Consider the following 56,956-nt stretch of genomic DNA (forward strand, 5'->3'; position numbering starts at 1 on the left):
CGAACTGCGCGGCCGCCCGGCGTCAACGCCCGGACGCCGCATCGAAATGCACTACATAGGTGGATGATGGAACCCAACCCTACCCTGCTCTCGCACCTGGACGCCGATGCACGGCCGCGCATGGTCGATGTGGGCGGCAAGACCGCCACCGACCGCGTGGCACACGCCCAGGCCCGGGTGCGCTTCCCGCCCGAGGTCGCCACCCAGCTGCGCGAGGCCGGCTTCGTGCTGCCCAAGGGCGCGGTGCTGACCGTGGCCCACATTGCCGGGGTGATGGGCGCCAAGGTCACCTCGCAGTTGATTCCGCTGTGCCACCCGCTTGCCCTGCAGCACTGCGATATCACCATCGACATGGAGGGCGACAGCGCGGTGATCGACTGCACGGTGGCCTGCCACGGCACCACCGGTGTCGAGATGGAGGCCCTGACCGGGGCCAGCATTGCCGCGCTCACGCTGTATGACATGTGCAAGGCACTGTCGCATGCCATCGTGATCGAGCAGGTGCGGCTGGTGGCCAAACGCGGCGGCAAGTCCGACCTGGCGTACCCGTCATGAACGCACCGCTGTCTGCCCTGCTGCTGACCGGCGGTGCCAGCCGCCGCATGCAGGCCGACAAGGCACTGCTCGACTATGCCGGACAGCCACAGCTGCTGCGTGCCTGGGCCCTGCTCAGGCATGTCGAGGTGGTGCAGGCCTTCGTCTCGCTTCGCCCGGACCAGCGTGGCGAAACGCTGCGCGGCAGCCTGCCCACCCTGCTGGACAGCGTCGACAGCGTGGGTCCCGTCGCTGGCATCCTCTCGGCGCAGCAGGCGTTCCCCGGTCATGCATGGCTGGTGATCGCCTGCGACCTGCCCCTGCTGGATGCGCGCACGCTGCGCGCGCTGGTGGCGGCACGGCAGCCCGCGAAGGACGCCACGGCGTTCGTCAGCCGCCACGACGACCTGCCCGAGCCGCTCTGTGCGATCTGGGAACCGTCCTCCGCGCCGCTGCTGCGCGAGCGCTTCGACGCGGGGAACTACTGCCCGCGCAAAGCGCTGCTGCAGTTGCAGATCCACGCGCTGCCCTCGCCTGGCAGTGCCCTGGACAACGTCAACACCCCCGGCGAGCTGCTGCAGGCACGCCAACAACTGGAAACCAGCTGATGCCCCAGGTCGAACTCAATTACTTCGCGCAACTGCGCGAACAGGCCAACAGGGGCGCCGAACGCGTGGAGACCGACGCCGATTCGCTGGGCACGCTCTACGCGCAGCTGCAGGCCAGGCACGGCTTCACCCTGCCGGCGTCCACGCTCAGGGTGGCCGTGAACGAGCGCTTCTGTGGCTGGGACCACCCGCTGCAGGACGGCGACACCGTGGTGTTCATCCCTCCGGTCAACGGCGGATGAGCGGGTTCTCGGTAAGCGCGGTGGGGCTGGACGTGCCGGCGCTGCGTTCGGCCCTGCAGAATCCCGCGCACGGCGCGTTCTGTGCGTTCGAAGGCTGGGTGCGCAACCGCAACGACGGCCGCGATGTGGAAGGCCTGGAATACGAGGTGTACACCGCCCTGGCGCAGAGCGAGGGCGAGACCATCCTGGCCGAAGCCCGCGAGCGCTTCGGCGATATCGATGCGATCGGGGTCCACCGCAGCGGACGCCTGGCGGTAGGCGAGCTGGCCGTGTGGGTCGGCGTTTCCTCGCCCCACCGCGACGCCGCCTTCGGTGCATGCCGCTACATCATCGATGCGATCAAGCACCGGCTGCCGGTCTGGAAGAAAGAGCTGTACGTGGAAGGCGACAGCGAGTGGGTGGTCTGCTCGCACGGCGGCAACCCCCATTCACATGGCGCTTCACCGCATGCCGACCACCCCTGAACCATCATCATCGTACCGATCCCGTGAGCCAGGCTGCAGCAGCCAACGAGGAGCCACCCCATGAGCACGCCCCCCCAGCTTTCCCTTTCCCGCCGCGACGTGCTGAAACTCGGCGCCGGCTCGGCCACCAGCATGGTCATCCCCACCGTGGTCGCAGAAGCCCAGGGAAAAACCGCCGGCGCACGCGCACCGGTGACCGCAGAGGTGGCCTTCGAGGTCAACGGCAAGCTGCGCACGCTGCAGCTGGACACCCGCGTTACCCTGCTCGATGCACTGCGCGAGCACCTCCACCTGACCGGTACCAAGAAAGGCTGCGACCACGGCCAGTGCGGTGCCTGCACCGTGCTGGTGGACGGCCGCCGCATCAATGCCTGCCTGACCCTGGCGGTGATGCATCCGGGCGCGAAGATCACCACCATCGAAGGGCTGGGCGCCCCGGACAAACTGCACCCGATGCAGGCTGCGTTCGTCAAACACGATGGCTACCAGTGCGGCTACTGCACCCCCGGGCAGATCTGCTCGGCGGTGGCGGTGCTGCAGGAAGTGCGCGACAACATTCCCAGCCACGTCACCGATGACCTCGGCGCCCGCGCCACGCTCAGCGCCGATGAGATACGCGAACGCATGAGCGGCAACATCTGCCGCTGCGGCGCCTATTCCAACATCGTCGAAGCGATCGAAGACGTCGGAGGAACGCGCGCATGAGGGCCTTCACTTACGAACGTGCCACTACGCCGGCCGAAGCGGCCGCTGCGGCGGCCCGCACGCAGGGCGCGCGCTTCATTGCCGGCGGCACCAACCTGCTGGACCTGATGAAGCTGGAGATCGAAACGCCCGCGCACCTGATCGACGTCAACGGGTTGTCGCTGGATACCATCGAAGCCACCGCCGAAGGCGGCCTGCGCGTCGGTGCATTGGTACGCAACACCGACCTGGCGGCCGACCCGCGCATCCGTCGCGACTACGCCCTGCTCACCCGCGCGCTGGTCGCCGGGGCCTCCGGCCAGCTGCGCAACAAGGCCACCACCGCCGGCAACCTGCTGCAGCGTACCCGCTGCCCGTATTTCTACGACACCGCGCAGCCGTGCAACAAGCGCCTGCCGGGCAGTGGCTGCGGCGCCATCGGCGGGATCAGCCGGCAGCTGGCGGTGGTTGGCGCCAGCCCGGCCTGCATCGCCACCCATCCCAGCGACATGGCGGTGGCGATGATGGCGCTGGACGCGGTGGTGGAAACCATCCGCCCGGACGGCTCCAGCCGGCGCATCCCGCTCAATGACCTGTACCGCGCGCCCGGCACCACGCCGCAGGTGGAAACCGTGCTCGACAAGGGCGAATTGATCGCCGCTGCGGTGCTGCCTGCTCCGCTTGGCGGGACCCACATCTACCGCAAGGTGCGCGACCGCGCCTCGTACGCGTTTGCGCTGGTGTCGGTCGCCGCGGTGGTCCAGCGCGACGGCAGTGGTCGGGTCGCCCTGGGCGGGGTGGCTTACAAGCCCTGGCGCACGCCGGAAGCCGACGCGCTGCTGCCGCAGGGTGCGGCTGCCGTCATGGCCTCGCTGCTGAAAGGCGCGACGCCCTCGTCACAGAACGCCTTCAAGGTGCAGCTGGCCGAACGCACGCTCGCCGCCGTGCTGCTGGAGGCGAAGGGATAAGCCATGAAATTCGACACGCCTGCAGGAAAGAATCCGATCGACCAGCTCAAGGTGGTCGGCCAGCCGTTGAACCGCATCGACGGTCCGCTCAAGACCACCGGCCATGCCCCGTATGCCTACGAACGCCACGACGCGGTGGCCGCGCCGGCATACGGCTACGTGGTCACCGCCGGCATCGCCAAGGGCCGGGTCAGCAGCATGGAACTGGATGCCGCACGCCGCTCCCCGGGGGTGCTGGCCATCGTCACCGCCGACAACGCCGGGCCATTGCAGAAGTCGCAACGCAATACCGCCGCGCTGCTGGGCGGTCCGGAGATCTCGCATTACCACCAGGCGCTGGCGCTGGTGGTGGCCGAGACCTTTGAACAGGCGCGTGCCGCGGCCGGCCTGGTCAAGGTCCGCTACACCACGCAGAAGGGCGCTTACGACCTGGCCGCGGCGAAGAAGGCCGGCACCAACTTCCAGAAGACCGACCCGGACGCGCGCGTGGGCGATTTCGAGAAGGCCTTCGGCGAGGCACCGGTCACCTTGGACGCGCTCTACCACACCCCCGACCAGTCGCACGCGATGATGGAGCCGCACGCCACCCTTGCCGCGTGGGAAGGCGACAAGCTCACGGTGTGGACCTCCAACCAGATGATCGACTGGGGCAAGACCGACCTGGCCAAGACCCTGGGACTGCCGAAGGAGAACGTGCGCCTGGTTTCGCCGTACATCGGCGGCGGCTTTGGCGGCAAACTGTTCGTCCGTTCGGACGTGCTGCTGGCGGCATTGGGTGCGCGCGCAGCGAAGCGCCCGGTCAAGGTCGCGCTGTCGCGCCCACAGATCGCCAACAACACCACCCATCGTCCCGCCACGCTGCAGCGCATCCGGCTGGGCGCCACCGCGCAGGGGACGCTTACCGCGATCGGTCACGAATCGTGGTCGGGCAACCTGCCCGGCGGCTCCCCCGAAGAAGCGATCCAGCAGACCAAGCTGATGTATGCAGGCGCAAACCGGCTGGCCGGGTTGCGCCTGGCGCACCTGGACCTCCCCGAAGGCAACGCCATGCGCGCGCCGGGCGAAACCCCGGGGCTGATGGCGCTGGAGATCGCGATGGATGAAATGGCCGAGAAGCTGGGCCTTGATCCCGTGGAGTTCCGCATCCGCAATGACACCCAGGTGGACCCGGCCAATCCGGAACGACCCTTCTCCAAGCGCCAGTTGGTGCAGTGCCTGCGCGACGGTGCGCAGCGCTTTGGATGGGACAAGCGCAATGCGCGCCCCGGCCAGCAGCGCGATGGCCGCTGGCTGGTGGGCATGGGCGTGGCCGCCGGCTTCCGCAACAACCTGGTGATGAAGTCGGGTGCGCGCGTGCGCCTGGATGCCACTGGCCAGGTCACGGTGGAAACCGACATGACCGACATCGGCACCGGCAGCTACACCATCCTGGGCCAGACCGCCGCAGAGATGCTGGGCGTGCCCATCGAGAGGGTGACGGTGAAGCTGGGCGATTCCAGCTTCCCGGCCTCGGCGGGTTCCGGCGGCCAATGGGGCGCCAACAGTTCCACTGCCGGCGTGTTCGCGGCGTGCACCAAGCTGCGCGAGGCGGTAGCGACGAAACTGGGATTGGACCCGGCCACCGCGACCTTTGCCGACGGCCAGGTCAGCGCCGGCGGCAAGCGCTTCGCGCTGGGCAAGGCCGCAGCCGACGGCGAGCTGGTGGTGGAAGACACCATCGAGTTCGCCGAGCTGGAGGAGAAATTCCAGCAGTCCACCTTCGCCGCGCATTTCGTCGAAGTGGGCGTGGATGTCGCCACCGGCGAAAGCCGGATCCGCCGCATGCTGGCGGTGTGCGCCGCCGGGCGCATCCTCAACCCCAAAACCGCGCGCAGCCAGGTGATCGGCGCGATGACCATGGGCGTGGGCGCGGCCTTGTCGGAAGAGCTGGCGGTGGACACGCGGCTGGGCTTCTTCGTCAACCACGACCTGGCCGGCTACGAAGTGCCCGTGCATGCCGACATTCCCCACCAGGAGGTGGTGTTCCTGGACGAGACCGACCCGGTGTCGTCGCCGATGAAGGCCAAGGGCGTGGGCGAGCTCGGCCTGTGCGGTGTCAGTGCGGCGGTAGCCAATGCGATCTACAACGCCACCGGCACCCGCGTGCGCGAATATCCGATCACGCTGGACAAACTGCTGGCCGGGCTGCCCGCGCTGGGATGAGTGCCGGCCTGGCCAGTACGCCGCTGGATGCCGAGGACGGTAACCCCGGCCTCGTGTTCGAGGCGACCCTCGATGCGCTGCGCGAGGGTCGCCGCGCGGCGCTGGCGGTGGTGCTGGAAACCGAAGGGTCCACCTATACGCGCGCCGGCACGGTGGTGCTGTTTTCCGATCACGGCCACGTCGGCTGGCTCAGCGGTGGCTGCCTGGAGCCGGAGATTGAACGCCGCGCCATGCAGGCCGTGGACGAGAACAGCTTGGCATGGATGGAGATCGATACCCGCGACGATGACGCGTTGTTTGCCGGCAACGCGGTGGGCTGCCGCGGGCGGCAACGGGTGGTGTTGATTCCGCTGGCGTCGCTTGCCGGCATCCACAGCGTGCTTGATCCGTGGCTGCGGGGAGAGGGGACGCTGGAGCTCAGGCTGCACGGTGACGGAACGCTGCAATGGCGTTGTGGCGACATGGGCCTTTCCCATGACCTCGCCAGTCCGCCGGTCGACTGGGAAGCGCCTCGCCGGGAGTGGCGGCTGCAATGGCGGCGTGCGCCGAGCGTGGTCGTGTTGGGCGCGGGCCCCGAGGCCGCGCCGTTGCTGCCCCTGCTGGTGGGCCTGGGATGGCGGGTTGAGGTGCGTGAGCCGCGCCCGCGGTGGCAGGGGCGGCTTGCTGCTGTCGTGCCACCCGACCAACGGTCGGGTGCTACCGCGGGTTCGTACACCGATTGCAGCACGCGGTGGACCAACGGGCCGTTTCCGGATGCGGTGCTGGTGATGCACCACAATTTCGAGCTGGACCGGGAAGCGTTGGACGCGCTGGCGGCTACCTCGATTCCCTTCATCGGATTGCTGGGGCCGGGGCGAAGGCGTGACGACCTGTTCAAACTGCTGCCCCCGGAAGCTCGGGCAGCGCTGTCCCCTCGCCTGCGTTCGCCGATCGGGCTGGGGCTGGGTGGCCGGGGACCGGAGGCCATTGCACTGAGCATTGCCGCCCAGCTGCAGGCATGGCGGCACGGCGTGCCGGAAGTGCCGTGATGAACGCCCATGCCGCCGTGGTGCTCGCCGCCGGCGCAAGCACGCGGCTGGGCCGCCCTAAACAGCTCCTGCGCCGCGAGGGCGAGACCCTGCTGCACCGCATGGTCCGGTTGGCAGCCGGCACCGTACCTTCGGTGCTGGTGGTGGTGCTAGCCGAGGCGTCTGGGCCGCTCACCGATGCGCTGGCCGACCTCGAATGCGTGCAGGCGCTCAATCCCGACGCGCAGCGCGGCATGGGCAGCAGCCTGGTGGTCGCTGCGCCGATGGTCCAGGCCTCCGCACGGGTGCTTGTGGTCGCCTGCGACCAGCCCGCGCTGGAGGCTGCGCATCTGCAGGCGTTGCTGGACAGTGCCAGCCAGTCAACCTCAGGCTGCGCGGCCACCCTGCTGCTGGGCACGCTCGGCGTGCCGGCGGTGGTGCCCGGCGCATGGTTCGCCGATCTCGCCGACGGCCAGGGTGACAGCGGCTTCCGCGCACGGCTGCGCGCGCTCGAACCCGGAACGATCGGCGTGCTGCACGCCCCTGCCCTCGCGCTGGATATCGATACCCCGGACGATCTGCGCGCCGCGCACGAACTCGGCCTGATCGACGACTGACGCCGTGGCTTCAGGGTTGCCAGTCGAGCCCGCGTGGCGCGCTGGAGAAACCCGCCGCACGCAGTGCCTCGGTCACCGCATCGCGCTGGATGGGCGCATCGTCGATCAATTCCAGGGTGAACGTCATGCGCCGCCCGCGTCGCAGTGCGATGACCAGCGCCTGGGCGGCCGCGGTCAGCGCCTCGTCTTCACCAGGCGCGCCCGGCTCGAACCACGTCAGCAGTTGCCGCCCGCCCTGGGCCAGGTACATGCGCAGGCGCCCGCCGCCGATCACCACCAGTGCACCGGGCCGTCGTACCGGCCGCTGTGACACGCGGTGCGCCGGCCATGGCAGCACCGGACCGAACGGATTGGCAGGGTCCGCCGCGGACAGTCCCACGCTGAACCCGACCCGCCCGGGCTGCTGCGCCTCGGCTACCTCACGCAGGGCATCGACCATGCCACGTTCGGCGAACTGTGCGCCGCCCATCCCGTCCACGAACCGCCCGCGCAGCACCCGGCCGGCATCCTCCATGCCGCGATAGACCTGCACCAGCGCTGGGAAACCCCCGGCGATGCCTTCGGCAATGGCCGCGCCGCGCGTCACGATACCGTGGCGCTCCAGCAGCCCGTTCGCCAGCGCGACCGCACGCACCGTATCGCTGACCAACGGCCGCTGCAGCAGCGACCATCGACCCGCGAGGGTAGGCGTGGCCAACGTGGTCGCCATCGGCTGCAGGCCGCCCGCAGCGCCGAGCGGATCCATCATCGCCCTGCCCCGGGCGTAGCGGTTCTGTCGCGCAGAGGTCGTCGCCCGCGGGCGCGCGGGTCGCGTGGCCGACAGGTGCCGCAGCGGCGTCCACAGATCGGTGGTCACCCGACCGGCCCATGCCAGTTCCCACAGCGCGGTGTGCAGCGTCTCGGCATCGACTACGACGTCGTCCACGCCGGCAGCAGCCAGGCGCGCCTGCACCGCAGTGGCGAGCTGTCGTGCAAAGAACGCACCGCCATCCGCCATTACCGTCAACAGCGCCGCCTGCAGGGGCGAAGGTTCGATCGCCTGCACGACAGGCAGCGTTTCGCCCATGCCCTCCTGCACATGAAGCGACACCAGGCCGTCATCCTCGCCCAGGCGGCCATGACCCACCCACGCCACCGTGCCGGTCGCCAGCAGCTCGTCCAGCATCGTCGGGATGTAGTCGGCTACCCGTGCCGACAGGATCTGGTGCTCCCACGCCGACACCGGCATCGGAACGCCGGCCAGCAGCTCGATCACACGCAGGACGCCATCGCCACCTTCCAGTGCGCCGTGCGCGGGTACAGTGCTGGAGCGCGATGCCACCGTCGCGTCGGCCACCAGCCCGTGCCGCTCCAGCAGCAGCGCCGCATACGCCTCACGGCTGGCCGGGCGGGTCGCTTCACGCGCGGCCTGCAGGGAGCGCAGGCGCAGGCGCTGGAACACCGCTTCGCCCACCCATTCGCGGCGCGCCAACGGAACCGTTGCAGCATCGGCGCCGTCGTCGCGCGCGTTCCCCGCGCCGAAATGACCACTGAGCACCTTGCCCTGTCCGGCCAGATGCTCCAGCGCCGCATCCACCACGGCCACGCCCAGCCCCCAGTGGCGGGCTGCATCGCCCGTGGTGAATGCCGCATGGGTGCGCGCGTAGCGTCCAAGCAGCTCGCCCAACGGGTCGCTGGAAGGCTGCAGGAACACGACGGGTATGCCGCCTGGCAGTTCAACGGCGAGCGCATCCCGCAAGCGGGCGGCGTCCTCCACGGCGGCCCAGACCGGCCGCCCGGCCACCTGGACGGAAACGATGCGCTGCTCGCCCTGGAGCGAACGCAGATGCGTGCCGACGCTGTCTGCATCGATGAGGCGCGCTGCGATGTCCGTCGCGCTCAGCGGGCCCATCTCGCGCAGCAGGTCGGCAAGCCCTTCCCTGCCGTTCGCCTGCCGCCCCGGTGCCAACCGCTGCAACTCCAGCGTCACCTGTTCCACAACGGCGGGATCAAGCAGTTCACCCAGATCCACCTGGCCGAGCAGGTCACCCAGCAGCCCGGCATCCAGCGACAGCACCGACGCGCGGCGCTCGGCCAGCGGCACATCGGTGCCATACATGAACTCGGCCACGTAGCCGAACAGCAGGTTGGCGGCAAACGGAGACGGCACCTCGGTGGTGACCTCGGCGATCTCGATGCGCCCATCGGCCAGACGCTGCATCAGCGTGTCCAGCGCATCCAGGTCGTAGACATCCTGCAGGCACTCGCGCGCCGCCTCGATCAGGATCGGGAATTCCGGATAGCGCTGCGCGATGGCGAGCAGCTCGGCGGCACGCAGGCGCTGTTGCCACAGCGGTGAGCGCTTTCCCGGCTTGCTTCGCGGCAGCAACAGGGCCCGCGCCGCGCACTCGCGGAACCGTGCGGCAAACAGCGCTGAACCGCCCACGGCCAGCGTCACCTCACGGCGCAGCCGTTCGGGCTCGAACAGGAACAGCTCGGCGCCGGGCAGCCGCCCAGACGAATCGGGAATCCGCACGATGATGCCGTCATCGCTGGCCACCACCGCCGGGTCCACGCCCCAGCGCTCCTGGATGCGCCCTGCCAGTGCCAGCGCCCAGGGATCGTGGATGCGCCGTCCATAGGGCGAATGCAGCATCACCCGCCAATCGCCGGATTCGTCACGGCAGCGTTCCACCACCAGCCGGCGGTCGGTCGGCAGCACGCCGGTTGCCGCGCGCTGCTCATCCAGCAGGCCAATGATGTTCGCGATCGCATTGGGCTGCAGACCCGCACCCTGCAACCGCGTGAGCAACGCCGGCGCAAGCGTGTCGTTGCCCGCGTCGGCATCCAGCGCGGCCAGGAACGCGCCCACCGCCTCACCCAGTTCCGCCGGGCGGCCCACGCCTTCGCCCCGCCAGAACGGCAGCCGTGCCGAGCGCCCGGGCGCGGGCGTGACCACGACCTGGTCATGGGTGATCCGCTCGATCCGCCAGGAAGTGGCGCCCAGCGTGATCACGTCATTGACCCGTGATTCGTGGACCATTTCCTCGTCCAGCTCGCCGACCCGGCGCGAGCCGGCACGTTCTTCGCCTTCGGGCAGCATCACGTTGTACATGCCACGGTCGGGAATGGTCCCGGCGCTGGTCACCGCCAGCTGCTTGGCCCCCGGCCGTGCGCTCAGTTCACCGCTCTGCCGGTTCCACACCAGGCGCGGGCGGAAGCCGGCGAAGTCGTCGGACGGGTAGCGCCCGGCCAGCATGTCCAGGGTGGCATCGAACGCACTGCGCGGCAGGCTGCGGTACGGCGCCGCGCGACGCACGCGCGCATACCAGGCGTCGACATCCAGCGGCTCCATCGAGGCCGCCGCCACGGTCTGCTGGGCCAGCACGTCCAGCGGGTTGCGCGGCGGATCCACCGCTTCGATGCGCCCTTCCAGCATCCGCTCGATCGCCACGGTGGCGTCGATCAGGTCACGTCGCGTGCGCGGGTAGACCAGCCCGGTGGAGGTGCCGCCGACCTGGTGGCTGGCCCGGCCGATCCGCTGCAGCGCACTGGCCACCGACGGCGGTGCCGCGACCTGGATGACCAGGTCCACCAGCCCCATGTCGATGCCCAGCTCCAGACTGGAGGTCGCCACCACGCAGCGCAGCGAACCGTCCTTGAGCGACTGCTCGATGTCGCGCCGCTGTTCCTTGGAGACCGAGCCGTGGTGGGAGCGCGCGATCAGCTCGGGGCTGGCCACCACCCGCGACACCGTGCTGCCGGTGAACGAGCCGTACTGCTCGGGTACGGGCGCGACAGGCGGCTGGCCGGCCGCGCGTGCGGTGCGTTCGGCATGCAGTTCGTTGAGCCGCGCGGTCAGCTTCTCGGCCACCCCGCGTGAGTTGGCGAACACGATGGTGGAGCGCCGCGCCAGCACCTGGTCGAGGATGCTTGCTTCCACGTGCGGCCAGATCGAGCCCACCCGTCCGCTCGGCTCCCTTTCCGCGCCCGGCCCTGCGTGGGGTGGCAGGTCCGCCATGTCCTCCACCGGCACCACGATGCTGACGTCCAGCTTGCGCGGGCTGGCCGGGTCGACCACGGTGACCGGCCGGTCGCCGCCCAGGAACCCCGCCACCTGCTCCACCGGGCGCACCGTGGCCGACAGGCCGATGCGCTGCGCGGGCACCTGCAGCAATGCGTCCAGCCGCTCCAGGCTGAGCGCCAGATGGGTGCCGCGTTTGCTGCCGGCCACCGCATGGATCTCATCCACGATCACGGTATCGACTTCGCGCAGGGTATCGCGCGCCTTCGAGGTCAGCATCAGGAACAGCGATTCGGGCGTGGTGATCAGGATGTCCGGCGGCCGCCGCAGCAGTCGCGCACGTTCAGCCACGGGAGTGTCGCCGGTGCGGATGCCGACCGTCAGCGCGACCGCGGGATCGCCCCGCCGTTCCCGCTCGGCGTCCACGCCCTGCAACGGCACCTGCAGGTTGCGCTGGACATCGGCGCCAAGCGCCTTGATCGGCGACAGGTAGAGCACACGGGTGCGGCGCGGCGCCGCCTTCGACGCGCCGGCGCGCGCGGCCTCCTGCTGCCGTGCGCGGTACAGCTGGTCGATGGCGTGCAGGAACGCCGCCAGGGTCTTGCCAGATCCGGTCGGCGCGATTACCAGCGTGTGCTCGCCCGCACCGATGGCGCGCCACGCCGCGGTCTGTACCGGGGTGGGCGCGGGAAACGCCGAGGCGAACCAGGCGCTGGTGGCGGGTTCGAACAACGTCAGGGCGGCAGCGGGCGAAGGCGTCATGGCTGCCCACCTTACCTTCCGCTGCGTAGAAATACCGATCACGGCCACGCAGATTTTCCGATGCGGCAGACGGTTTTTCATGCAAGGCTCACACTGGGTTGGCCCCTCGGCCAACAGCGGAGCGTCCAGCATGAATCCGCAGGCGATCAGAAACACCCTGGCGGTGGTGTTGGTCATCCTGTGCGCGCTGCCTGCCCCGGATGCGCCTGCGTATGCGCAGTTTGCTCCGCTCCTCATGCCGAACGCCAACCAGGCACCGCGACCGGAGCCGGCCGACCGCTGGCGGCTGGAGTTCCACGACGCAGCCGATTCAGACGGCATCATCAGCTTCCGCCTGTGGGTGCAGGAAGAGTCGCCGATGCACGTCGACGTTCCGATCCGCAAGGGCGAGTCAGACCGCGACATCGCGCGTGCCGCCCGCGATGCACTGGCGAACCGGCTCGGCCAACGCTATGCGGCCGTCGTCGTGGACGGTGAGGATGTCGTCATCACGGCGCAGCGCGGCTCACCCCGCTTTACCGTCGAACTGCTGCGCGACACCGTACGGGATGTCGATGTCGACGTGGACCGCGACTGACTGACTGACGCCTGGGCTATCCTTGGCGGGCACCCGTCCCAAGGTTTTTCGCCATGCGCACGCTCTATCCGCCGACCACTCCGTTCCGCGAGCACCACCTCCCGGTCGATGACCTGCATACGCTGTATGTGGAGGAATGCGGAACCCCAGGCGGCATCCCGGTGGTGTTCCTGCATGGCGGCCCCGGTGCAGGCGTATCGCCGACGCACCGGCGCTTCTTCGATCCGGCGCGTTACCGGATCGTGCTGATCGACCAGCGCGGCAGCGGCCGCTCCACCCCGTTCGGCGAACTGCGCGACAACACCACCGCGCACCTGGTGGCCGATATCGAAACCGTGCGTGCCCGGCTGGGCATCGAACGCTGGCTGGTGTTCGGTGGCTCGTGGGGTTCCACGCTGGCACTGGCGTATGCGCAGGCGCACTCCGACCGTGCCACCGGTGTGATCGTACGCGGAGTCTACCTGGGCCGTGCAGAAGAGAACCGCTGGTTCAATGAAGCCGATGGCGGTGCGCGCTGGGTGTTTCCCGAGCGCTGGGCGCGCTATGCCGCCCATCTGCCGGAGGAAGCGCACGGCAACATGATTGAAGCCTATTGGCAACGCATGGACAGCGACGACAGCGCCACCCGCATCGCGGCCGCGCAGGCCTGGCTGGGCTGGGAAGACTTCGCCGCCACGCTGGTGCACGAGGTCGATGCCGTGTCCGACGCCGACCCGCTGGAGACCCTGGCCAAGGCGCGGATCGAGGCGCACTACTTCCGCCACAACGCCTTTCTCGATCACGGCCAGCTGCTGCGCGACATCGACCGCATCCGCCACCTGCCCGGGGTGATCGTGCAGGGGCGCTACGACATCATCTGCCCGCCGCGCAGTGCCTGGGACCTGTCCCAGGCATGGCCGGAAGCCAGGCTGGAGATGGTGCTCTCCGGCCACAGCGCGACCGAGCCGGCCACGGTGGACGCGCTGGTGCGCGCCACCGATGCCTTCGCCGATCAGGCCGCGGCGTACGCCGGGTAATCGGTGTAGCCCTTCGCGCCACCGCCATAGAACGTGGTGCGGTCCGGGGTGTTGAGCGGCCAGCCGTTCTGCAGGCGTGCCACCAGGTCCGGGTTGGCGATGAACGGCGTGCCGAAGGCCGCGAGGTCGATCAGGCCGGCGTCGATCAACTGCTCGGCGCGTGCACGGTCCAGCCCACCGGCAAGGATCAACGCGGTGTTGGGCAGGTTGCCCTTGATGGTGCGCAGCAGGCCGTGGAAGCCACCTTCGGCGCCGGGGTCGACCACCACATCGCCCACCTTGAACCCGGACTGGTCCATCAGATGGACGAAGGCCAGCCCACGCTCGCCGATGGCCTTGCTCAGCACGCCGTAGGTTTCGTCGATGGCGTCGTGCAACGGCATGTCGAACAGCTGCCCGTAGGGCGACAGGCGGATGCCGGTGCGCGCCGCACCGATGCGGGCCACCACCGCGTCGATCACCTCCAGGGTAAAGCGCAGGCGGTTTTCCATGGTGTCTGCCGCGTACTGGTCGGTGCGGTCGTTGACCAGCGGGTTCATGAACTGCTCGAACAGGTAGCCGTTCGCGCCGTGAATTTCCACGCCGTCGAAACCGGCGTCGATCGCATTGGCCGCCGCCTGCGCGAACTCACCCACGATGCGTGCGATCTCGTCGGTGGCGAGCTGGCGCGGCGCCGGCGGTGCCACCAGGGTAGGCGTGCCAGTCTCGTCGTAGCCGAACGCCTGCGCGCCCACCGGCTGCTTGGAGCTGGCGCTCACCGGCAGGCGGCCGTCGGCCTGGATGGTCGGGTGCGAAACCCGGCCCACGTGCCAGAGCTGGGCCACGATGCGGCCGCCCACGGCATGCACCGAGTTGGTCACCAGGCGCCAGCCCTCGATCTGCTCCGGGCGGAAGATGCCCGGGTTGAACAGGTAACCCTGCCCTTCCTGCGAGATGGGGGTGCCTTCGCTGACGATCAGGCCGGCGGTGGCGCGCTGGGCGTAATAGAGCGCAATGCGCTCGTCGGCGATGTCGTTGGGCGCGCGGGCGCGGGTCAGCGGCGCCATCACCACGCGGTTGCGGAGCGGCGTGCCGGCGAGATCGAACGGGGTGAACAAGGACGTCATTGCGGTGTTCCTGGGGAGGGGCCCGCCAGTGCGGGCAGGTGTGCATGCTAGGCAGATGCCGATACAGCTACAATCCAGCCAACGGGCAAATCACAATTGCTCAAATTGCATTTATGGAGCAAACCCATGCAGCTCAAGGCCCTGCGCTACTTCCTGATGGTGGCCAGTACCAGCAGCTTCCTGGCCACCGCCCGGCATTTCCGGGTACCGGCCTCCTCGGTGTCGCGCTTCATCGCCGCGCTGGAAAAAGACCTGGGCCGCCAGCTGTTCTACCGCAGCACCCGCGCGGTGCGGCTCACCGAGGACGGCGAGCGCTTCCACCAGCAGGTGCGGGAGGCGATCGAACTGCTGGATGCGGCCGTGGACGACCTGGGGCGCGATGACGGAGGGTTGAGTGGCCGGCTGCGGATCAACGCGCCGGAAGCCTTCGGGCGGCTGCACGTGGCCCGACTGCTCAACGCGCTGCAGGCCGCGCACCCGGCACTGGATGTGGAACTGCAGCTCACCGATGCGTACATCGACCCGGTGCAGGAAGGCGTGGATATCACGGTGCGGATCGGGCCGCAGGTGGACTCGGGATTGATCGGCAGGACCGTCGCTGCCCAGCAGCAGATCGTGGCCGCCAGTCCGGCCTACCTGGCCGCGCACGGCACGCCGCGGGTACCCGCCGACCTGCTGGACCACCGTTGCCTGCTCTACAAGGGCGAGTTCGGCACCCAGCGCTGGTACTTCCGCGAGGAAGCGTCGCAGGCATTCGAAGGCATCAACGTCAGCGGGCCGTTGTGCAGCAACAACGCCGAAGTGCTGCTCGCCGCCGCGCTCGAAGGGCACGGCGTGGTGCTGTTTCCCAGCTGGCTGTACCGCCGCGAAAGCTTTGCGAAGCAGCAACTGGTGCCGCTGCTCGGGGCGTGGGAAGGCTCGGTTGCGACCGAGACCTCCTACATCCAGCTGCTGTCACCGGAGAACAAGCTGCGCTCGCGCAAGGTGCGCGAGGTGACCGCTTTCCTGCTGGAAGGCTTCGGCACCCCACCCGCCTGGGATCTGTAGAGACGCTGCGGGAATTACTGTGGAACCGGGTCCGGGTGGATGCCACGCTGGGCGCATGGATGCGATCCATGCCTACCGCCGCCTCCCGCTTCTGGCCGCTGTCCTGGCGGTGTGCCTGCTGCTCGGCGGCTGCGCCACCCTGCCCCGCACCCCGGTGCCCGCCGACCAGATCGCCTGGGCCGTGGTACCCGGCATGCCGGACGTGCGTGCCTGGGCCGGCCGGCCGAACCGCGACATGGAGCTCGACTTCGAGCAGTCCATCCGCGATGAGCGCGCGGATCAGTTTCCAGTGGCCGCTGACGGGCACATCCACTATCCACATCTGGCCCTGTCCGGCGGAGGCGCGAATGGTGCCTTCGGCGCGGGCTTCCTCAACGGTTGGACCGCGACCGGCACCCGCCCCACCTTCAAGATCGTCACCGGCGTATCCACCGGTGCGTTGATGGCGCCCTACGCGTTTCTCGGCCCGGACCACGACCAGGCGCTGCGACGCTTCTACACCACCACCTCCGACGCCGACGTGTTCGCGGCCGGCAACCCGCTGATGGCGCTGCTTCGCCGCGATGCACTGGCGAACACCGCGCCGCTGGAGGCACTGATCGCACGCGCCATCGACGCGCCGTTGTTGGCCAGGATCGCCGCCGAACACCGCGCCGGGCGTCGTCTCTACATGGGGACGGCAGACCTGGATTCGCGCCAGTTCGTGGTCTGGAACATGGGCCTGATCGCCACGCGCGGATCGCCGGAGGCGCTGGCGCTGTTCCGACGGGTGATGCTGGCGTCGGCCTCGATCCCGATTGCCTTTCCGCCGGTACTGATCGAGGTGGACGTGCTCGGCAAGCGCTACGACGAAATGCACGTGGACGGGTTCGTCGCCGCCAATATCTTCCTGCATGCGGGCATCATCGATCCGCAGCGGATTTACAACCGGCTGTCACGCGCCCCCGCCACCTACGATACTTTCATGATCCACAATGGCCAGCTGGCCGCGGCGTCGCACCCGGCGGAGCGTTCGCTGCGCGGCATAGCCTTCCGTTCCATCGACGTTGCCGGCCGCGCCGGGATGATCGGCGACCTGTTCCGCGAGTACGCCTACGCCCGGCGCGACGGTGCGCGTTTTGCCTGGGTCACCATCGATTCGCGGCTTGCGCTGGCCGACGCCGCCAGCTTTGATCCGGCGCGCATGACCGTGCTCTACCAGGTCGGCTACGACCGGGCCCGCGAAGGCCCGGTGTGGCTGTCGCGCCCGCCCGGAATGTCGCCCGCCGACGAGCCCTGAACGCGGGAGGCAACGCGGTCAGTGCGTACTGCTGCCCCGGCTGGCCAGCAACGCGATGGCGCGGTCCGGCAGGTGCCAGTGCCCGTGCTCGTCGGCCTGCACCGGCGCGTCGTCGACGGAGGTGATCAACAGCCGCCAGGGCGTGTTGTCCAGCGGCGGCGGCACGAAGGCCTGCGGCTCCGCAGCGGCATTGACCAGCAGCAACAGCTGGATGCCCTCCACACCGTTGCCGTTGCCGTCGCCATCGGCGGGCATCGCCGGCAGCTGCAGCATCAAGGCCCGCTGCTGCGGTGCGTGCCAGTCGCCTTCCTGCATCGGCTGGCCGTCCGGCCGGATCCAGTGCGCGGCGTCGGTGCCGTGGCCGTCGCGGGCGTCGAGGAAGCGGCTGCGACGCAGCTGCGGGTAGCGTCGCCGCAGCGCCAGCAGCCGGCGAACGAACAGCGACTGCTGCTGGCCTTCTTCGCTCGCCGCGCGCTCCCAGTCGATCCAGTTGATCGGGTTGTCCTGGCAGTACGCGTTGTTGTTGCCGTTCTGGGTGCGGCCGAACTCGTCCCCGGCCAGCAGCATCGGCGTGCCCTGCGCGAGCAGCAGGCTTGCCAGCAGGTTGCGCATCTGCCGGCGACGCAGCGCCAGGATGCCGGGGTCGTCGGTCGACCCCTCCGCGCCGTGGTTCCAGGAAATGTTGTGGTCGGTCCCGTCGCGGCCTTCCTCGCCGTTTTCCAGGTTGTGCTTGTCGTTGTAGCTCACCAGGTCGTGCAGGGTGAAGCCGTCGTGCGCGGTCACGAAATTGACCGACGCCGACGGCCGGCGCCCGTTGTGGTCGAACAGGTCCGCCGAGCCCATCAGGCGCGTGGCGAACTCGGAGAGCTGGCCTTCGTCGCCCTTCCAGAACGCGCGCAGGTTGTCGCGGAAACGGTCGTTCCACTCGGCCCAACCCGGTGCGAAATTGCCGAGCTGGTACCCGCCGGGCCCGATGTCCCAGGGTTCGGCGATCAGCTTCACCTGGCTCAGCACCGGGTCCTGGCGCACCGCATCGAGGAAGCTGCCGGACGGATCGAAGCCGGCGCGTTCGCGCCCGAGGATGGTGGCCAGGTCGAAGCGGAAGCCGTCCACGTGCATGTCCTGCACCCAGTAGCGCAGCGAGTCCATCACCATGCGCAGTGCGCCCGCGTTGGTCAGGTCGAACGTGTTGCCGGTGCCGGTGTCGTTGATGTAATAACGGCGATCATCGGCGAGGCGGTAGTAGCTGGCGTTGTCGATGCCCTTGAACGACAGCGTCGGACCCAGTTCGTTGCCCTCGGCGGTGTGGTTGTAGACCACGTCCAGGATCAACTCCAGTCCGGCGTCGTGCAGGCTGGCCACCATCTGCTTGAACTCGGCGATGGTGCTGGTGGAGAGGAAGGACGGATCTGGCGCGAAGAAGCCCAGCGTGTTGTAGCCCCAGTAGTTCTTCAGTCCGCGCTCGACCAGGTACTGGTCGTCCACGTGCGCATGCACCGGCAGCAGTTCCAGTGCGGTCACGCCCAGCTGGCGCAGGTGATCGGACAGCGCGTCGGAACGCAGCGCCGAGAAGGTGCCGCGCATGGCCTCGGGCACGGCCGGGTGCTGCATCGACAACCCGCGCAGGTGCGCCTCATAGATGACCGTCCGGTCCCACGGCGTGGCCGGGCTGCGGTCGGCGCCCCAGGTGAACGCCGGGTCGACCACCACGCAGCGCGGCACGTAGGCCGCGCTGTCGCGCCGGTCGAAGCTCAGGTCCTTGTCCTTGTGGCCCAGGGTGTAGCCGAACAGGTGCGGCGCCCATTTGATCTGCCCGACCAGCTGCTTGGCGTACGGGTCCATCACCAGCTTGTTCGGGTTGAAACGATGGCCGGCCTCCGGCGCGTACGGGCCGTGCACGCGGTAACCGTAGCGTTGGCCGGGCCGCGCGTCCGGCAGGTAACCGTGCCAGATCTCATCGGTGTATTCGGGCAGGCGGATCCGCTCCACCTCGCGCCCGCGTTCATTGAACAGGCACAGCTCCACCTGCGTGGCGTGCCGGCTGTACAGCGAGAAGTTGACGCCCAACCCATCCCAGGTGGCGCCCAGCGGGTACGGTCGCCCTGCCCTGACCCGGGTATGCCCTGCGCCATTGCCGGTACTCATCGCGGCACCTCCTGGTCGTGCAGGAGCGCTTCGATCTCGGCGGCGACCAGCCGCTCGGCCATCTGCCAATGACGTGCCGACTGTCCTTCCGGGCGGCCTTCCGCCTCCCAGATCTGCCGGGCCAGTTCCCGGGTGCGTTCGGCTTTCTGTTGCTCGTCCATCGTCGTATCTCAGCAGGTTGAATGAATCGCGACCGGGCTGCCGTCGAACAGCTGCCGCAGGCGCAGGGGAGTCCCATCACTGACCAGCGCCGCGCCGGTCAGGAGGTTGCGGTAATGCCCGGGCGGGACCGTCAAGGTTGCCCCGCCCCAATGCGACGCGGACAGCGCGGCGCCCTGCCGGGCAGGCTGCGCCGCGGTGTGGCGCGCCACCGCCACCAGCAGCCGCTGGCCGGCGTGTTCGCGCTGGAAGGCCAGCATCGCCACCTCGCGGTCCGCATGCAGGGGTTGGTAGGTGCCTTCGGCAAACAGCGCCGGCTGTTCGCGTCGCAGCGCCAGCACGTGCCGCAGCAGGCGCGCCTTGACCGCGCCGTCCTGCCACTGCGCCAGCAGCTGCGGCCAGCGGCGTGCATCGTCGAGCCAGGCGCGACGGCGCGCGTAGTCCACCTCGCGGCGATTGTCCGGATCCACCAGCGACAGGTCCCAGCCCTCGGTGCCTTGGTACAGGTCGGGCACGCCCGGCAGGGTCAGCCGCAGCGCCAGCTGGGCCAGCCCATTGCGGGCGCCGGCGGCACCGACATGCTCGGCCGCCTGCTGGAGGGTGCCGCGCAGCGAGGCCGTGGCCGGGTGCAGCAGCAGCTGTTCGATGAAGGCCTGCGTGCGGGACTCGAAGGCGGTATCAGGGTCTGTCCAGGAGGAAAACAGATCGGCCTCACGCAACGCCTTCAGCTGCCACTGCACGACCCTTTCCGCGAAGCTGCGCGGATCGTGCAGGCCCTGCATCGGCCACGCGCCGAGCAGGGTCTGCCACAGCATGTGGCGCACCGCCGGCGGCGGCAGGGCCATCCCGACGCGTGCAGCGCGACGATCCAATGTCCGCACCAGCCTGCCCCACCACTGCGGCTGCTCGGACAGCACCGCCAACCGCGCACGGCTGTCTTCACCGCGCTTGTGGTCATGGGTGGCCGTGGCCAGCATGGCCTGCGGGTGGCGATGGGCGCGCATCAGCGTGCGTGTATGCAGGGCACGCGTGGACAGGGCGAAATGGTCGGGACGGCTGCCCACCTCGTTGCGCGAGAGCAGCACGCCGTAGCGGTAGAACGCGCGGTCCTCCACCGCCTTGGCGTTGAGCGGCGCGCTGAGCTGCTGGAAGCGCCGCCGCAGCGTGGCGCGTGCGCGCGCATTACCGCCGTCGTCGCGGAAGCAGGCGGCAATCCAGCCCGCCGCCAGCGCCGTATCCGCCGGTTCCTCGCGCGCCACGCTGTCCAGCACCGCGTCCCAGCGACGCTGGTCGTGTTCGTCGAAACAGGTTGGCGTGGCATACGTCCGATAAACCGGGAACCGCACCAGCAGCGCGGTCAACGCACGCGACAGCAGCGCACGCCCGAACCGGGCGCTGGCCGGCAATGCGGCGCGCTCCATGCGCAGCAGGTGTCGCAGCAGTGTGTCGAACTCGCTGCGCAGGCCACGCGCCAGCATTTCATCGCGCGCCCGCCGTTCTTCCTCGCTGAACGACGTGGTGCGCCCCGTGGCCTGCTGCCACTGCCGGGCCAGCGGTGCCTCGCCCGACGCGTCGTGCAGCCAGGCTGATACCTGGTCCATGAAATCGTAGCCGGTGGTCCCGTCGCAGGCCCACGACGTCGGCAGTTCCTCGTCCGGCGCCAGGATCTTTTCCACCCACAGCAGGGGCGCAACGCCGTGCGTGGCGCAGGCGCTGTCCATCGCGGTGCGCAGTCGCTGCAGGTAGGCCTGCGGGTCGGCGATGCCGTCCACGTGGTCCACGCGCAGGCCGTCCACCAGCCCCTCGGCCAGGAACGCCAGCGGCAGGCGGTGCACGGTGTCGAACACCGCGTCATGGTGTACCTGCAGGCCGACCAGGCTGGAAATGGTGAAGAAGCGCCGGTAGTTCAAGCGGTCGTCGCCCAGCCGCCACCAGATCGGGCGGTAGGCCTGGGCCTCGATCACGCCGCGCAGATCGGCAGGGGCGGCATCGGGCACCGTGCCGGGCGCCAGCGGCAACCGCGCCTCGTGGTGACGCAGCACCGCAACGCCAGCCTCCTGCTCCACGCGCAGCACGCCGTCCTCGATGGCCGCGTCCAGCGGTCGATCCAGGATCGGCAGCTGCAGCGCGCCGCCTGCCAGCGGCGCCTTCCAGTTGATATCGAACCAGTGGGCATACGCGCTGCCGCGGCCGTGTTGAAGCACGTCCCACCACCAGCGGTTGTCCGCGTGCGCGGCCATGTGGTTGGGCACGATGTCCAGCACCAGCCCCATGCCACTCGCCCGCGCCCGGTCGGCAAGCCCCCGCAGGGCACGTTCGCCTCCCAGCTCGGGGTTCACTTCGGTCGGGTCCACCACGTCGTACCCATGGGTCGACCCGGGCACGGCGCGCCAGATCGGCGACAGGTACAGGTGGCTGATCCCCAGCGCGGCGTAGTAATCCACCTGGCGCGCGGCATCGTCCAGGGTGAATCCTGCATGCAGCTGCAGGCGCGCGGTGGCGCGCACCCGGCTCATGGGCGCACCTGCGCGCGGGCGGTAGCGAAACGTTGCATGGCGTCCTCCAAGGTGTGCTCGACCCCTTCGGTGGGCAGGCGCTGGCGCCAGTTCGGGTGGACCCCTACCGTCCCCGGCAGGTTGACCTGCTCGGCCATGCCCAGCGCGTCTTCCACCGGCAGCAGCGCCAGCGCCGATGGACTGGCGCCGACGTATTCCAGTGCCGCGCGGCGGCCGGATATCTCATCCAGGGCACGCCCTTTCATGGCTTCATCGAGGCGCGCGATATCGGCGCTGCGCTCGGCGGCCTGTTGCCGCAGTTCCTCCTCGTCCAGCTCGCCGAGCCGGTGCCGCCAGCCAAGATCCAGCCCCCGCCGCCAGCCGACCAGGGTCGGCAGGTCGTGGGTGCCGGTCATCGCCACGGCATCCGCGCGCCATGCCCCGGGCGACAGGAAGCCGCCGTTTTCATCGCGTGCGAACGGCAGCACATCCATGCCGAGCACGCCGCGTGCGGCCAGTGCCTGGCGGATGCCCGGAGGCACCACGCCGAGATCCTCGCCGATCACGATGCAGCGGCTGCGCCACGACTCGATCGCGGCGATGTTGAGCAGGTCCTGCAGCGGATACCTCAGGTAGGCGCCCTGTCCTGCCCCGGCGCCATCGGGCACCACCCACAACCGCTGCCAGCCGAGGATGTGGTCGATCCGGATTCCGCCACGGTCGCGCATTACCGCACGCAGCAGCGCGATGAACGGTGCGAAGCCCTGTTCGGCCAGCCCGTGCGGCGAATAGCTGGTTACGCCCCAGACCTGGCCCGCGGCGCAGAATCTATCGGGCGGCGCGCCGAGCACCAACCCGCGTAGCAGTGCGCCGCCGGCGGCATCGGCTTCAGCGCCGGCGGGATCGAAGCCCACCGCGAGGTCGGCGATCAGGCCCAGCCCCATGCCGCTCGCGCGCGCCTGCGCCTGTGCACGCTGCCAGCCGCGGCTCACCATCCATTGTCCGAACAGGTACAGCGACGACGACAGTCCCAGGCGCGGATGCATGAACGCCACATGCCGCGCCAGCGCCGGGCCACCGTCGCTGACGAAACGCTGCAGGTCGCGGGTCGCATCTGCGTCATCTTTCACCGCACCGCGCACCGCACCCAGCCATGCCCATTTGGCCATCGCCGCCGCCGGCCAATCGATCAGGGGTGCGGCGCGCAGTGCGGCGAGCTGCTCGCGCAGCGCGGCGTCGCGCTCCAGCACCTGCAGCGCCGCATCACCGAACTGCTCCACCGGTGCGGCGTACACCGCCTCCAGGAAGCGCCGGTCGCCCGGGAAATAGGGACTGTAGTCTGCGTCCATGCCGCCGCCGGCGTGCACCGGCCCGAGTGCCAGCGCATCCGCGCCGGCCGCGCCCGCCTGCCGCGCCCACGCCGCGCAGGCAGCGGTATCGCCGGTGCCGCCATCGTGTGGGCCACGGGCCGCATACGGTTGCAGGACCAGGCCCCACGGATGCGCGCGGCTCACCGCATCGTGGACCCCGAAGCACCGCAGCGGCGCCACCGCAACACGCTGCGTGTGTGCGCCACAGGCCAGGGTCCAGTAGCCCGGACGTGCCGGCGCCGTCGCCTGCCCCGCCGCGTTGGTGTGGCCGTCCTCCCGGCTGCCGTCCTCGTCTTCCCACACGCAGGGCGCATCTGCGGCGCCGGCATCCACCCGCGTCCCGACCACGGCAGTGCGCAGCAGCGGGACCTGGCGGCGCGACCCCAACGCGGACAGCGCCTCGCGACGCTGCGCGGGCGTGGCGTTGGGAATCTCCAGGGCGTCGAGGATCGCGCCAAGTACCGCGTCATCCACGCGTTGCGGGCGCCCGGCGATATCCACCCAATCAACGGCGAGGCCGACCGCCTCCGCCAATGCGCCCAATCCCGGTTGCGTGCTCATGCTGCAGCCACCACCACGGCGTACAGGCTGTCGGGCGCCAGTCCGTCCTCACGGGCCGGTGGGCCGAGCCGGAATACTTCGCGCCCGGCCGGCAACGTCACCGGCACGGTGGCATCGCTGGCATTGAACGCGATCCACCACTGCGCTCCGGGCAGCTGCCAGCCAGCGCGCAGCACGCCCGGCGCCAGCACATCAGCACCCAGCGACTGCGCGCTGGCGGCTGGGCCGAGCCAGGCCGCACGCACCGCGAGCAGGTCCTGGAACCAGGCCAGCCAGGCCGCGGCGTCGGGATCGTCTTCCGTCGGCCACGGGGCACGGGACATGGCCAGCGTGGTCGGCGCATTCGGATCCGGAATCAGCGCACGTCGGTGCTCATCCTTGAAGCTGCTGAAGTGCGCGAATTCGGCGCGGCGGCCCTCGCGCACCTGCTCGTCCAGCGGCGTGCGGTGGTCGGTGAAATACAGGAACGGTGAGCGCGCGCCCCAGGGCTCGCCCATGAAGAACATCGGAATCATTGGCGTCAACGCGGTCAATGCCATCGCCAATGCGGTCCGGCGCGGCCCCACCAGCTGCAGCAGGCGCTCGCCCTGCGCACGGTTGCCGGTCTGGTCGTGGTTCTGGCAGAACACCACGAACTGCTGCGGCGGAATGCCCGCGCTGGGTTCGCCCCGCGCACGCCCACGTCGGGTGGTCTCGCCCTGCCAGGCAAAGCCTTCGGCCAGCACCCGGCGCAGGCGGCCGGAGGGATCGTCGGCATAGTCGCCGTAGTAGCCTTCATGCTCCCCGGTCAGCAGCACGTGCAACGCGTTATGGAAGTCGTCATTCCACTGCGCGGTGAACCCACTGGCCAGCAACGCCGACTGGTTGTTCTCGTTCTCCAGCACCAGCAGCACCTCGCGGCCGGGCAGCGCCGCGCGCACCCGGTCACGCAGCAGGTTCAGGAACGCCAGCGGGTGGATGGCGTGCACCGCGTCGAGGCGCACGCCGTCGAACCGGTAATCGCGCATCCACATCACCGCGTTGTCGATGAAGTAGCACTGCACCTCGGGGCGGCGGAAATCGACCGCGTTGCCCCACGGGGTGCACAGGTCGCTGCGGAAGAACGCCGGCGCCAGGGCCGGCAGCGGATTGCCGTCCGGCCCGAAATGGTTGTACACCACGTCCAGCAGCACCATCATCCCCAGGCCATGGGCGGCATCGACCAGTGCCTTCAGCTCGTCAGGCGTGCCGTAGGCGGGCGCAGGCGCATACTGCAGCACGCCGTCGTAGCCCCAGTTGCGCTCACCCGGAAAGGTGGCCACCGGCATCAGCTCGATCGCGGTGAATCCGAGGTCGGCCAGTTGCGGCAGCTGATCGCGCACCGCGTTGAACGACCCGCCGGCGGCGCCCACGTGCACCTCGTAGATCACCGCCTCGTGCCACGGCCGGCCGGACCGGTCCGGATGCTGCCAGTCGAAGTCGTCGGCCACCAGCGCGCTGGGTCCGAACAGGCCGTCAGGCTGCTGACGCGAGGCCGGGTCGGGCACCGTGTCGCCGCCATCGATGCGGTAGCGGTAGCGCATGCCGGGCGCACCCGGCGCCGTCAGCGCGAACCAGCCGCCATCGCTGCCCTGCATGGGCAGCACCTGGTCTTCCAGCAGCAGATCCACCGACGTGGCCGCCGGTGCCCACAGTGCGAAACGCCAACCGCCGTCCGTATCCTGCCAGGCTCCCCACCGCACCTGCGCTGCACTCATTCCCTGGCCTGCAGGTAAAGCACCGACAGCGGCGGCAGGGTCAACGGCAGCGACTGCGCGTGGCCGTGCATCGACTGCGCAATGGTCGCCACGCGACCTTCATTGCCCAGGTTGCTGCCGCCATAGAACGCGCTGTCGGTGTTGAGGATCTCCACCCAGTCACCGGCGGACGGCACCCCCAGCAGGTAGCCATGCCGCGCCACCGGGGTGAAGTTGCAGACCACCAGCGTCGCCCGGCCTTCGCCGCGCGGCGGATGGCGTACGAACGCAAGCACGCTGTTCTGGTGGTCATCGCTGACGCTCCACTCGAATCCGGCATCGTCATCGTTGGCCAGGCGCAGGCTCGGTTCCTGCTGCAGCAAGCGGTTGAGGTCGCCGACCAGCCGGGCGATGCCGGCATGTTCGTGCCGCGCCGCACTGTCCCAGTCCAGCGCAGCGTCGTGGTTCCATTCCGCCGGCTGGGCGAACTCGCCGCCCATGAACAGCAGTTTGCTGCCCGGGTGTGCCCACATGAACCCATAACAGGCCCGCAGGTTGGCGAACTGCTGCGCACGCTCGCCCGGCATCTTCGCCAGCAGCGAGCCTTTGCCGTGCACCACTTCGTCGTGCGACAGCGGCAGGATGAAGCGCTCGCTGAAAGCGTAGATGGCGCTGAACGTCATTTCGCCGTGGTGGTGGCCACGGTGGATCGGGTCGCGGCGCAGGTACGCGAGGGTGTCGTGCATCCAGCCCATGTTCCATTTGTGGGTGAATCCCAGGCCGTTCGCGTTGGCCGGTGCGGTAACGCCCGGCCACGCGGTGGATTCCTCGGCCATGACCAGCACTTCCGGGAAGCGCGTCCGGATCGCCTCATTGAACTGGCGCAGGAAGGCGACCGCCTCCAGGTTTTCGCGACCGCCGTTGACGTTCGGCAGCCATTCGCCTTCGGCACGGCTGTAGTCGCGGTACAGCATCGAGGCCACCGCATCCACGCGCAGCCCGTCGATGTGGAAGCGTTCGATCCACTCCAACGCGCTGCCGATCAGGAACGCGGCCACTTCGGTGCGCCCATAGTTGTAGATCAGCGTGTTCCAATCCGGATGCAGGCCCAGCCGCGGGTCTTCGTGCTCGTACAGCGCGGTGCCGTCGAAGCGCTGCATGCCGTGTGCGTCGCTGGGGAAGTGCGCTCCCACCCAGTCGACGATCACGCCCAACCCCGCGACGTGGCAGCGGTCGACGAATGCCGCGAAGTCTTCCGGGCCGCCGTGACGCGCGGTCGGCGCGAACAGGCCCAGCGGCTGGTAGCCCCAGGACCCGCCGAAGGGATGCTCGCTGACCGGCAGCAGCTCGATGTGGGTGAAACCGAGGGCCTTCACGTAGGGAATCAATGCATCGCCCAGCGCCGACCAGCCGAGCGGCTGGCCGTCCGCATCGCGGCGCCAGGAACCCGCGTGCACTTCATAGACTGAAATGGCCTGGCCCCCGGCCACGCCGCGTGCGGCCATCCACGCGCCATCCTGCCAGGCGTGCGTCGCCGGACCGGCAACGCGGGAGGCGGTGTCGGGCGGCAGTTCGCAGGCACGTGCCATCGGGTCGGCCTTGAACGCCACGGAGCTTCCGTCACCGGCAGTGACCGCGAACTTGTAGCGGGCACCGACCGCCACGCGCGGCACGAACCCTTCCCAGACCCCCGCCTCGGGATGCAGGCGCAGCGGGTGCCGCTCCGCGTCCCAGCCGTTGAAATCGCCTACCACGGCCACCCGGCTGGCATTGGGGGCCCACACGGCGAAGCGCACACCGCCGTTTCCGGTGGCCACTGCGCCCAGCAGCCGACGGGCGGCGTCCGGGTCCCCGCTGCGCAGTGCGTCGAGCTGCGCCGTGTTGAGCGCGCTGTCGTCCGTAGTGCCGGGTGATTCGGTCGGATCGGATGCGAAACTGGCGTCGCGCGCAACGAGGGCGTGCTCGCTCATGCCTGCAACTCCGGCACGCGCGCATCCAGCACGCGCTCATACAGCCTCAGGTACTCCGTACCGGCGAGGTCCCAGCTGCTCGGCCGCAGCATGGCCGCGCGGCGCATGGCCGACAGCAGCCCGGGGATGCGGTAGGTGCGGAACGCACGCTGCACGCAGCGGCGCAGCGAGTCGGCGTCGGCCGAGTTGAACAGCAGGCCGGTCACGCCGTCCTCCACCGTGTCGATCAAGCCGCCGGTGGCGTGCGCGATCGGCAGGCAGCCGAACCGCTGCGCATACATCTGGCTCAGCCCGCACGGCTCGAAGCGGGAGGGCATGAGCAGGAAATCGGCCCCGGCGAACATCTTGCGGGCGAGGCCTTCGTCGAACCCGGGGTACACGCCCACGCAGGAAGGGAACCGCCGCGACAGCGCGGCCACTTCTGCTTCGATGCGCGGTTCACCGCCGCCGATGATGGCCAACTGGCCACCGGCGGCGGCGATCTGGTGCGCCACCGCGCAGCTCAGGTCCAGGCCCTTCTGGTGGACCAGGCGCGAGACCACCGCGAACAGCGGCCCGTCGCTGTGCGGCAGCCCCAGCGCACGCTGCACGCGCCGCTTGTTGGCGACCCGGCCTTCCCAGCGGTGCAGGTCGAAGTGTTCGCTCAGGTGCAGGTCGGTGCGCGGGTCCCAGCTGCTGTCGATGCCGTTGACGATGCCGCTCAAGCGACCGCTCGCCGCGTGACCGGACAGCAGCGCGTCCAGCCCACAGCCCTGTTCGGGGCCGGTGATCTGGCGCGCGTAGCTCACGCTGACCGTGTTCACATGGTCAGCATGCACGATGCCCGCCTGCAGGAACGACAGCCGGCCATGGAAGGTGATGCTCTCGGCCTGCTCGGGCGAAACGCCCAGCACGGCGGCGTCTTCAAGCGGGAACAACCCCTGGTAGGCCAGGTTGTGGACGGTCAGCAGCGCGGGCACGTCCGAGCCGTACCAGCGCAGATAGGCGGCGGCCAGTGCGCACGGCCAATCATTCAGGTGCAGCAGTTCCGGCTGCCATTCCATGCCGGCATTGCCACAGGCGATCACCGCCGCGGCGCGCGACAGCGCGGCAAAGCGCACTGCGTTGTCACTCCAGTCCTGCCCGCTGCCATCCACGTATGGACTGCCACCTCGCTGGAACAGCCCGGGGCACACCAGCACCAGCACCGGCACGCCACCCGCAAACGTCTCCCCGATGTCGCAGGCGGGAATTCCGGCCCGTGCCGGCACGCGGCCCACCAACCGCAGGTCCGGGGCCCCCGCGATGACTTCGTCGTAGCCCGGAATCAGCACCCGCACATCCGATCGGGTGCGCAGCGCACGCGGCAGGGCCGCGGCAACGTCGCCCAGCCCGCCGGCCTTGACGTAGTCCGCCATCTCGGAGGTGACGAACAGGACGCGCCGAGCCGGATCGACACGACCGAGCGGCGGCGGGGTGGTCTCGACGGCGCGCAGCCGGGGCGTGCGACGAACGCGTGCGCCGCCTTCCTCGCCAGCGGGAACGGGCAAAGCCACGGGAACAGCGATCTGACGCAGATGCGACATGGGGGGAAATCTCGAAGGTGGTACTGCGGTGGGGGTGCCATCGGCATTGCGCCAAGGGCGGGGGTTTCTGCGGCGCCGAAAACGTCGCGCGCGAACCTTGGTTGGAATCTACCTGTGTGCGGAATAAACACCGCGTGAACTTGATGCGACAACATCGTGACCCCGCCACGCTTCGCAGGCGCAAGGTGCCTGCAATGCAGCGCTTGTCGCAGGCTGTCGATGCTTGTACGGCATGAGCAGATGCGTTCGCATCATGACCTTCGCGCCTGCAGCCGCCCGCCTGAATCCTTCATTCTCGGCCGCGTGCTGTCACGCCTCCGTTGCAATCATTGCGGAGCGAGCGCCTCGATCCAGGTCGGCGCGTGGTCACTCGCTTTCTCCAGACCACGAACCCAGCGGTCCACACCGGCATCCTTCAGTCCGTCGGCCAGCACCGGGTTCAGCAGCAGGTGGTCGATGCGAAGCCCACGGTCGCGTTCGTAGTGCTGGCGGAAATAATCCCAGAACGTGTAGATCGTCTGCTCGCCGTAGACGTGGCGGAGACTGTCGGTCCAGCCCTGTGCCAGCAGATCGGCGTACGCCTCTCGCGCCTCCGGCTGCAACAGGGCATCCCGCCGCCACGACTTGGGATCGTAGATATCCGCGTCAGTCGGCACCACGTTGAAATCGCCGATCAGCGCGACCGGATGCGGCAGGCCGACCAGTCCCAGCGCGTGCCTGTGCAGCCGCTGCATCCACTTCAGCTTGTAATCGAACTTCGGACCGGGCTGCGGATTGCCGTTGGGCAGGTACAGCCCTCCCACCAGTACGCCGTGCGCCGCCGCCTCCAGATAGCGGCTCTGGTCATCGGTGCGGTCGCCCGGGAGCCCGCGCCGGCTTTCGATCGGGTCCTGCCCACGCGCCAGCAGCGCCACGCCGTTCCAGGCACGTTGGCCGTGCCACAGGCAGCCGTAGCCTGCGTCACGGATCTCGGTTTCAGGAAACGCATCCTGGCTGGCCTTGAGCTCCTGCAGCGCCACGATGTCGGGTTTCTCTTTCTCCAGCCAGGCCAACAGGTGCGGAAGCCGCGTCTTGATTCCGTTGACGTTGAAGGTGGCAATCCGGAGGCGCCTGCGACGGGCCATGGCGTGCTCCAGCAGGAGGGAGTCCCAGTATTCCCGGCATTGCGCTGTGTGCGCGTCAAGAGTCCGCTCACGGGGCCATCGCACCCAGGCTTCTGGCTGCTTCACTCCGCGCAACCTGGGCGGGCGCATGCTTGGGTTTCCCTTCCCTGGTGCCGCTTCCGATGCCCATCCTGTCCTCTCGCCCGCTGCTGCTGGCCACCGTGCTGGCATCTACCGCCTGTACGCCTTCGCCCGACGCGGAGGGACCGCCACAACCTACCGGCGGCGATCCGGGTGCGGCGAAGGCGGCAGTCACCCACGAGGCGCGTGCAACGTCGTCACCGCCCGCCCATGCCTTCAGTGAAACGCCGCCCGGCATCGCGCTGGCTGCAGTTCCTGGCATGGAGCTGCGCAGGGATTTCACCCGCAGCTACTTGACGCTGGATGGCTGGAAGCTGTTCGATGCCTCGGGCAGCACCGGTTCGCCACTGGCTGCCTTGGTGCTGGACGGGTCCAACGAGGTGACGGCGGCCGAGCTTCGCGTCGGACGCAGCGACGACGCCGGTGCCGTCGCCGACTGCCTGACGCCTCCCGCAGAAGCTACGGGGCCAGCCGACACGGTCGACATTGGCGGCGTGAGCTTCACCCACTTCCCGGTGGGCGACGCAGCGATGAGTCACTACGTATCGGCCGACAGCTATCGCGCCGTGCAGCATGGGCGTTGCTATGCGATTGATCTGGTCGTGGCCGGTACGCGGCCGGAGGTGTACGACCCGCCGCGCGAGCCGCCTTTCAGCAATGAACTCGCCAAGCAGAAACTGCGTGACGCGTTGAGTTCGATTCACTGGGTTACATAGAGTTCCCCGATTCATTTCACACTATTTATGTGAGCAGTTACTCAGTTTGACTTCGCCTAAAACTCGGTTCACCGTAATCACGCGGCCAATCCCGTCTCCCGGTGTCGCGTTCGCTTTTCCTGATGCCAAGGAGTGGCCGTAGACCAAAGGCGCCCGTGTACCGGCGCCTTCAACGCCTCATGTTGAAACAACAGGAGAAAGCGCAATGCAACTGAATGACGACGTCGTTTCAGGCTGGCTCAACGGTGCCGACAGCGTGGATGGCTGCGACAACCCGGCCGGTTCGCTTTTCATCTACGGACAGAACGCTACCGATGCGGCGCTCACCTGCGCAGCGCCCACCATGATCACCGGCGGTGGCGGTGAGTGCACCACCACCATTTCCGTGGTCAACCATTGCCTGTGTTGCTGATCTAGCCTGTACCGGCGCGCAGCTGCCATGGCTGCGCGCCGCCTGGATGCATTCCGGACGCTGGGCAGACTGCAGGGGACGCAATGGCCACTACCGCCGCCGCTTCATTCGCACGCATCGTGCGCCACTTCCTGGCCGATATCCTTACGCGCCTGGACCATTCGCTTCTCGATCTCGCGCCTGGGTTGGATCTGGGCGAGATCGACGTGATCCGTGCCGAGGCCGACCTGGCCCTGCATGGCAATGCGCAGTTGAAACTCAATCGCCTGCTGCTGCTTGAACTGCATGCCGCGATCCGCAGCGGTGCGGTTTCCGCGAGCGATCCCATCCTGCAGCTGCAACAGTTCGAGGCTGTCGCCCGCACCGACGCATTTCGGCTGCACCTGGACCAGCGCTACCCGGTGCTGTGGTCGCGCTTCGAGCGCATGCTGCAGGCGCAGAGCGCCGCCATCAGCGAACTGGCCGAACGTATCCGCGCCGACCGCGACCTTCTGCACGGCCTGCTCGAACGCCCCCCCGGCCGCCTGCTCGGCCTTTCGCTGGGCAAGGGTGACCTGCACGCCGGGGGACGCACCGTGGCCAGGCTCACGTTCGACGGTGGCACGGTGATGTACAAGCCGCGCTCGCTGCGCGTGGATGCCACCCTGGATGGCTTCCTCGCCTGCGTGTTCCCCGATGACCCGGACCGGGTGCGGGTGCCCCGCGTGATCGATCGCGGCACCCATGGCTGGGCCGAATTTGCCGACCATCGCTACTGCGCCGACGACCAGGCACTGCAGACCTATTATCGCGGCCTCGGCCATTGGCTGGCCGTTCTACGCCTGATCGGCGGTACCGACATCCACCTTGAGAACCTGATCGCGGTGGGTCCGGTACCGGTGGTGGTGGATTCGGAAAGCGTTTTTTCCAAACCTGTCGAGATCGCCGAGACCGGCTACGGGCAGGCGTACGACATCGCGGTGCGGCTGATGCGCAACTCGGTGCTGCGTACCGGGATCGTGCCCTTCCGCACGGCCGGGCTGGGCATGGAAGGCGTCGATCTCTCCGCAGCGGGCGCGTTGCCGGGCGAGCAGCCCAAGGTGCAGGTGCCGGTGATTGTCGACGATGCCGGCGCCCCGCCCCGCCTCGGCCTGGTGGAAGCCGATTTCGCCGTGGCCCAGAACCACCCGAGCCCGGCGCCGGATGTCTCACGCTTCTGGGACTACATCAGCACCGGCTTCATGCAGGCCAGCCGCCACTTGCGCGCGCTGGATGCGAGCGGCGAACTGGACACGCTGCTGCGCAGCTTCGCTGGCTGCGAGGTGCGTGATGTACGCCGGCCGACCATGGCCTACGCCGAACTCGGTCGCATGCTGTGGCACCCGGCATCCCTGCATGACGAGACGCGGGCGGTCGCCACCGCGACGGACCTGCTGGTCAGGAACGCCGCCGTGGCGCCGGCCGCGTCGGCCGACCCGGTGACGGTGCGGGGCGAGATCGATGCGATGCGCCATGGCGACATTCCCATCTTCACTTCAGTGCTGGATGCCGCACGCATCGACACCGTCGTGGCAGGCTGGCGAGACATGCGGATCGATCTGGAAGAGGTGACCATCCGCAGCACGCTGGTGGCCACCGACCTCAACGAGCATGCGCTGGCACGCGCCGAAGCCCGCGAGGGGTATTCCTATGCCGCCACGGCAGCACACGCGCGCGACCTGGAAGCGCGCCGCCGCCAGCAGGCCGCCGCCGCGGTCGACAACCTGATCCGGCTGTCGATTCGTGGCGCCGACGGCAGCATGACCTGGATCACCCCGGAGATCACCCGCACCGGCTGGACCGTGCAGCCGGTGCAGCCCGACCTCTACTTCGGGTTGGGCGGCATCGCCTTCAGCCTCGCAGGCTACTGGCGGGAAGTGCAGGCCGGTCGGGCCGATGTGGTGCCTGGCCTGGAGGAGGCCATGCACGGTGCCATCCAGGTGTTCGTGACCATGTGCCGCCGCGACCCGGCCGATGCGAGCGGTGGCCTGGTCGGCGCCGGCTCGCGGATCTGGACGCTGCTGGCGCTGCACGACCTGCTGCAGCGCCCGGACCTGCTGGAGCTCGCGCGCGCAACGGCCGAGGGACTGCGTGCAACCGGATTCGAGGCTGTCCCCAAGGCCGAACTGCTCGACGGGGTGGCGGGCGCGATCGTGCCGCTGATCGGGCTGAGCGAAGCCACTGCCGAGAACGCTTGGCTCGATATTGCCGCAGACGCCGCGCGCCGCCTGCAGGCCACCGCCATTGACGACGCTGACGGCGTGCGCTGGCCAACGCCGCAGTTCGAGCAGCCCATCGGCGGCTTCGGGCACGGTGCGATGGGCATCGGCTGGGCGCTGGCACGGCTGGCGTTGACCGACGCGGGCAGCGCGCAGGAGCGCCGTGAGTGGCAGTCGCTTGCCGATGGCGCGTTTGCGTTCCAGGACGCGCTCTACGAACCCGGCACCGGGCGTTGGCGCGATATCCACCTCAAGGAGGGGCAGAAGAACTTCCCCACCTGGTGCCACGGCAGCGTGGGCATCGGGCTGGCCGCGGCCGACCTGCTGGCGCGGACCGGACACTCCGGGTTCCTGCGCATGCTGCGGCGCGCGGTGGCCGATGCCAACGGCAAATGGGGTTTCAGCCATACGCTGTGCCATGGCGATCTGTCCACGCGCGAACTGCTGGTGCGTGCGGCGGCGCTGGATCCGGAAGGATGTCCCTACCCGGTCGACACGGCTGCCGCGGAGATCATCTCTTCCATCGAAGAGCACAACGGCATGGTCGGCGGGCTGACCCGCGCCGCGTTCACGCCCGGGCTGATGATCGGGCTGGCGGGTGCCATCTACGGTTTCAGCCGCATGCATCCGGCGTGCGCGCTGCCCTCGCCGTTGTTGCTGGAACGCGGGAATGGTGCTGCGCCGGCGATTGCCGTGCGCCAGGTGCGGGAGCAGGCGGCGTTGGATGCCGCCTGATTGATCACCATCGCGCCTGCGGCGTTGGGCCGCAGGCGCATTTCAGGGTCGAGCAGGCACGCAGGGCGTGGCTTTAAGGCGCCGGGGCCGAAGGCGTCGACGGAGTTGCCGAAGGCGGCGCGGCTGGCGTGGCGGGAGCTGCGGTTGGCGTGATCCGCCAGATGGTGTTGGCCAGGTCATCGGCCACGATCACCGCGCCGCGCGGATCGACGCTGACGCCCACCGGGCGGCCGCGGGTCTTGCCGTCATCGCCGCGGAAGCCAGTGGCGAAATCGATCGCTTCGCCGGCGGGCTTGCCATCACGGAACGGCACGAACACCACCTTGTAGCCGACCGGCGGATTGCGGTTCCAGCTGCCGTGCTGGCCGACGAAGACACCGTCGGTGAAGTTGCCGCCCACCGCCGGGTTGGCGAACGCCACGCCCAGCGCGGCCACGTGCGAGCCCAGCGCGAAGTCCGGGGTCAGCGCGGACGCCACCTTCTCCGGGTTCTGCGGCATCACCCGGCGGTCCACGTGCTTGCCCCAGTAGCTGTAGGGCCAGCCATAGAAGCCGCCGTCGCGCACCGAGGTGAGGTAATCCGGCACCAGGTTCGGCCCGATTTCGTCACGTTCGTTGACCACCGCCCACAACGTGCCGGTGCCGGGCTGTACGGCGAGTGCCGTGGGATTGCGGATGCCGCTGGCGTAGGTGCGGTGCGCACCGGTCTGCGCATCGATCTCCCAGACCTGGGCGCGGTCGATTTCCGCCGCCATGCCGCGTTCGGTGATGTTGCTGTTGGAACCGATGCCCACGTACAGGTGGGTGCCATCGGCGCTGGCCGCCAGCGACTTGGTCCAATGGTGGTTGATGGCCGACGGCAGGTCGGTCACCTTGGTCGGCGCACCGCTGGCCTTGGTCTGGCCTTCGGTGTAGTCGAAGCGCACCAGCGCATCCTGGTTGGCCACGTACAGGGCGTTCCCCACCAGTGCCAGCCCATAGGGCGCATTGAGCTTGTCGGCAAACACCGTCTTCAGCTCATACACGCCGTCACCATCGGCATCCCGCAGCAGGGTCAGGCGGTTGCCGCTCTTCACCTGCGTATTGCCCTTGGCCTTGATCTTTCCGGCAATCACATCCTTCGGCTTGAGGTTGGGCGCGCTGCCGCCCCGACCTTCGGCTACCAGGATATCGCCGTTGGGCAGCACCAGGGTCTGGCGCGGAATGGCCAGGTCGGTGGCGATTGCCGCGACCTTGAAACCGGCCGGCACGGTGGGCACGGTATCGCCCCACGCGGTCGGCTGGGCAATGGTCATGTCCGGCATCACGCCACGATGGGGCTTGGGCAGTTCCGGGTTGGCGCCGAGCTGCTGCAGCTCCGGGGCCTTGCCACTGCAAGCGGCCAAGGCCACGGCGAGTACGGAAAGTGCGAATACCTTCGGGGCGCGGTTCACAGGACACCTCCCACGCGCACGCGCACACTGGAGAAACCAAGCCAGGTGGCAATCAACGCCAGCACCGTGACGATCACCGACCACAGCAGCGCAGCCGGCATGATCGCCCAGGCATCGCGTGCGTGGTGCAGCGAGTTGATGAAGCCCACGATCCAGGTGACCGCCAGCACGATGACGTAGACGCCGTTACGGCTGCCGCGCACCAGGCCCACCAGGCCGCACACCAGCGCCAACGTGGTCATGACCATCGCCCCGACCAGCAGCCAGGAGGCGAAGTTGCTCCACTGGATTTCGTAGGTGTTCCAGTACGCGTAATCGGCCAGCAGCGCGCCGAGGAACAGCGGCAGCACGCCGCCGAGCACGGCGGCATGGAATGGATGGATGACCCAGTGGCGGGTCACGACGGCGGTTGTGGACACGGCTGTCTCCTGAGGGGAATGCAACCGGTATCCTGCCACCGCCTGCGTGACGGGCGGTTGATGTGCTCAGCGCCAGTCGGCGGGCAGCTTCCGCGTGCGGGTGCGGTACTTCATTGTTCCGTTGCGCAGCGTGCCCTCCGTCGTCTGCAGGTGTTCGCCATCGGGCGACAGCGATTCCTCCCAGCTGGCCACCTGCTGCAGCTGCCCGTCCACGTAACGGTAGGTTTCGGTGGCGTGCGAGCAGCAGCCGCCGCGCGAGGCGGAGATGAGGGTGCGCGTGGCGGGGTCGATGGCCAGCTGTGGCAGGCTCGACAGCGTTGGCTCGAACACGAAGGCCTGGGCCGCCGGGTCGAACAGGTACAGGTTCCGCGTGGCGTTCGGGCCTGCCCCGCCGGCGTAGCCGGGTACGCTCAGGTCCGGCCAGCCGTCGAAGTTGGCGTCCACCAGCTGCACCACGTCAGGGCCGGCGCTCAGCGGCTCGGCATCGATGTCGCGCAGGATCTGCCGGCGCAGGCCGGTCGTGGCGTCCAGGATGTCGATGGCCTGCAGCACTGCTTGATCGTCGTCGGCGGGCGCAACGACCAGCACGAAACGCAGGTGGTCGGTGGTTGCCTGCTGGGGAATACGCACATCCCCGGCGGCAAGATCATCCCGACGGATCCAGCCGGGCGTCGCCGCGCCGTCTGCCGCCACTTCTTCAATGGCGATCCACTCAGCGCCCCTGCTGAGCACACCGGCATAGCGCCCCGCGGCAAGCGTGCCGGATGCCATGCCGTCCCCGGCGCTTCGGTAGACCGGGGTGTCCACGGTCGCCGCGAACACGTCGATGTAGGGTCGTGGTGCCTGCAGGGCGAACCCGTCACGATAGTGGGTGACCTGGTAGTGGTGCACAGACCTGCCGTAAGCGTCGGGCGCACACACGCCGCCCACCGCGCAGGCGCCGATCTCATCCGGGGTGGGCTTGCGGCTGGCGGGAACCTGCTCGGTACGGATCAGCGTTTTCTGGTCGGCCCAGCGCAGCGTGAAGCCGCGTGCGGTCCAGGCCAGTGCCGCCTCGCTGTCCGCGCTGCCAATGTTGGTGCGGCAGAACGGCTGCGCCTCGGAACGTTCGTTCCAATCGGGAAACGCATAGGCCGGGCACAGCCGGTTGGCGCTGTTGATGTCGTAGCGGTACGCCGCATCGGTGACGAATACCAGCTTGTTCAACGCCTCGCCCGGATCGCGCGACACGAAGGCGTAGCGCACCTTCGCCGCGTCGGGAATCGCGGTGGCAAGCAGGTCCTGCTGGATTTCGCCTGCGGCCGGCGGTGCTGCCGTTTCTGCCTGGGGCGCCTCGGGCGAAAGCTGGTAAATGCCGGGCTCCAGCAGCGGTCCCGCTTCGGCATGGGTCGTCAGGATGGCAAGCAACAACGCGGCGTAGCGGATTCTCATGCCGCCATCATGCGTGATGTCCCTAACGCGACGATAGTGGTCCCTATCGCGCGAGACGGCAGCGTGGGTCCGGCTTACCCTCGTGCTCCGCTTGTCCCCCACCAGGTCCAGGCTGGATCACGCGCCACACCCTGGCGGCGTGGCCGGCCGGGACCGCAGCTGTAGTTCCAATGGTCCCATGAGCACAGAAACCCCGCCGTCCGCTTCGCCCGTCGCCCCTGCTTCGCCGGTACTGCCCGCCGCTTCCGATCCCGCCCACCAGGGCTTTGCGATCCGCATCGTGGGTGCCGCCGCGTTCGCGCACCTGCTCAACGACATGATCCAGGCCGTGCTGCCGGCCGTGTACCCGATGTTCAAGAGCCAGTTCGCGCTGACCTTCGGCCAGATCGGCACCATCGCGCTGGTCTACCAGTTCACCGCCTCGCTGCTGCAGCCGTGGGTGGGCATGTACACGGATAAGCGCCCGCTGCCCTACCTGCTGCCCTCCGGCATGATCGCCACCTTCGTCGGCATCGGCATGATGGCCATGGCCAGCAGTTACGAAATGCTGCTGCTGGCCGCCGCCGTGGTGGGCGTGGGCTCGGCCACGTTCCACCCGGAAGCTTCGCGGGTGGCGCGCATGGCCTCGGGCGGGCGTTTCGGCACCGCGCAGTCCACCTTCCAGGTCGGCGGCAATACCGGCTCGGCCATCGGCCCGCTGCTGGCCGCTGCCGTGGTGATTCCGCACGGCCAGCGCGCCATCGGCTGGTTCCTGCTGATCGCCGCCGTGGCCATCTTCGTGCTGTTCCGGCTGACCGGTTGGACCGTGCGCCACGGCCAGGCAAAGATGAACAGCCTGGCGCGCTCGCATGGCATCGGCCTGAGCCGCGGCAAGGTGGTGCAGGCCATCGCGGTGATCGCGGTGCTGATGTTCGCCAAGTTCGTGTACATCGCCTCCATCACCAACTACTTCACCTTCTACCTGATCGAACGTTTCCACCTGAGCGTGCAGCAGAGCCAGATGTACCTATTCGTGTTCCTGGCGTCGATCGCGCTGGGCACCTTCATCGGTGGCCCGGTGGGTGACCGGATCGGGCGCAAGGCAGTTATCTGGATTTCGTTCCTCGGCGTGGCGCCGTTCGCGCTTGCCCTGCCCTATGCCAATCTGATGGGCACCGCGGTGCTGGCCGTTGCCGTCGGGCTGGTGATGTCATCTGCGTTTGCCGCGCTGGTGGTGTATGCGCAGGAAGCGGTGCCGGGGCGTGTCGGGATGGTGTCCGGGCTCATGTTCGGGCTGATGTTCGGTATCGGTGGGATCGGCGCGGCTGGGTTGGGGAAGCTGGCTGACATTCACGGGATCGTGTGGGTGTACCACTTCACCTCGTTCCTGCCGTTGTTGGGGTTGGCTACTGCGTTTCTGCCGAAGACCAACGGGCGGTGACAGAGTTGCCGACTAACAGTCGGCACTACCGTCGGCACTACCGTCGGCAGTATCTTCGGCATTACCGTCGGCGGTACCGTCGGCAGTGGCGTCGGCAGTATCGTCGGGACCACCGTGGCAGTACCGTTTTGCGTCAGACGTTTCGTGTTATTGGAAGAACTGGCTGGGCAGCTGGCCGAATCGCTTCTTGAACATGGCGGTGAACGCGCTGGGGCTGGCGTAGCCTTGCGACAGCGCTACGTCGATGACCTTCTCGCCATGGGCGAGGCGTTCGAGGGCGCGGACGAGCCGGATCTGCTGGCGCCATTGACCGAACGTCATGTGCAGTTCGCGCGCGCACAGGCGCTGGATCGTCTTGGCGTCCACGCCGAGGCGAACGGCCCAGTCCTGCAGCGTGGAAGCGTCGTCGGGCGCGGCGTCCCAGTGCTGCGCGATCTGCTGCAGGCGCGGGTCGACCGGTTCCGGAACATGCAGTGGCAGCACCGGCAGCGCCTGCAGTTCGTCCAGGATCAGCTGCATGAGATGGCCGTCGCGTGAGTCCGGGACGTAGGGCTGCTCCACGATGGCGGCCGCACCGATCAGTTCGGCCAGCAAGGGTGTGATCGACACGGTCGCTGCGCTGGGCGGCGCATCGGCGATGGCCTGCGGCAGGATGTACAGGCTGCGCATGCGCACCGCGCCGATGCAGCTCACCTTGTGGCCGATCCCGGCCGGCATCCAGATCGCGCGCGTGCTGGGCACCACCCAGCGGCCGGCGCCGGCCTGCACCACCAGCACGCCGGAGGCGGCGTAGACCAGCTGGTGGCGGTCCGGATGGTGGTGCAGCGGAATCACCGTGCCGGCGGCGTAGTCGCGCGCCCGGCACAGCACGGCGGACTCGGGGCCCAGCGGCAGACGCTGGCCTGCAGCGTCGACCGGCGGGATGTCTTTTTTCCGATGAGGCATGGGCAGATACCGCGAAACAACCACCCCGCAACTCTAGCCCCGCCCGCGCCGCCACTCAACCACACGCTCACGGCACGCGCCCTACCCTGCACCCATGCGTCGTTTCGCCCAAGCCATTGCCGAGCCGGAATCGGTCCCCGACGGACTGCCGCGCGGGCTCGCCACTGCCGTGGCCGCAGCGCCGGACCGCTACAACATCGGCAAGGGGTCCACGGCATCGGTGCTGGCCCGCAATGCCGATGGCGAGCTGATCGTGACCGACATGGTCTGGGGCCTGGTGCCGCGCTGGTCGAAGACGCCGGATACGCCGTACACCACCGTCACCGCCCGCCTGGACCGGGCGCCGGGCAGCCGTATCTTCTCCAACGCCTGGGCCGAACGCCCGTGCGTGATTCCGATGACCGGGTACTACAAGCTGGACCGCCAGCGCCGGCCGCCGTGGCCGCTGTTCGTGCAGCGGCGCGATGGCCTGGCCCTGTTGGCCGCCGGCCTCTGGGAGCATTGGGAGGACGGCGACGGCCACGCGATGGATTCCTTCAGCGTGCTCACCGCTCCCAACCGCGCCATTCCGGAGCCACTGACCCCGGATGGGCCGGTGTTCCTGCCCGCCGAGCTGGCACTGGCCTGGCTTTCCGGTGCCGCCAACACCCCTGCCTCGCTGCGGGTACGCTCGCCGGCACTGGAGGCGTATCCGGTCGGACGCGCCTTCCGCGACCTCAAGCGCGACGACTACACGCTGCTGGAACCGGTCGACCCGGACCTGGAAACGACATCGCCGCCCCCGGTGGACGGGGACGGCGATCGCTGGGACGAGGACAGCTGAGCGGCGTCAGCGCGACATCGAGTACGGCTGTTCCGCGCCCTGCCCCGGCCATGCCTTGTTCGGCGTTGCCTGCAGGGTGAAGTGCAGTTCGCCGCCGGCCAGGATTTCCGCATGGCGCAGGAACGTGCGGTTCAACGGCTTGCCGTTGAGCGTCACCGAACCCACGTACTCGTGGCCCTTGCCCATGCCGTCGGTGGTGATGCGGAAGGTCTTGCCGTTGGGCAGGTTCAGCACCGCCTTGGGCAGGAACGGGCGGCCGATGATGTACTCGGCGCTTCCCGGTGCCACCGGGTAGAAGCCCAGCGCGGTGAACACGTACCAGGCCGACATCTGGCCCAGGTCGTCATTGCCGGCCAGGCCATCGGGGCGGTCGGCGTACTGGGTGTCCATGATCTGCTTCAAGCGCGCCTGCGCGCGCCACGGCTGGCCCGCATATGAGTACAGGTAGGCGACGTGGTGGCTGGGTTCGTTGCCGTGCGCGTACCAGCCGATCAGGCCGGTGATGTCTTCCATGTGTTCGAAGATGGACGGATCCACCTTGGCATCGAACACCGCATCCAGCCGCGCCAGCAGCTTGTCGGCGCCGCCGTGCACCTCGGCCAGGCCGGCCACGTCCTGCGGCACGTACCAGGAATACTGCCAGGCGTTGCCTTCGGTGTAGTCGGTGCCGTAGCCGCTGGCGCTGGGATCGAACGGGGTGCGGAAGCTGCCGTCACGCTTGCGCGCGCGCATGAAGCCGGTTTCGGCGTCGAAGGCGTGGCGCCAGTTGCCGGCGCGCTTGTCGAACTCGGCCGCCACATCCGTCTTGCCCATGGCCGTGGCCATGCGTGCGATGGTCCAGTCGTCGAAGGCATACTCCAGGGTCTTGCTGGCCGCTTCGCCCTCTTCGTCGATCGGCACCCAGCCCAGCTCGCGGTACTGCGCGATGCCATCGTACGGGCCGTAGTTGGCGGTGGCCACCATCGCCTGCAGCGCCTTGTCGGCGTCGAAGCCACGAATGCCCTTGACGTAGGCATCGGCGATCACCGGCACGGCGTGGTAGCCGATCATGCACCAGGTTTCCTGGCCGTGGAACGCCCACACCGGCAGCATGCCGTAGGCACTGTTGTGCTGGTGCGCGAGCAGCGAATTGACCATGTCGCTGGTGCGCTGCTCCGGCTGCACCAGGGTCAGCAGCGGGTGCAGGGCGCGGTAGGTGTCCCACAGCGAGAAGGTCGAGTAGTTGGTATAGCCCTCGGCGCGGTGCACGGCGTTATCCGAGCCGCGGTACTGGCCATCCACGTCCATGAACAGGGTCGGGCCGAGCAGGCTGTGGTACAACGCGGTGTAGGCGCTGCGTTTGTCATGCGCCGGGGCCTCGATGTCCAGCACCGACAGCGCCTGCTGCCATTGCGTGCGGGCGTCGGCGCGGATGCGGTCGAAGTTCTGGTCTTTCGTTTCGGCGTCGAGGTTGGCGATGGCGCCGGCTTCGCTCACCGAGGAGATCGCCACGCTGACCACCAGCGGCGCATCGAGCTTGCCGAAGTCGAACGTACCGACCAGCTGGCGGCCTTCGATCTGCGGGCGCTGCTCCGGGTGGTTCTGGCCCGGCGGCGGGAAGCCCTTGTAGGCGATGTCGGTTTCCGTGTTGTGCAGCGCGTGCCCGGTGAGCGGGCGCGAGAACCGCATGGCGAAATACAGCTGCCGGCCCGGTGCCCAGCCACGGGTTTCGCGGAAGCCGGTCACGGTGCCGTCCTCGCGCAGGCGCAGGCGCGACCACAGGATCTTGCCGGGGTAGTCGTACAGGCTGGTGCGCAGGTCGAGCAGCAGCTTGGCTTCCTCGCCCTTCGGGTAGGTGTAGCGATGCACGCCGGTGCGGGCGCTGGCGGTGAGCTCGGCGCGGACCTTGTAGTCCTGCAGCGTCACGGCGTAGTAGCCGGGCTCGGCTTTTTCATCCTTGTGGTCGAAGCGCGAGGCGTAGCCGCTGCGCGGCTTTTCCGGATCGCCACGCTCCAGGCCGGGGTCGCCGGTGAACGGCATCACCAGCACATCGCCCAGGTCGGAATGGCCGCTGCCGGAGAAGTGGGTGTGCGAGAAGCCGACGATGCTGCTGTCGTCGTGGCGGTAGCCGGCGGCCCAGTCGTAGGCCTTTTCGCGCGGCTGGATGCGGGTGTCCGGGCTGAGCTGGACCATGCCGAAGGGCACCGTCGCGCCGGGATAGGTATGCCCTTCGCCCCCGGCACCAATGAATGGATCCACGGCGGCGTAGGCGCGTTCGCCTGCGCTCTGCGGCGCCGCTGCTGCGGTGCCTGCCACCAGCATGGCGCCCATGGCCAGTGCCACCAACCCCGACTTCCCCGCTCTGCTCATATGGATTTAGATCGATTCAAGGTGAACCGATCCTAGCATTGGTTGTCCCCGCGCCGCATGTTGCGGCGCGGGGGTGTCGCTTGGGGGGGGGTGGCTGGGGGCAGGCTTCGGGCGGCGTCGGTGGTTTTAGATGGCGCCAGACACGCGTGGCGTGTCGCTACGGGTCGCTTCCGGGAGGGTGGGTTGCGTGGCGTCTACGGTCACCGGCTCGTCGCTGCGCAGCAGGGCGTGGGCTTCGGCTTCGCTGGCTACCGCCGGCGGCGAGCCGCGCAGTGGCAGGTTGGCGGTTTCGTTGACGAACAGCATGGTGACCAGGCCGATCACCGCCGCGCCCATCAGGTAGTACGCCGGCACCAGCGGGTCGCCGGTGCGCTCCACCAGCCAGGCGGTGATCAGCGGCGTGGTGCCACCGAACAGCGACACCGACACGTTGAACGCGATCGACAGCGCGCTGTAGCGCACCGGGGTGTAGAACAGCGCCGGCAGCGTGGACGGCATGGAACTGGTGAAACACACCAGCGCCAACCCAAGCAGCATCAGGCCGAGGAAGATCAGCCCGTCGTGGCCGCTGCCCACCAGCAGCAGGCACGGAATGGCCAGCGCGAACAGCGCGATGCACGCGCCGATGATCATCGGCCGACGGCCCAGGCGGTCACTGAACAACCCGCCCACCACGTTGAGCGGCATCATCACCAGCATCACGATGATGATCAGCAGCAGGCCCTTGCTCTCGGCATAGCCCATGGTCACGCTCAGGTAGCTGGGCATGTAGGTGAGCAACATGTAGTCGGTGACGTTGAATACCAGCACCAGGCCCACGCACTTGAGCAGCTGCGGCCAATGCACGCGCAGCAGCGCGCCCAGCCCCGGGCGTTCGAGGTCGCGTTTGTCGGCCTCTTCGGCATAGGCGCGGAAGGCCGGGGTCTCTTCCAGCTTCATGCGCATGTACAGGCCGAGCAGGCCCAGCGGGCCGGCGATCAGGAACGGCAGGCGCCAGCCCCAGTCCAGCATCTGCGTGCTGCTCAAGGCCATGTGCAGCACGGTCACCGTGGCCGCACCGGCGATGTAGCCACCCAGCGTGCCGAACTCGAGCCAGCTGCCCATCAGGCCGCGGTTGCGGTCGGTGGAATATTCGGCGATGAACGTGGCCGCGCCGCCGTATTCGCCGCCGGTGGAGAACCCCTGCACCAGGCGCGCAAGCAGCAGCAGGGCCGGGGCCCACATGCCGATGCTGTCGTAGGACGGAATCAGGCCGATGCTGAAGGTGCCCAGCGCCATCAGGATCATGGTGAAGGCCAGCACTTTCTGGCGGCCGTATCTGTCACCCAGCGGGCCGAACACCAGCCCACCCAGCGGGCGGACCAGGAACGCCACGGTGAAGGTGGCGAAGGTGGCGATCAGCTGCGCGGTCGGGCTGCTGGCGGGGAAGAACACCTGGCCGAGCGTGACCGCAAGATAGCCATACACACCGAAATCGAACCATTCCATCGCATTGCCGAGCGCGGCGGCACCCACGGCTTTCTTGAGCATGGGGCGATCGACCACGGTGACTTCGTCGACCTTCATCTGGCGGCGGCGCTTGAACCACCCGAAATGGGCATGTGCGGCATGCAGTTCCTGCATCTGCTTTCTCCTGGAAGCAGGGTCATCAACGCACCCGAGGTCCCGCGCAAGGCACAGGTAAACACCGCCTCTGGAAGAACGCGGCACGAGGCGCGAAGAGGGGTAACAACAGGCGTTCCCGGACGGCCGCGTGGTACACCACGGCGCTGCAGGAAGGATGACCGAGAGACGGGCAATGGCCCGAGGCAATGATCAAGCGCACATGTTACCACAGTGTGTGCAGGTGGCCTTTATCGATTCTTCACATGCTGTCCAAACGCCTTGTTTCAAGGCGTTTTTCAGCCATTGGTAAAGTTGGGGCAATCGTTGACGTCCATTGGTATAGTCGGTTCCCGAACGACTGCCCTCAGCGCTTCCGCGTTCGGTAACGCATGGACTGTGCCGAGGCAGAAGCGTGATGTCGCCGACGGTCATGCCGTAATCGAATGTTGGCAATTCCACGGCGGTCGATTGGGATGCGACCCTACCGCTCTGCATCAGGCCCCGCTTTGCAGTTCCATCGCGCGCATCACGATCGGCTTGGCCCAATCGGGCGTCTGCAGCAGATCGATCACCGTGACCGGAAAATGCAATCCCTCGCGATCCAGCTGCAGCAGCGGCAGCGGTGCCGCCCTGCCCTTTGCATCGGCGGGCGCGCTGTTGTCGTACACATGCAGCTCGGCAAGATGCGGCAGCAGTTCGATCAGGTTTTCGCGCGCGGAATCGAAACGTGCGCGGATCTTGTCGTGCGGAATATCGTGTCCGCCCTGGCTGACCCGATCCGCCACGCGTTCGATGTGCAGCGCCACGCTGTGCAGGCCGCAGAACCAGATCGCCACGTCATGGGTCTGGCAGGCATCGCGCAGGAGGCGCGGAATGGTATTGCCGCCGAGCGTGGTTTCAAACGCAAAGTCGGTGCCATCGGCCATCGCCTGGCGCAGCCGGCGCGCGCCCTCGCTCCATGCTGCGGCGTTGGCCTCGTCCAGCGGCCAGCCCTGCTCCACCAGCCGCCGGGTGAAGCTGTCCGGATTGAACCAGGTCAGCCCGGCGTCGCGCAGCCATGTGCCCAGCAGCGAGCTTTTACCGGCGCCATTGACGCCGGCCAGTACCAGGATCCGCGCCACCGATCAGAGCGACGGGCCAAGGGCGGTCCTGCGCCCGCGACGGATCGGCTGGCCCATCACCTTGCCCAGCCCACCGTCGGTATTGAGGCTGGCCAGGGTGGTATCGAACTCCGCACGCAGGCGATCCAGCTCCCCTTGGCGCGCGTCATCCGGGTTGCCTGCCGCGCGGGCCAGCAGCTCCTGGTAGGCCTTGATGTCCACGATCACCGCTTCGGGGTGGTTGTGGTTGGTGATCACCAGGGCCTGCTTTTCGCGCACGGTGCGCATCAGGCTCGGCCAGCCCCGGGTCTTCACCGATGACGCAGTGGCCTTTTCAAGGCCGGGAACATCCAGGGGCAGGCTCATGACGGACATCCAGCGGAGGGATGTGGCCACTATACCCCTTTTGGGTAAATTGGGAATAAAGGGATATTCATCTACCCGAGGGCGCGTTCGAGGGCATCCATATCTCCCTGGGCGGTCGGGCGCACCACGCGCGCGACCTCCTGCCCGTCGCGCAGCAGGACCAGCGTGGGCCAGAGCTTGACCGTGAAGGCGCGCCCCAGAGGGCGCCCCTTGCCGTCTTCGACCTTGCGGTGGTCGAGGCCGTGTTTTTCAACAAAGTCCCTGACCACCGGCTGCGCCGCCGCGCAATGCCCGCACCAGTCCGTGCCGAATTCCAGCAGCTGCCAGCCCGTGCCGGCCTCTACCTCGGCACGGGCAGGCTCCAGCAGATCGGTGAACCTGCGTGCGTAGGCCATGGCTCAGGCCGCCAGGGCGCGCTGGATGTCGTCCAGCGTGGAATTGGTGTAGTCCTTGGCGATCTCCTTCAGCATCCGACTCTGTACTTCCTTGTGCAGCTGCGGCCGGATGTGGCCCAGCGTGGTCGGGTCGGCGATCAGGATCAGGTGCTCATAGCGGTGCTTGAGTGCGTGATCGTTCAACTGCTGCGCCAGCTGTTTGGCGAAGGTGGCTTCATTGAGCTGGGAAATGCTCATGTCCTTGGGCACTGCGCCGGATGGCCCCTGGCCGGAGACGCCTTCGGCGCTGATGTCCTTGACCTCCAGTTCCTCCTCCTGCTTCAGCTGCAGCGTGCGGCCGTCGCCCACATTGGTGAACACGCGGGCCGAGCCGCCATCAGCGACGATGACGAGGGTACCTTTGGGGATCTGCAGGGTGGACATGGTTGAACTCCTTGGATGGAAAAACGGGCGATGTGTTGGCCCGCCCCCACCGTAGGGAAACGGATGTAAGCGCGGTGCATAGGCGCGTGTTCACCGTGTATGCAAGGGCATTCAGGGAGTCGGTCGGTCATTACAGTGTAAAATTCGCGGTTTTTGACCGGAACCATGGCGAAGAAGCAGCACCGCACGCCTGTCCCCGGCCCGCCCTTCATCCGGTTGCTGGCGGCGCTGGCCGACCGCAATGCCCCGCGTACCGGGCCCGACCTGTCCGACCGGCTCAGCCAGTGGATCGACTGGACCCGGGCCGTGGCGCTGTCGCGCGCGCTCGACGGACGGCTGCCGGCCGTGGCAGACGCCGCACCCGGTTCCGTCGAGACGCTTGACGAGGAATGCGCGCGGGTACGCGCCGCCCTGGTTGAAAGCATCACCGCCCCGCCGGCGGCAGGGAAACCGGCCGCGACCGACGCCACCGCCTACCGCCAGCGCTGTCTCACCGCGCAGCGCGCCATGCTCACCGCCACCGGGCGCCTGCGCGGCCTGCTGCGGGACCGGCTCAGTGCCGGGCCCGGCGAGCTGCCCCGGTTGGCCGAGGTGGACGCCGCCATGGAGCAGGCACTGAGCCCGCGCGAGCAGCAGCTGCTGGCCAGCGTGCCGGCCCTGCTCGGCGCCCATTTCGAGCGCCTGCGCGACGACGCCGGCACCGCTGAGGTCGATCCCGACAGCGGCTGGCTGCACTTGTTCAGGAACGACATGCAGACCGTGCTGCTGGCCGAGCTGGATGTCCGTTTTCACCCCATCGAAGGCCTGCTTGCAGCGCTTCGCCCCCACTAACCGGGCTGTCATGTTCAGAACTCCTCTTTACCTCGTTGTTTTCCTTGCCGGCCTGCTGGCGGTGTGCTGGATCGGTGCCGGTTACGTGGGCAGCAACCCGGTCGGCCTGGCCGTGGCGCTGGTGATTGCCGCCTGCTATGTGGCCGGTGCAGTGGAACTGCACCGCTACCGGGCGGCTACCGCAGGGCTCAGCGTCGCGGTGGCTGAGGCGGCGACGGCGCCGGCCACCCTGGCCGAGTGGCTGGAGAAGGTACCGGCAGGCCTGCGCAACGCGGTGCGCCTGCGCGTCGAGGGCGAGCGCGTGGCGCTGCCGGCGCCGGTGCTGACCCCGTATCTGGTCGGCCTGCTGGTGCTGCTCGGCATGCTCGGCACCCTGCTGGGCATGATGGCCACCCTGCGCGGCACCGGGCTGGCACTGGGCAGCGCCACCGACCTGCAGTCCATCCGCGGTTCGCTGGGCGCGCCGGTGGAAGGCCTGGCCGTGGCGTTCGGCACCTCGATTGCCGGCGTGGCCACCTCGGCCATGCTGGGCCTGCTGTCGGCGCTGTGCCGGCGCGAACGCCTGTTGGGCGTGCAGCAGCTGGATACCCGCATCGCCACCACCCTGCACCTGCACTCGCAGGCGTGGCAGCGTGCCGAAGCCTTCCGCCTGCTGCAGGCGCAGGCAGGCCTGATGCCGGCGCTGGTGGACCGCCTGGAAGCGATGAGCGCCGCGATCGAAGCGCAGAGCGGCGCGGCGGGCGAACGCCTGTCGGCCAACCAGGACGCCTTCCATGCCCGCGCCGAGGCCGCCCATGAGCGCCTCGCCGGTTCGGTGCAGGAGGCATTGCAGGCCAGCGTCGCGCAGAGTGCGCGCGCGGTCGGCGAGGCGCTGCAGCCGATCATGGCCGAGACCATGGCCGGCATCAGCCAGCAGACCACTGCCCTGCAGGCCACCGTGGGCGAAGCCGTACGCGCGCAGCTCGACGGCCTGGCCAGTGGCTTCGAAGCCAGCCGCGCCGCCACCAGCGAGACCTGGAACGCTGCGCTCAGCAGTCAGAAGCAGGCGCACGACACCCTGTCCGCAGAACTGCGTTCTACCCTGGCCACGCTCAGCGAACAGCACGACCAGCGTGCCGTGCAGCTTCTGGAAACCCTGGCCGCCCGTCTCGACGCCAGCGTGGATGCATGGACCGGGGCACAAACCGAACAGGCGCAGCGCCATGCCGCCCTTACCCGCGATCTGCGCAGCACGCTTGAGGATTTCAGCCAGCTGCAGGGCGAGCACGGCGCCCGCCTGCTCGATTCGGTGGGTACGCGTCTGGCTGCCTGGGTCGACACCCTCGCCGAGCGCATGGACAGCAGCGCCAGCACCCACGCGCAGGCGTGGCGCGATGCGCTGCAGGGCCAGCAGTCGGTTAACGCCGAGCTGGCCGAACGCAACCAGCAGGCACTGGTCGCGGCCACGGCCAGCTTCGATGGCCATGCGCGTTCGCTGGTGGATGGCCTGCAGGCCTCGCACAGCGGCCTGCAGGATCGTCTGGAAGCCCGCGACGCGCAGCGCCTGGCCACCTGGAGCGATGCCTTCACCCAGCTGTCGGAACAGCTCGGCCAGCAATGGGCCGACAACGGTGCGCAGGTTGCGGCCAGCCAGCAAGCGGTCTGCGAAACCCTGTCGCGTACCGCACACGAGATCGGCACGCAGGCGCAGGCGCATGCGGCCGAGACCATCAGCGAGATCTCGCGGCTGGTGACGCTCGCCTCGGAAGCCCCGAAGGCGGCCGCCGAAGTGGTCGCCGAACTGCGCCAGAAGCTGTCCGACAGCATGGTCCGCGACACCGCCATGCTCGACGAACGCACCCGCCTGCTGGCCACGCTGGAAACGCTGCTGGATGCAGTCAACCACGCGTCCACCGAACAGCGCACCGCCGTGGACGCGCTGGTCAGCACCTCGGCCGATCTGCTGGAGCGCGTGGGCACGCAGTTCACCGACCATATCGCTGCCGAGACCGGCAAGCTGGACGGCGTGGCCGCGCAACTGAGCGGCAGCGCGGTGGAAGTGGCCAGCCTGGCCGAGGCGTTCGGCACTGCGATGCAGAGCTTCGGCACGGCCAGCACCGGGCTGGGTGAGCAGCTGCAGCAGGTGGCCGGCGCGCTGGATGCCTCGATGGCCCGCAGCGATGAGCAGCTGGCCTATTACGTGACCCAGGCGCGTGAAGTGATTGACCTGAGCGTGCTCTCCCAGCAGCAGATCATCGAGGAACTGCAGCAGCTGGCCGGCCGCCGCCGCAGCGCCGGGGCCGCCACCGCATGAGCGACGAGATCGAGCTGGAAGGCGAAACCGGCGCGCCGATCTGGGCCGCCTTCGGCGACCTGATGTCGGTGCTGCTGGGCGCGTTCGTGCTGATCCTGGTCGGCGTGGTGGCGCTGCAGCTGGAGCTGTCGCATCGCCTCGATGAGGAAGTAGCGCAGCGCCAGGCTGAAGCCAAGCGGCGCCAGACCCTGGAACAGGCCTTGGCCGGCCCGCTGGCCGCCGGGCGGGTAACGCTGGTGGATGGCCGCATCGGCATCCGCGGCAGCGTGCTGTTCGCGCTCAATTCCGACCAGCTGCAGCCGGAAGGCCGCGAGCTGCTGCGCAGCCTGGCTGCGCCGCTGGCCGGGTATCTTTCATCGCGCGAAGAGATCCTGATGGTCAGCGGGTTCACCGATGACCGTCCGGTACGCGACAGCAACCGCCAGTTCGCCGACAACTGGGAACTGTCGGCCGAGCGCGCGTTGACCGTGACCCGCACCCTGATCGCCGAAGGCGTGCCGGCCGGTTCGGTGTTCGCCGCCGCGTTCGGTGCCGAACAGCCGGTGGGTTCCAACGCCGACGAAGAAGGCCGCGCACGCAATCGCCGTGTCGAAATGGCGCCGATTCCACGCCCGAAGCCGACCGTGGCGGGCGATGGACGGTAACCGTAGCGTCGTCAGCGACCGGCTCGCGCACTGGCGCGGGCAGCAGCTGGATCGCCACGATCCGGTGCAGTTCGCCTTCCTGGAAGCGCTGCAGCGCCGCGCTCAGCTGGCCAGCGGTTCGCTGCGCGGCGTGCTGGACGCCCGCCTGGAGACGCTGCTGACTGCCTACGCCGAACGCGTGACTGCCGCGCCCGTAGCAAGCACGCCCGCGAAGCGCGCAGAAACGGCGGATACGCTGGCCGCGCTGGGCCAACCGCGCGCCACGCACAACCCCGACTACCCCGCACTGCCGGCCCTGGCCGAGTTCCGCAGTGCGTGGGCCGCGCTGCGCACCGCCGGCCAGGTGCGGCAGACATTGGCGCAGACCCCGAGCGATGGCGGTCCGTTGAACTCCAGCGTGCTGGTGCACCGTGCCATCGGCTGGATGGGCGAGGTGTCGCCCGCGTACCTGCAGCATTTCCTCGCTTACATCGACAACCTGGCCTGGCTGGAGCAGATGCAGCAGCGCGGCACCCTGCCCAGCCGCGACAGCGTGCCCGGCCGCACCCCGGCCAAGCCGCGCCGCAGCCGCACCGCGCGCTAGCCGCGCAGGGTCGCGCCGCCGTCCACGTACAGGTCGCTCATGGCGATGTGGCCGGCCTGGTCGGACAGCAGGAACATCACCGCCTGCGCGATGTCATCCGGGGTGGCCAGCTTGCGTAACGGAATGCCGGCCTTGTAGGTCGCCGGGCTGCCATCGATGACCCGCTGCGCGCCGTGGTCATCGGCCCACATGCCGGTCTGCATCGGGGTCAGCGTCGACCCCGGCGCCACGATGTTGCAGCGGATGCCGTGCGGCGCCAGTTCCAGGCCCAGGCAGCGGGTGAACATGGTCGCCGCCGCCTTCGACGCCGCATATGCGGCCATGCCATGGCGCGGCACGCCGGCGGCATTCGAGCTCACCGTCACGATGGCGCCCTGCCCGCGCGGCACCATTACCCGCGCCAGCGCTCGGCTCAGATGGAAGACCCCATCGGCATTGACCGCAAACACATGGTGCCATTGGGCGTCATCGATGCCGGTGACCTCACCGACCTGCAGCACGCCGGCAACGCTGATGCCGAAGCCGATCGGGCCAAGGGTGGCTTCAACCGCTCCAACCAGTGCGTCAACCGCCGTTGAATCGGTCACGTCCAGTGACCGCGGGTGCAGTCGCGGGTGGGGCGGCAGCGCCGGTGCAGCCAGGTCGGTGGCGACCACCCTGCAGCCGCTGTCCAGCAGCTGCTGGACCAGCGCAGCGCCAATGCCGCCGCTGGCGCCGGTGACCAGTGCAATCGTGTTCTCGAATCCTGTCAGCTTCATGTCCTGTCCTGTCGTTCAAGGCCGTCCCAGTGCTGCAGCCGCGCCGACAGCCACGGCGCCAGCTGCGCCACGGCATCACGGCCGGTCAGCTCGGCATGCAGGAACGGCAGCGGCAATGCGTCCACCCGCGATGCGTGCGCCTGCCACAGGGCAGACTGCAGGTGCGGCCGCTGCGCGTGGTCGTTGCCGGCGCGCACATGCACCAGGGTGCCGGCGAAGTGGCGATGGTGATGCTCGCGGATCAACCGGTTGGTGCCGGTCACCGCGCGCACCACGCCGTCCAGCACGTGCCCGGGCAGGTTGCCCAGCGCGCTGTCGCCACGGCGCAGGAACGCGACGATGCGCTCGCGGCTGTCCAGCTCGGGGTGGCGCTCCGGGTCGTAGCCGGCAATGGCCAACAGCGCACGCAGCGCCGCCACCGGATCCGGCTCGGGTTCCGCGCGCCAGCATTCGCTGGGGTAGGCATCCAGCAGGACCAGCGCGCCCACCACACGCTCCGTCGCCTGCAGGTGCACCGCGATGGCCTGGGCGATGATGCCGCCCACCGACCAGCCCAGCAGGTGCACCGGGCCCTGCGGCTGCAGCGCGAGGATGCGTGCGGCGTAGTCGGCCGCCAGCGCATCGATCCCCACCGGCAGCGGCTGCGCGGGGTCGAGTACCGGCGATTGCAGGCCGTGCACGTCGCGCGCCGGGTGCAGCGCACGGCCCAGCTCGCGGTAGTTCCACGCGATGCCGCCTGCGGGATGGATCACGAACAGCGGCACCCTGCCCGGCTCACCGCGCGCGAGGGTGATCACTGGCCCCAGGCCGTGGTCGGTGTCCTGCAGCGGCACCTCCAGGCGTGCAGCCAACCCCGCCACCGTCGGCGTGGCGAATACCGCACCCAACCCCGGATCCTGCTGCCAATGCTGTTGGATCGCCAGCAGCAGGTGCACGGCCGACAGTGAATCGCCGCCCAGCGCAAAGAAGTCCGCGTCCGCTGCAGCCGGCGTCGCCAGCCCGAGCACCTGCTGGAACAGCGCGGCCAGTGCCTGTTCCGTGGGCGTCTGCGCGCTGCGGCCGGCCGCATGGGTGTCCGGCAGCGGCAGCGCGGCGCGGTCGAGCTTGCCGTTGGCCGTCACCGGCCACGCCTGCACCACCACGATGGCCGCCGGCACCATGTACTCCGGCAGTTGGGTGCCGAGCACGCCGCGCAGGCTGCCTGCGTTTAGTGCGTCACCGGATACGTACGCCACCAGGCGTGCCGGCATGCCCGGGTCCTGGTCGCGCAGCAGCACCTCGGCGCGGGCCACGCCGGGCAGGCCGCGCAACGCGGATTCGATCTCCCCCAACTCGATGCGCAGTCCGCGCAGCTTGACCTGGTGGTCACTGCGGCCCAGGTACTCCAGCGCCCCGTCATCACGCCAGCGTGCCCGGTCGCCGGTGCGGTACAGGCGCCCTTCGGGCACGTGCGGATCGTCGAGGAAGCGCTCGGCGGTCAGGTCCTCGCGCCCGAGGTAGCCACGCGCGAGCTGCACCCCGCCGAGATACAGGTCGCCGGGCACGCCCGCCGGCAGCGCCCGAAGCTGTGCATCCAGCACGTACAGCCGGGTGTTCCAGACCGGATGGCCAATCGGCACCGGGTCCGAACGGTCCTCGCGGGACGCCGGCCAGTAACTGACATCGACCGCTGCTTCGGTGGGGCCGTAGAGATTGTGCAGCTCCGCGTCGACACGCGCGTGGAAGCGGTCGCGCAACCCGGCGTCCAGCGCCTCGCCACTGGTAAACACCTGCTGCAGCGGCAGGCCGCGAAGATCGGGAACGGCCAGCCAGGCATCCAGCATGGACGGCACGAAATGCAGCGTGGTGATGCGTTCGGCCGCGATCAGGCGGGTCAGCGCCTGCGGGTCGCGGTGCAGCCCGGGCGACGCGATCACCAGCGTGGCACCGCTGACCAGCGGCAGGAAGAACTCCCACACCGAAACGTCGAAGGTGGCCGGCGTCTTCTGCAGGATGCGCGCCTCCGGCCCGATCCGGTACTGGGTGCGCATCCATTCCAGACGGTTGACGATGCCGCGGTGTTCCACCACGACGCCCTTCGGCTCGCCGGTGGAGCCGGAGGTGTAGATCACGTAGGCCGCGTCACCCGGCTGCACGGTATCGGGGAGCGCCGCGTCGCTGCAGGTCGCCCATTGCGACGGCGACAGGACTGGCGCGCCCACGAAACGATGGGCGTCGACTGCTTCGGCCAACACGCACTGCGGCTGTGCCGACGCCAGGATCTTCCGTAGCCGCGCATCCGGATGATCCAGGTCCACGGGCAGGTACGCGCCCCCTGCGCGCACCACCGCCACCAGCGCGATCAGCAGCGACAACGAACGCGGCAGGGCCACCACCACGCGCGACTCGCGGGCAACGCCCATAGCCTGCAGCTGCAGCGCCAACGCACGGCTGCGCTGTTCCAGCGCGGCGTAAGTCAGTGCCTCGCCTTCAAACCGCAGTGCGGTTGTGTCCGGCGCGGCGACCAGCTGCTGGTTCAGCAGCGCTGCAAGTGACACATCGGCAACCGCATGCTGCGTGGCATTGACGGTGTGCAGCCAGTGCTGCGCTTCGTCAGGCGTGCACAGCGCAACGTCTGCCAGCAGGCCACCGCGTGCCTGCACGTCGAGCGCGGACGACACGAAATGCAGCAGCCGTCGGGCATGCGCGGTGATCCCCGACCGCGTGTACTGCTGCGGATTGGCCTCGATCTCCAATGCCAGCGACGTCAGTGCATCCCCGCGGAAACCGAAGGTGATGTCGTCCACCGGTCCGGTGCACAGCACCTCCAGCTGCGCCGTGACCCCCGGCCACGGCAGCGGCCGGTAGAACGGCTGCACGTTCACCAGGGCGCCGTGCAGCCGATGCTGCTGGCCGCTCCAGCCCAGGTCGCGGCGGATCTGCTCGCCCCGGTAGCGACCATGCCGGCGGCCCCGCACCAGTGCCCGCGCGGTATCGCGCACCCTGTCGTCGACGCTCTCATCTGCCGTTGCGGACACGCGCAGCGGCAGCACGTTCATCACCATCGCCGGCACCCGTGCCGAGGCGCTGCCCAGCCGCCCCATGTAAGGCACACCGACGGTCACCCCATCGCTGGCCGTCATCCGTCGGCAGTACTCGGCAGTCAACGCGGTGAGCAGGTCCGGCCAGGGCTGGCCCATGGCCTGCGCAGCGGCCAACAGCTGTTCGCGCAGCGGCACGTCGATGGTTTCGGTCAGGCGCAGCGCATCGGCCCTTGCCGCTGCCATGCCACCCCCCAGCCCCTCTGCGGGTGCCGCGTCCTGCATGGTTGCCCGCCAGTAGCCCGCATCGGCCACGCGGCGCTCGCCGATGCGGTACTGCGCGTCTTCGTCCAGCACCGGCCGAAGCGGCTGCAGGGCATCGGTGCTCTCGGCGGCGTACAGCGCACACACCCGGGCACTGAACAGCGCCATGCCATAGCCATCGGTGGCCAGGTGATGCACCCGCAGGTACCACGCGAAACGCTGCGGCCCGAGCACGAACAGGCGCTGTTGGGCCAACCGGTCGCGGCCGGGATCGACCGGCTGCAGGCGGTCGGCCTGCATCACCTCGCGCGCGGCGTGCAGCGGATCGGGCTGGACAGACAGATCCACCACCTGCACACGCGGAACGTGGCTCGGGTCCAGCCACTGCTGCGGCACGCCCGCTTCGTTTTCGGCCGCGCGCAGGCACAGTGCCTCGGCTTCAGCGGCGGCTGCATCGGCGGCCGCACGGAAACGGTCCACATCCAGCGCGCCTTCAAACCACACGACGTGTGCGGTATTGAATGTTGCGGGCGCAGGCGACAAGCGCTGCGCGTACCACAGCCCGGTCTGCGCCTCGCTCAGCGGATACCGTTGCTGCCCTGCGCCCTCGGCGCTGGCCATCTGCGCGCTCATGCCCCGGCGCTGGCCCGGGCCTGCAGCTGCTGCACCACCTGCCACCAGCCAGCCAGCGTGGTGTGCTCGGCCAGGTGGCCGAACTCCAGGGCGATGCCGGTGTTGCTCCAGGCCAGCACCAGCCCGAGCACCCGCATCGAATCCAGGCCCAGGTCCATCAGGTGGTCGTCATCGCCGACGGTGTCGGGGGATTCGCCGAGCATGCCGGCCACATCGGCGCGCATCCGTTCCAGGGTCAGGGGTGCGGTAAGGGTGTCAGTCATGCCAGGCGCTCCAACAGCTGGTCGGTGGTCATCGGCACGCCGCAGGTGCGGGCGATCCAGTGCAGCGCCAGGTCATGGTCGGCACGCGAGAAATCGGCCACCGCGTCGGCCGCGATGAACGCTTCGATATCGCGCTGGAATGCTTCGGCCACGGTGGCGGTGCAGCCGATGTGCGCGTACACCCCGGTCACCAGCAGCTGGTCGCGGCCGCGTGCGCGCATCATCGTCTCCAGGTTGCTGCGCTGGAAGGCGCTGTAGCGGTGCTTGACCAGCACGTGGTCGCCTTCGGCGGGTGCCAGCGCAGCGATGATCGCCTCGTGTTCGCGGGTTGCCTGCATGCCCGGCCCCCACAGGTCCGCCTGCAGGCCGCGATCACGCCGGTCCTGGTTGCCACGCTGGGCGGTGTAGAACACCGGTATGCCCTGCGCCCTGCAGTGCGCGACCAGCCGTACGATGTTGGCGGTTGCCGGGGCCAGCGGTGCGGCATCGGCGCCAAACGCGGCCAGGAAGTAGCGCTGC

The 56,956-nt window shown here is 68.8% G+C and carries 46 protein-coding genes and 1 pseudogene (2 of these 47 only partly in view); 23 read left to right on the plus strand and 24 right to left on the minus strand.

Annotated elements, in window-relative coordinates; genetic code table 11:
• The 10 genes in view from moaA to AC06E7_RS12110 are tightly spaced (at most 60 nt apart) and all read left to right on the plus strand, a layout consistent with a single transcriptional unit that may run on beyond the window.
• Positions 1-67: the final stretch of a GTP 3',8-cyclase MoaA gene (moaA, locus tag AC06E7_RS12065; protein WP_478064875.1), read on the plus strand. Its footprint begins 959 nt before the window's first position; the window shows 67 of its 1,026 coding nt (coding positions 960-1,026); its start codon lies off the left edge, out of view; it ends in the stop codon at positions 65-67.
• A complete protein-coding gene (gene moaC, locus AC06E7_RS12070; protein ID WP_478064876.1) occupies positions 67-555 on the plus strand; it encodes a cyclic pyranopterin monophosphate synthase MoaC in 489 nt (162 codons plus the stop codon). The genes moaA and moaC overlap by 1 nt, the downstream gene beginning before the upstream one ends.
• A complete protein-coding gene (locus tag AC06E7_RS12075; protein WP_093535659.1) occupies positions 552-1,142 on the plus strand; it encodes an NTP transferase domain-containing protein in 591 nt (196 codons plus the stop codon). The genes moaC and AC06E7_RS12075 overlap by 4 nt, the downstream gene beginning before the upstream one ends.
• Positions 1,142-1,384 carry a MoaD/ThiS family protein gene (locus AC06E7_RS12080; RefSeq protein WP_068852256.1) on the plus strand — a complete coding sequence of 81 codons (243 nt, stop codon included), beginning with the start codon at positions 1,142-1,144 and terminating at the stop codon, positions 1,382-1,384. Before AC06E7_RS12075 ends, AC06E7_RS12080 begins: the two co-directional genes overlap by 1 nt.
• Positions 1,381-1,848: a molybdenum cofactor biosynthesis protein MoaE gene (locus AC06E7_RS12085; RefSeq protein WP_184123439.1), complete on the plus strand. Its 468-nt coding sequence runs from the start codon at positions 1,381-1,383 to the stop codon at positions 1,846-1,848. The genes AC06E7_RS12080 and AC06E7_RS12085 overlap by 4 nt, the downstream gene beginning before the upstream one ends.
• A gap of 60 nt (positions 1,849-1,908) precedes the next feature.
• Positions 1,909-2,553, plus strand: coding sequence for an aldehyde dehydrogenase iron-sulfur subunit PaoA (gene paoA / locus AC06E7_RS12090; RefSeq protein WP_478064877.1), 645 nt, complete (start codon positions 1,909-1,911; stop codon positions 2,551-2,553).
• A complete protein-coding gene (locus tag AC06E7_RS12095; protein WP_095363963.1) occupies positions 2,550-3,500 on the plus strand; it encodes an FAD binding domain-containing protein in 951 nt (316 codons plus the stop codon). The genes paoA and AC06E7_RS12095 overlap by 4 nt, the downstream gene beginning before the upstream one ends.
• A 3-nt stretch (positions 3,501-3,503) precedes the next feature.
• A complete protein-coding gene (gene paoC / locus AC06E7_RS12100; RefSeq protein WP_478064878.1) occupies positions 3,504-5,702 on the plus strand; it encodes an aldehyde oxidoreductase molybdenum-binding subunit PaoC in 2,199 nt (732 codons plus the stop codon).
• The gene (locus tag AC06E7_RS12105; protein ID WP_478064879.1) at positions 5,699-6,730 is read left to right on the plus strand and encodes an XdhC family protein; all 1,032 of its coding nucleotides are present in this window, start codon (positions 5,699-5,701) and stop codon (positions 6,728-6,730) included. Before paoC ends, AC06E7_RS12105 begins: the two co-directional genes overlap by 4 nt.
• On the plus strand, positions 6,730-7,326 hold the full coding sequence (locus AC06E7_RS12110; protein WP_478064948.1) for a nucleotidyltransferase family protein: 597 nt from the start codon (positions 6,730-6,732) through the stop codon (positions 7,324-7,326). Before AC06E7_RS12105 ends, AC06E7_RS12110 begins: the two co-directional genes overlap by 1 nt.
• Before the next feature lie 10 nt (positions 7,327-7,336).
• Here the strand turns inward: AC06E7_RS12110 and AC06E7_RS12115 are convergent, their stop codons facing one another.
• A complete protein-coding gene (locus AC06E7_RS12115) occupies positions 7,337-12,091 on the minus strand; it encodes an ATP-dependent helicase (protein ID WP_478064880.1) in 4,755 nt (1,584 codons plus the stop codon).
• Between the two features lie 130 nt (positions 12,092-12,221).
• Between AC06E7_RS12115 and AC06E7_RS12120 the strand changes: the two genes are divergently transcribed.
• Both AC06E7_RS12120 and pip read left to right on the plus strand, forming a co-directional pair.
• On the plus strand, positions 12,222-12,668 hold the full coding sequence (locus tag AC06E7_RS12120; RefSeq protein ID WP_478064881.1) for a hypothetical protein: 447 nt from the start codon (positions 12,222-12,224) through the stop codon (positions 12,666-12,668).
• 53 nt (positions 12,669-12,721) lie between these two features.
• Complete coding sequence (gene pip, locus AC06E7_RS12125; RefSeq protein WP_478064882.1) at positions 12,722-13,684, plus strand: prolyl aminopeptidase; 963 nt, start codon at positions 12,722-12,724, stop codon at positions 13,682-13,684.
• Here the strand turns inward: pip and AC06E7_RS12130 are convergent.
• Complete coding sequence (locus AC06E7_RS12130; protein WP_478064883.1) at positions 13,660-14,790, minus strand: alkene reductase; 1,131 nt, start codon at positions 14,788-14,790, stop codon at positions 13,660-13,662. The genes pip and AC06E7_RS12130 overlap by 25 nt on opposite strands.
• 126 nt (positions 14,791-14,916) lie before the next feature.
• On the opposite strand from AC06E7_RS12130, the gene AC06E7_RS12135 reads away from it, so the two are divergent.
• Both AC06E7_RS12135 and AC06E7_RS12140 read left to right on the plus strand, forming a co-directional pair.
• Entirely contained in the window at positions 14,917-15,837 is a 921-nt protein-coding gene (locus AC06E7_RS12135; RefSeq protein ID WP_478064884.1) for a LysR family transcriptional regulator, read from the plus strand.
• 55 nt (positions 15,838-15,892) lie between these two features.
• Complete coding sequence (locus tag AC06E7_RS12140; RefSeq protein ID WP_478064885.1) at positions 15,893-17,116, plus strand: patatin-like phospholipase family protein; 1,224 nt, start codon at positions 15,893-15,895, stop codon at positions 17,114-17,116.
• Positions 17,117-17,134: 18 nt separating this feature from the next.
• Here AC06E7_RS12140 and glgX read toward each other — a convergent pair whose 3' ends face one another.
• The 8 genes and pseudogenes from glgX to xth all read right to left on the minus strand — a co-directional run bounded on the left by glgX (position 17,135) and on the right by xth (position 30,325).
• Positions 17,135-19,261: a glycogen debranching protein GlgX gene (gene glgX / locus AC06E7_RS12145; RefSeq protein ID WP_478064886.1), complete on the minus strand. Its 2,127-nt coding sequence runs from the start codon at positions 19,259-19,261 to the stop codon at positions 17,135-17,137.
• Positions 19,258-19,422: a DUF2934 domain-containing protein gene (locus AC06E7_RS12150; protein ID WP_083214152.1), complete on the minus strand. Its 165-nt coding sequence runs from the start codon at positions 19,420-19,422 to the stop codon at positions 19,258-19,260. The genes glgX and AC06E7_RS12150 overlap by 4 nt, the downstream gene beginning before the upstream one ends.
• Positions 19,423-19,431: 9 nt before the next feature.
• Positions 19,432-21,936 carry a malto-oligosyltrehalose synthase gene (gene treY, locus AC06E7_RS12155; RefSeq protein WP_478064887.1) on the minus strand — a complete coding sequence of 835 codons (2,505 nt, stop codon included), beginning with the start codon at positions 21,934-21,936 and terminating at the stop codon, positions 19,432-19,434.
• On the minus strand, positions 21,933-23,846 hold the full coding sequence (locus AC06E7_RS12160) for a 4-alpha-glucanotransferase (protein ID WP_478064888.1): 1,914 nt from the start codon (positions 23,844-23,846) through the stop codon (positions 21,933-21,935). The genes treY and AC06E7_RS12160 overlap by 4 nt, the downstream gene beginning before the upstream one ends.
• A complete protein-coding gene (gene treZ, locus AC06E7_RS12165) occupies positions 23,843-25,582 on the minus strand; it encodes a malto-oligosyltrehalose trehalohydrolase (protein WP_478064889.1) in 1,740 nt (579 codons plus the stop codon). The genes AC06E7_RS12160 and treZ overlap by 4 nt, the downstream gene beginning before the upstream one ends.
• Positions 25,579-27,486 (minus strand): annotated as a pseudogene (glgB, locus tag AC06E7_RS12170) (1,4-alpha-glucan branching protein GlgB); the annotation flags it as partial. The pseudogene glgB and the gene treZ, both read right to left, overlap by 4 nt.
• A 41-nt stretch (positions 27,487-27,527) precedes the next feature.
• Positions 27,528-29,096 (minus strand): glycogen synthase GlgA, encoded by a 1,569-nt coding sequence (gene glgA / locus AC06E7_RS12175; RefSeq protein WP_478064890.1) that lies wholly within the window; start codon positions 29,094-29,096, stop codon positions 27,528-27,530.
• Between the two features lie 326 nt (positions 29,097-29,422).
• Positions 29,423-30,325, minus strand: coding sequence for an exodeoxyribonuclease III (xth, locus tag AC06E7_RS12180; protein ID WP_478064891.1), 903 nt, complete (start codon positions 30,323-30,325; stop codon positions 29,423-29,425).
• Positions 30,326-30,381: 56 nt separating this feature from the next.
• Here xth and AC06E7_RS12185 point away from each other — a divergent pair, with 56 nt between their 5' ends.
• The 3 genes from AC06E7_RS12185 (at position 30,382) to AC06E7_RS12195 (ending at position 34,440) form a co-directional block, all read left to right on the plus strand.
• Positions 30,382-31,056 (plus strand): hypothetical protein, encoded by a 675-nt coding sequence (locus AC06E7_RS12185; RefSeq protein WP_478064892.1) that lies wholly within the window; start codon positions 30,382-30,384, stop codon positions 31,054-31,056.
• 205 nt (positions 31,057-31,261) lie between these two features.
• The gene (locus tag AC06E7_RS12190; protein ID WP_093535704.1) at positions 31,262-31,468 is read left to right on the plus strand and encodes a DUF6229 family protein; all 207 of its coding nucleotides are present in this window, start codon (positions 31,262-31,264) and stop codon (positions 31,466-31,468) included.
• An 83-nt stretch (positions 31,469-31,551) separates the two neighbouring features.
• Entirely contained in the window at positions 31,552-34,440 is a 2,889-nt protein-coding gene (locus tag AC06E7_RS12195) for a type 2 lanthipeptide synthetase LanM family protein (RefSeq protein ID WP_478064893.1), read from the plus strand.
• 73 nt (positions 34,441-34,513) lie between these two features.
• On the opposite strand, the gene AC06E7_RS12200 is transcribed toward AC06E7_RS12195, so the two are convergent.
• From AC06E7_RS12200 to AC06E7_RS12210, 3 genes are all read right to left on the minus strand, one after another.
• Positions 34,514-35,872 carry a PQQ-dependent sugar dehydrogenase gene (locus AC06E7_RS12200; RefSeq protein WP_478064894.1) on the minus strand — a complete coding sequence of 453 codons (1,359 nt, stop codon included), beginning with the start codon at positions 35,870-35,872 and terminating at the stop codon, positions 34,514-34,516.
• Positions 35,869-36,291: a DUF2231 domain-containing protein gene (locus AC06E7_RS12205; protein ID WP_320459020.1), complete on the minus strand. Its 423-nt coding sequence runs from the start codon at positions 36,289-36,291 to the stop codon at positions 35,869-35,871. The genes AC06E7_RS12200 and AC06E7_RS12205 overlap by 4 nt, the downstream gene beginning before the upstream one ends.
• 66 nt (positions 36,292-36,357) lie before the next feature.
• Complete coding sequence (locus tag AC06E7_RS12210; RefSeq protein ID WP_478064895.1) at positions 36,358-37,722, minus strand: XAC2610-related protein; 1,365 nt, start codon at positions 37,720-37,722, stop codon at positions 36,358-36,360.
• 178 nt (positions 37,723-37,900) lie between these two features.
• On the opposite strand from AC06E7_RS12210, the gene AC06E7_RS12215 reads away from it, so the two are divergent.
• The gene (locus tag AC06E7_RS12215; protein ID WP_478064896.1) at positions 37,901-39,142 is read left to right on the plus strand and encodes an MFS transporter; all 1,242 of its coding nucleotides are present in this window, start codon (positions 37,901-37,903) and stop codon (positions 39,140-39,142) included.
• Positions 39,143-39,289: 147 nt separating this feature from the next.
• Here the strand turns inward: AC06E7_RS12215 and AC06E7_RS12220 are convergent, their stop codons facing one another.
• Positions 39,290-40,087: an AraC family transcriptional regulator gene (locus AC06E7_RS12220; RefSeq protein WP_210132648.1), complete on the minus strand. Its 798-nt coding sequence runs from the start codon at positions 40,085-40,087 to the stop codon at positions 39,290-39,292.
• A gap of 94 nt (positions 40,088-40,181) precedes the next feature.
• Here AC06E7_RS12220 and AC06E7_RS12225 point away from each other — a divergent pair, with 94 nt between their 5' ends.
• Positions 40,182-40,910: an SOS response-associated peptidase gene (locus AC06E7_RS12225; protein WP_478064897.1), complete on the plus strand. Its 729-nt coding sequence runs from the start codon at positions 40,182-40,184 to the stop codon at positions 40,908-40,910.
• A gap of 6 nt (positions 40,911-40,916) precedes the next feature.
• On the opposite strand, the gene AC06E7_RS12230 is transcribed toward AC06E7_RS12225, so the two are convergent.
• The 6 genes from AC06E7_RS12230 to AC06E7_RS12255 all read right to left on the minus strand — a co-directional run bounded on the left by AC06E7_RS12230 (position 40,917) and on the right by AC06E7_RS12255 (position 47,148).
• Entirely contained in the window at positions 40,917-43,259 is a 2,343-nt protein-coding gene (locus AC06E7_RS12230) for a GH92 family glycosyl hydrolase (protein WP_478064898.1), read from the minus strand.
• Between the two features lie 126 nt (positions 43,260-43,385).
• A complete protein-coding gene (gene proP / locus AC06E7_RS12235; RefSeq protein ID WP_184123412.1) occupies positions 43,386-44,882 on the minus strand; it encodes a glycine betaine/L-proline transporter ProP in 1,497 nt (498 codons plus the stop codon).
• A 476-nt stretch (positions 44,883-45,358) separates the two neighbouring features.
• Positions 45,359-45,985 (minus strand): ATPase, encoded by a 627-nt coding sequence (locus AC06E7_RS12240; protein ID WP_217538163.1) that lies wholly within the window; start codon positions 45,983-45,985, stop codon positions 45,359-45,361.
• A gap of 3 nt (positions 45,986-45,988) precedes the next feature.
• Entirely contained in the window at positions 45,989-46,330 is a 342-nt protein-coding gene (locus AC06E7_RS12245; RefSeq protein ID WP_068852335.1) for a type II toxin-antitoxin system prevent-host-death family antitoxin, read from the minus strand.
• Between the two features lie 71 nt (positions 46,331-46,401).
• Positions 46,402-46,725 (minus strand): thioredoxin family protein, encoded by a 324-nt coding sequence (locus tag AC06E7_RS12250; protein WP_478064899.1) that lies wholly within the window; start codon positions 46,723-46,725, stop codon positions 46,402-46,404.
• A gap of 3 nt (positions 46,726-46,728) precedes the next feature.
• The gene (locus tag AC06E7_RS12255; protein WP_068852341.1) at positions 46,729-47,148 is read right to left on the minus strand and encodes a host attachment family protein; all 420 of its coding nucleotides are present in this window, start codon (positions 47,146-47,148) and stop codon (positions 46,729-46,731) included.
• Positions 47,149-47,313: 165 nt separating this feature from the next.
• Between AC06E7_RS12255 and AC06E7_RS12260 the strand changes: the two genes are divergently transcribed.
• The 4 genes from AC06E7_RS12260 to AC06E7_RS12275 are packed head-to-tail and all read left to right on the plus strand — an operon-like array spanning position 47,314 to position 51,499.
• Entirely contained in the window at positions 47,314-47,979 is a 666-nt protein-coding gene (locus AC06E7_RS12260; RefSeq protein WP_478064900.1) for a DUF3348 domain-containing protein, read from the plus strand.
• A 10-nt stretch (positions 47,980-47,989) separates the two neighbouring features.
• Positions 47,990-50,272, plus strand: coding sequence for a DUF802 domain-containing protein (locus AC06E7_RS12265; protein WP_478064901.1), 2,283 nt, complete (start codon positions 47,990-47,992; stop codon positions 50,270-50,272).
• The gene (locus tag AC06E7_RS12270) at positions 50,269-50,916 is read left to right on the plus strand and encodes an OmpA family protein (protein WP_068852349.1); all 648 of its coding nucleotides are present in this window, start codon (positions 50,269-50,271) and stop codon (positions 50,914-50,916) included. The genes AC06E7_RS12265 and AC06E7_RS12270 overlap by 4 nt, the downstream gene beginning before the upstream one ends.
• Positions 50,906-51,499, plus strand: a complete 594-nt coding sequence (locus AC06E7_RS12275) for a DUF2894 domain-containing protein (protein WP_478064902.1) — start codon at positions 50,906-50,908, stop codon at positions 51,497-51,499. Before AC06E7_RS12270 ends, AC06E7_RS12275 begins: the two co-directional genes overlap by 11 nt.
• Here the strand turns inward: AC06E7_RS12275 and AC06E7_RS12280 are convergent.
• The 4 genes in view from AC06E7_RS12280 to AC06E7_RS12295 are tightly spaced (at most 8 nt apart) and all read right to left on the minus strand, a layout consistent with a single transcriptional unit that may run on beyond the window.
• On the minus strand, positions 51,496-52,257 hold the full coding sequence (locus AC06E7_RS12280) for a 2,3-dihydro-2,3-dihydroxybenzoate dehydrogenase (protein WP_478064903.1): 762 nt from the start codon (positions 52,255-52,257) through the stop codon (positions 51,496-51,498). The genes AC06E7_RS12275 and AC06E7_RS12280 overlap by 4 nt on opposite strands.
• Entirely contained in the window at positions 52,254-56,162 is a 3,909-nt protein-coding gene (locus AC06E7_RS12285) for an amino acid adenylation domain-containing protein (protein WP_478064904.1), read from the minus strand. Before AC06E7_RS12285 ends, AC06E7_RS12280 begins: the two co-directional genes overlap by 4 nt.
• 8 nt (positions 56,163-56,170) lie before the next feature.
• Positions 56,171-56,437: a phosphopantetheine-binding protein gene (locus AC06E7_RS12290; protein ID WP_478064905.1), complete on the minus strand. Its 267-nt coding sequence runs from the start codon at positions 56,435-56,437 to the stop codon at positions 56,171-56,173.
• Positions 56,434-56,956: the 3' portion of an isochorismatase family protein gene (locus AC06E7_RS12295; RefSeq protein WP_478064906.1), read on the minus strand. The gene runs 113 nt beyond the window's last position; only the last 523 of its 636 coding nucleotides appear in the window; its start codon lies off the right edge, out of view; it ends in the stop codon at positions 56,434-56,436. The genes AC06E7_RS12290 and AC06E7_RS12295 overlap by 4 nt, the downstream gene beginning before the upstream one ends.

The organism is Stenotrophomonas sp. Steno-Z4 (assembly GCF_056393145.1).

What these genes read in the sequence shown, in the direction of transcription:
- treZ (WP_478064889.1), bottom strand. Translation starts at nt 25,582, where the DNA reads ATGAGTGCAGCGCAGGTGCGGTGGGGAGCCTGGCAGGATACGGACGGC.
- AC06E7_RS12280 (WP_478064903.1), bottom strand. Translation starts at nt 52,257, where the DNA reads ATGAAGCTGACAGGATTCGAGAACACGATTGCACTGGTCACCGGCGCC.
- proP (WP_184123412.1), bottom strand. Translation starts at nt 44,882, where the DNA reads ATGCAGGAACTGCATGCCGCACATGCCCATTTCGGGTGGTTCAAGCGC.
- AC06E7_RS12270 (WP_068852349.1), top strand. Translation starts at nt 50,269, where the DNA reads ATGAGCGACGAGATCGAGCTGGAAGGCGAAACCGGCGCGCCGATCTGG.
- AC06E7_RS12190 (WP_093535704.1), top strand. Translation starts at nt 31,262, where the DNA reads ATGCAACTGAATGACGACGTCGTTTCAGGCTGGCTCAACGGTGCCGAC.
- AC06E7_RS12225 (WP_478064897.1), top strand. Translation starts at nt 40,182, where the DNA reads ATGCGTCGTTTCGCCCAAGCCATTGCCGAGCCGGAATCGGTCCCCGAC.
- AC06E7_RS12135 (WP_478064884.1), top strand. Translation starts at nt 14,917, where the DNA reads ATGCAGCTCAAGGCCCTGCGCTACTTCCTGATGGTGGCCAGTACCAGC.
- AC06E7_RS12150 (WP_083214152.1), bottom strand. Translation starts at nt 19,422, where the DNA reads ATGGACGAGCAACAGAAAGCCGAACGCACCCGGGAACTGGCCCGGCAG.
- pip (WP_478064882.1), top strand. Translation starts at nt 12,722, where the DNA reads ATGCGCACGCTCTATCCGCCGACCACTCCGTTCCGCGAGCACCACCTC.
- AC06E7_RS12275 (WP_478064902.1), top strand. Translation starts at nt 50,906, where the DNA reads ATGGACGGTAACCGTAGCGTCGTCAGCGACCGGCTCGCGCACTGGCGC.
- AC06E7_RS12255 (WP_068852341.1), bottom strand. Translation starts at nt 47,148, where the DNA reads ATGTCCACCCTGCAGATCCCCAAAGGTACCCTCGTCATCGTCGCTGAT.
- AC06E7_RS12120 (WP_478064881.1), top strand. Translation starts at nt 12,222, where the DNA reads ATGAATCCGCAGGCGATCAGAAACACCCTGGCGGTGGTGTTGGTCATC.
- AC06E7_RS12220 (WP_210132648.1), bottom strand. Translation starts at nt 40,087, where the DNA reads ATGCCTCATCGGAAAAAAGACATCCCGCCGGTCGACGCTGCAGGCCAG.
- AC06E7_RS12140 (WP_478064885.1), top strand. Translation starts at nt 15,893, where the DNA reads ATGGATGCGATCCATGCCTACCGCCGCCTCCCGCTTCTGGCCGCTGTC.
- AC06E7_RS12130 (WP_478064883.1), bottom strand. Translation starts at nt 14,790, where the DNA reads ATGACGTCCTTGTTCACCCCGTTCGATCTCGCCGGCACGCCGCTCCGC.
- AC06E7_RS12160 (WP_478064888.1), bottom strand. Translation starts at nt 23,846, where the DNA reads ATGAGCACGCAACCGGGATTGGGCGCATTGGCGGAGGCGGTCGGCCTC.
- glgA (WP_478064890.1), bottom strand. Translation starts at nt 29,096, where the DNA reads ATGTCGCATCTGCGTCAGATCGCTGTTCCCGTGGCTTTGCCCGTTCCC.
- AC06E7_RS12285 (WP_478064904.1), bottom strand. Translation starts at nt 56,162, where the DNA reads ATGGCCAGCGCCGAGGGCGCAGGGCAGCAACGGTATCCGCTGAGCGAG.
- AC06E7_RS12195 (WP_478064893.1), top strand. Translation starts at nt 31,552, where the DNA reads ATGGCCACTACCGCCGCCGCTTCATTCGCACGCATCGTGCGCCACTTC.
- AC06E7_RS12260 (WP_478064900.1), top strand. Translation starts at nt 47,314, where the DNA reads ATGGCGAAGAAGCAGCACCGCACGCCTGTCCCCGGCCCGCCCTTCATC.
- AC06E7_RS12080 (WP_068852256.1), top strand. Translation starts at nt 1,142, where the DNA reads ATGCCCCAGGTCGAACTCAATTACTTCGCGCAACTGCGCGAACAGGCC.
- AC06E7_RS12095 (WP_095363963.1), top strand. Translation starts at nt 2,550, where the DNA reads ATGAGGGCCTTCACTTACGAACGTGCCACTACGCCGGCCGAAGCGGCC.
- AC06E7_RS12230 (WP_478064898.1), bottom strand. Translation starts at nt 43,259, where the DNA reads ATGAGCAGAGCGGGGAAGTCGGGGTTGGTGGCACTGGCCATGGGCGCC.
- AC06E7_RS12210 (WP_478064895.1), bottom strand. Translation starts at nt 37,722, where the DNA reads ATGAGAATCCGCTACGCCGCGTTGTTGCTTGCCATCCTGACGACCCAT.
- AC06E7_RS12105 (WP_478064879.1), top strand. Translation starts at nt 5,699, where the DNA reads ATGAGTGCCGGCCTGGCCAGTACGCCGCTGGATGCCGAGGACGGTAAC.
- AC06E7_RS12110 (WP_478064948.1), top strand. Translation starts at nt 6,730, where the DNA reads ATGAACGCCCATGCCGCCGTGGTGCTCGCCGCCGGCGCAAGCACGCGG.
- treY (WP_478064887.1), bottom strand. Translation starts at nt 21,936, where the DNA reads ATGAGCCGGGTGCGCGCCACCGCGCGCCTGCAGCTGCATGCAGGATTC.
- AC06E7_RS12115 (WP_478064880.1), bottom strand. Translation starts at nt 12,091, where the DNA reads ATGACGCCTTCGCCCGCTGCCGCCCTGACGTTGTTCGAACCCGCCACC.
- AC06E7_RS12265 (WP_478064901.1), top strand. Translation starts at nt 47,990, where the DNA reads ATGTTCAGAACTCCTCTTTACCTCGTTGTTTTCCTTGCCGGCCTGCTG.
- AC06E7_RS12185 (WP_478064892.1), top strand. Translation starts at nt 30,382, where the DNA reads ATGCCCATCCTGTCCTCTCGCCCGCTGCTGCTGGCCACCGTGCTGGCA.
- moaC (WP_478064876.1), top strand. Translation starts at nt 67, where the DNA reads ATGGAACCCAACCCTACCCTGCTCTCGCACCTGGACGCCGATGCACGG.
- paoC (WP_478064878.1), top strand. Translation starts at nt 3,504, where the DNA reads ATGAAATTCGACACGCCTGCAGGAAAGAATCCGATCGACCAGCTCAAG.
- AC06E7_RS12215 (WP_478064896.1), top strand. Translation starts at nt 37,901, where the DNA reads ATGAGCACAGAAACCCCGCCGTCCGCTTCGCCCGTCGCCCCTGCTTCG.
- glgX (WP_478064886.1), bottom strand. Translation starts at nt 19,261, where the DNA reads ATGAGTACCGGCAATGGCGCAGGGCATACCCGGGTCAGGGCAGGGCGA.
- AC06E7_RS12085 (WP_184123439.1), top strand. Translation starts at nt 1,381, where the DNA reads ATGAGCGGGTTCTCGGTAAGCGCGGTGGGGCTGGACGTGCCGGCGCTG.
- AC06E7_RS12075 (WP_093535659.1), top strand. Translation starts at nt 552, where the DNA reads ATGAACGCACCGCTGTCTGCCCTGCTGCTGACCGGCGGTGCCAGCCGC.
- AC06E7_RS12290 (WP_478064905.1), bottom strand. Translation starts at nt 56,437, where the DNA reads ATGACTGACACCCTTACCGCACCCCTGACCCTGGAACGGATGCGCGCC.
- paoA (WP_478064877.1), top strand. Translation starts at nt 1,909, where the DNA reads ATGAGCACGCCCCCCCAGCTTTCCCTTTCCCGCCGCGACGTGCTGAAA.
- AC06E7_RS12250 (WP_478064899.1), bottom strand. Translation starts at nt 46,725, where the DNA reads ATGGCCTACGCACGCAGGTTCACCGATCTGCTGGAGCCTGCCCGTGCC.
- AC06E7_RS12245 (WP_068852335.1), bottom strand. Translation starts at nt 46,330, where the DNA reads ATGAGCCTGCCCCTGGATGTTCCCGGCCTTGAAAAGGCCACTGCGTCA.